General features: G+C 46.9%; 67 protein-coding genes (2 of these 67 running past the window's edge). 1 reads left to right on the forward strand and 66 read right to left on the reverse strand.

Translation table 11 applies throughout. The annotated features are described in order from the left end of the window. From ABIC15_RS00570 to smc, 59 genes are all read right to left on the reverse strand, one after another. Positions 1-117: the beginning of a phosphatidate cytidylyltransferase gene (locus ABIC15_RS00570; protein ID WP_012370716.1), read on the reverse strand. It extends 684 nt beyond the left edge of the window; 117 of the gene's 801 nt are visible here — the first part of the coding sequence; it begins with the start codon at positions 115-117; the stop codon falls past the left edge of the window. A gap of 19 nt (positions 118-136) precedes the next feature. After that, positions 137-874, reverse strand: coding sequence for an undecaprenyl pyrophosphate synthase (locus ABIC15_RS00575; protein WP_012370717.1), 738 nt, complete (start codon positions 872-874; stop codon positions 137-139). 83 nt (positions 875-957) lie between these two features. Next, positions 958-1,515 (reverse strand): ribosome recycling factor, encoded by a 558-nt coding sequence (frr, locus tag ABIC15_RS00580; protein WP_354019504.1) that lies wholly within the window; start codon positions 1,513-1,515, stop codon positions 958-960. Position 1,516: 1 nt separating this feature from the next. Then, positions 1,517-2,236: a UMP kinase gene (gene pyrH, locus ABIC15_RS00585; RefSeq protein ID WP_012370719.1), complete on the reverse strand. Its 720-nt coding sequence runs from the start codon at positions 2,234-2,236 to the stop codon at positions 1,517-1,519. Between the two features lie 110 nt (positions 2,237-2,346). Then, entirely contained in the window at positions 2,347-3,228 is an 882-nt protein-coding gene (gene tsf / locus ABIC15_RS00590) for a translation elongation factor Ts (RefSeq protein WP_114595518.1), read from the reverse strand. Positions 3,229-3,310: 82 nt separating this feature from the next. After that, complete coding sequence (gene rpsB / locus ABIC15_RS00595; protein WP_012370721.1) at positions 3,311-4,045, reverse strand: 30S ribosomal protein S2; 735 nt, start codon at positions 4,043-4,045, stop codon at positions 3,311-3,313. Between the two features lie 129 nt (positions 4,046-4,174). Next, positions 4,175-4,630: a hypothetical protein gene (locus ABIC15_RS00600; RefSeq protein WP_147269811.1), complete on the reverse strand. Its 456-nt coding sequence runs from the start codon at positions 4,628-4,630 to the stop codon at positions 4,175-4,177. 11 nt (positions 4,631-4,641) lie between these two features. Then, positions 4,642-5,415: a FliA/WhiG family RNA polymerase sigma factor gene (locus ABIC15_RS00605; RefSeq protein ID WP_114595516.1), complete on the reverse strand. Its 774-nt coding sequence runs from the start codon at positions 5,413-5,415 to the stop codon at positions 4,642-4,644. A gap of 13 nt (positions 5,416-5,428) precedes the next feature. After that, positions 5,429-5,911 (reverse strand): chemotaxis protein CheD, encoded by a 483-nt coding sequence (locus ABIC15_RS00610; RefSeq protein WP_114595515.1) that lies wholly within the window; start codon positions 5,909-5,911, stop codon positions 5,429-5,431. Next, entirely contained in the window at positions 5,904-6,512 is a 609-nt protein-coding gene (locus ABIC15_RS00615) for a chemotaxis protein CheC (RefSeq protein WP_114595514.1), read from the reverse strand. Before ABIC15_RS00615 ends, ABIC15_RS00610 begins: the two co-directional genes overlap by 8 nt. Next, the gene (locus tag ABIC15_RS00620) at positions 6,505-6,933 is read right to left on the reverse strand and encodes a chemotaxis protein CheW (RefSeq protein WP_114595513.1); all 429 of its coding nucleotides are present in this window, start codon (positions 6,931-6,933) and stop codon (positions 6,505-6,507) included. The genes ABIC15_RS00615 and ABIC15_RS00620 overlap by 8 nt, the downstream gene beginning before the upstream one ends. A gap of 11 nt (positions 6,934-6,944) precedes the next feature. Beyond that, positions 6,945-8,933 (reverse strand): chemotaxis protein CheA, encoded by a 1,989-nt coding sequence (locus ABIC15_RS00625; RefSeq protein ID WP_214764067.1) that lies wholly within the window; start codon positions 8,931-8,933, stop codon positions 6,945-6,947. A 21-nt stretch (positions 8,934-8,954) separates the two neighbouring features. After that, positions 8,955-9,809 carry a MinD/ParA family protein gene (locus ABIC15_RS00630; protein WP_354019505.1) on the reverse strand — a complete coding sequence of 285 codons (855 nt, stop codon included), beginning with the start codon at positions 9,807-9,809 and terminating at the stop codon, positions 8,955-8,957. Continuing rightward, positions 9,806-10,873, reverse strand: a complete 1,068-nt coding sequence (locus ABIC15_RS00635) for a flagellar biosynthesis protein FlhF (protein WP_354019506.1) — start codon at positions 10,871-10,873, stop codon at positions 9,806-9,808. The genes ABIC15_RS00630 and ABIC15_RS00635 overlap by 4 nt, the downstream gene beginning before the upstream one ends. Positions 10,874-10,876: 3 nt before the next feature. Then, positions 10,877-12,901: a flagellar biosynthesis protein FlhA gene (flhA, locus tag ABIC15_RS00640; RefSeq protein ID WP_214848894.1), complete on the reverse strand. Its 2,025-nt coding sequence runs from the start codon at positions 12,899-12,901 to the stop codon at positions 10,877-10,879. Positions 12,902-12,915: 14 nt separating this feature from the next. Further along, positions 12,916-14,007, reverse strand: coding sequence for a flagellar biosynthesis protein FlhB (gene flhB, locus ABIC15_RS00645; RefSeq protein ID WP_114595508.1), 1,092 nt, complete (start codon positions 14,005-14,007; stop codon positions 12,916-12,918). 1 nt (position 14,008) lies between these two features. Beyond that, on the reverse strand, positions 14,009-14,776 hold the full coding sequence (gene fliR, locus ABIC15_RS00650) for a flagellar biosynthetic protein FliR (RefSeq protein ID WP_214764042.1): 768 nt from the start codon (positions 14,774-14,776) through the stop codon (positions 14,009-14,011). Next, the gene (fliQ, locus tag ABIC15_RS00655) at positions 14,773-15,045 is read right to left on the reverse strand and encodes a flagellar biosynthesis protein FliQ (RefSeq protein WP_012370733.1); all 273 of its coding nucleotides are present in this window, start codon (positions 15,043-15,045) and stop codon (positions 14,773-14,775) included. Before fliQ ends, fliR begins: the two co-directional genes overlap by 4 nt. An 11-nt stretch (positions 15,046-15,056) precedes the next feature. Then, positions 15,057-15,725 (reverse strand): flagellar type III secretion system pore protein FliP, encoded by a 669-nt coding sequence (gene fliP, locus ABIC15_RS00660; protein WP_114595506.1) that lies wholly within the window; start codon positions 15,723-15,725, stop codon positions 15,057-15,059. After that, a complete protein-coding gene (locus ABIC15_RS00665; RefSeq protein WP_251135899.1) occupies positions 15,722-16,198 on the reverse strand; it encodes a flagellar biosynthetic protein FliO in 477 nt (158 codons plus the stop codon). Before ABIC15_RS00665 ends, fliP begins: the two co-directional genes overlap by 4 nt. Positions 16,199-16,212: 14 nt before the next feature. Continuing rightward, a complete protein-coding gene (locus ABIC15_RS00670; RefSeq protein WP_012370736.1) occupies positions 16,213-16,578 on the reverse strand; it encodes a response regulator in 366 nt (121 codons plus the stop codon). A 12-nt stretch (positions 16,579-16,590) separates the two neighbouring features. Beyond that, the gene (gene fliY, locus ABIC15_RS00675) at positions 16,591-17,721 is read right to left on the reverse strand and encodes a flagellar motor switch phosphatase FliY (protein ID WP_114595504.1); all 1,131 of its coding nucleotides are present in this window, start codon (positions 17,719-17,721) and stop codon (positions 16,591-16,593) included. A gap of 1 nt (position 17,722) precedes the next feature. Further along, positions 17,723-18,706 (reverse strand): flagellar motor switch protein FliM, encoded by a 984-nt coding sequence (gene fliM, locus ABIC15_RS00680; protein ID WP_012370738.1) that lies wholly within the window; start codon positions 18,704-18,706, stop codon positions 17,723-17,725. Between the two features lie 9 nt (positions 18,707-18,715). Further along, the gene (locus ABIC15_RS00685) at positions 18,716-19,165 is read right to left on the reverse strand and encodes a flagellar basal body-associated FliL family protein (RefSeq protein WP_026828016.1); all 450 of its coding nucleotides are present in this window, start codon (positions 19,163-19,165) and stop codon (positions 18,716-18,718) included. Then, on the reverse strand, positions 19,140-19,376 hold the full coding sequence (locus tag ABIC15_RS00690; protein WP_026828015.1) for a flagellar FlbD family protein: 237 nt from the start codon (positions 19,374-19,376) through the stop codon (positions 19,140-19,142). The genes ABIC15_RS00685 and ABIC15_RS00690 overlap by 26 nt, the downstream gene beginning before the upstream one ends. Next, complete coding sequence (flgG, locus tag ABIC15_RS00695) at positions 19,373-20,269, reverse strand: flagellar basal body rod protein FlgG (RefSeq protein ID WP_014970679.1); 897 nt, start codon at positions 20,267-20,269, stop codon at positions 19,373-19,375. Before flgG ends, ABIC15_RS00690 begins: the two co-directional genes overlap by 4 nt. After that, on the reverse strand, positions 20,269-20,739 hold the full coding sequence (locus tag ABIC15_RS00700) for a flagellar hook capping FlgD N-terminal domain-containing protein (RefSeq protein WP_114595503.1): 471 nt from the start codon (positions 20,737-20,739) through the stop codon (positions 20,269-20,271). The genes flgG and ABIC15_RS00700 overlap by 1 nt, the downstream gene beginning before the upstream one ends. Further along, on the reverse strand, positions 20,732-21,928 hold the full coding sequence (locus tag ABIC15_RS00705; protein ID WP_214764026.1) for a flagellar hook-length control protein FliK: 1,197 nt from the start codon (positions 21,926-21,928) through the stop codon (positions 20,732-20,734). The genes ABIC15_RS00700 and ABIC15_RS00705 overlap by 8 nt, the downstream gene beginning before the upstream one ends. A gap of 16 nt (positions 21,929-21,944) precedes the next feature. Then, positions 21,945-22,499, reverse strand: coding sequence for a MotE family protein (locus ABIC15_RS00710; RefSeq protein ID WP_114595501.1), 555 nt, complete (start codon positions 22,497-22,499; stop codon positions 21,945-21,947). Beyond that, a complete protein-coding gene (locus tag ABIC15_RS00715; protein WP_114595500.1) occupies positions 22,496-22,930 on the reverse strand; it encodes a flagellar export protein FliJ in 435 nt (144 codons plus the stop codon). The genes ABIC15_RS00710 and ABIC15_RS00715 overlap by 4 nt, the downstream gene beginning before the upstream one ends. Before the next feature lie 13 nt (positions 22,931-22,943). Continuing rightward, positions 22,944-24,257 (reverse strand): flagellar protein export ATPase FliI, encoded by a 1,314-nt coding sequence (fliI, locus tag ABIC15_RS00720; RefSeq protein WP_114595499.1) that lies wholly within the window; start codon positions 24,255-24,257, stop codon positions 22,944-22,946. Next, positions 24,250-24,975 (reverse strand): FliH/SctL family protein, encoded by a 726-nt coding sequence (locus ABIC15_RS00725; RefSeq protein ID WP_114595498.1) that lies wholly within the window; start codon positions 24,973-24,975, stop codon positions 24,250-24,252. The genes fliI and ABIC15_RS00725 overlap by 8 nt, the downstream gene beginning before the upstream one ends. Continuing rightward, the gene (gene fliG / locus ABIC15_RS00730) at positions 24,959-25,966 is read right to left on the reverse strand and encodes a flagellar motor switch protein FliG (protein ID WP_114595497.1); all 1,008 of its coding nucleotides are present in this window, start codon (positions 25,964-25,966) and stop codon (positions 24,959-24,961) included. The genes ABIC15_RS00725 and fliG overlap by 17 nt, the downstream gene beginning before the upstream one ends. A gap of 4 nt (positions 25,967-25,970) precedes the next feature. Next, positions 25,971-27,539 carry a flagellar basal-body MS-ring/collar protein FliF gene (gene fliF / locus ABIC15_RS00735; protein WP_114595496.1) on the reverse strand — a complete coding sequence of 523 codons (1,569 nt, stop codon included), beginning with the start codon at positions 27,537-27,539 and terminating at the stop codon, positions 25,971-25,973. A 28-nt stretch (positions 27,540-27,567) separates the two neighbouring features. Continuing rightward, positions 27,568-27,855, reverse strand: coding sequence for a flagellar hook-basal body complex protein FliE (gene fliE, locus ABIC15_RS00740; protein WP_026828005.1), 288 nt, complete (start codon positions 27,853-27,855; stop codon positions 27,568-27,570). Between the two features lie 16 nt (positions 27,856-27,871). Further along, positions 27,872-28,270 carry a flagellar basal body rod protein FlgC gene (gene flgC, locus ABIC15_RS00745; RefSeq protein ID WP_214764012.1) on the reverse strand — a complete coding sequence of 133 codons (399 nt, stop codon included), beginning with the start codon at positions 28,268-28,270 and terminating at the stop codon, positions 27,872-27,874. 3 nt (positions 28,271-28,273) lie between these two features. Next, positions 28,274-28,636, reverse strand: coding sequence for a flagellar basal body rod protein FlgB (gene flgB / locus ABIC15_RS00750; protein ID WP_214764735.1), 363 nt, complete (start codon positions 28,634-28,636; stop codon positions 28,274-28,276). Between the two features lie 249 nt (positions 28,637-28,885). Next, entirely contained in the window at positions 28,886-29,665 is a 780-nt protein-coding gene (gene codY / locus ABIC15_RS00755) for a GTP-sensing pleiotropic transcriptional regulator CodY (RefSeq protein ID WP_012370753.1), read from the reverse strand. A gap of 16 nt (positions 29,666-29,681) precedes the next feature. Continuing rightward, positions 29,682-31,052, reverse strand: coding sequence for an ATP-dependent protease ATPase subunit HslU (gene hslU / locus ABIC15_RS00760; protein WP_012370754.1), 1,371 nt, complete (start codon positions 31,050-31,052; stop codon positions 29,682-29,684). After that, a complete protein-coding gene (hslV, locus tag ABIC15_RS00765) occupies positions 31,045-31,596 on the reverse strand; it encodes an ATP-dependent protease subunit HslV (RefSeq protein ID WP_012370755.1) in 552 nt (183 codons plus the stop codon). Before hslV ends, hslU begins: the two co-directional genes overlap by 8 nt. A gap of 13 nt (positions 31,597-31,609) precedes the next feature. Then, positions 31,610-32,488, reverse strand: coding sequence for a tyrosine-type recombinase/integrase (locus tag ABIC15_RS00770; RefSeq protein ID WP_214764003.1), 879 nt, complete (start codon positions 32,486-32,488; stop codon positions 31,610-31,612). A gap of 171 nt (positions 32,489-32,659) precedes the next feature. Beyond that, positions 32,660-33,964 carry an FADH(2)-oxidizing methylenetetrahydrofolate--tRNA-(uracil(54)-C(5))-methyltransferase TrmFO gene (gene trmFO / locus ABIC15_RS00775; RefSeq protein WP_012370757.1) on the reverse strand — a complete coding sequence of 435 codons (1,305 nt, stop codon included), beginning with the start codon at positions 33,962-33,964 and terminating at the stop codon, positions 32,660-32,662. Between the two features lie 3 nt (positions 33,965-33,967). After that, the gene (gene topA / locus ABIC15_RS00780; protein WP_214848886.1) at positions 33,968-36,064 is read right to left on the reverse strand and encodes a type I DNA topoisomerase; all 2,097 of its coding nucleotides are present in this window, start codon (positions 36,062-36,064) and stop codon (positions 33,968-33,970) included. 47 nt (positions 36,065-36,111) lie between these two features. Then, a complete protein-coding gene (dprA, locus tag ABIC15_RS00785) occupies positions 36,112-36,939 on the reverse strand; it encodes a DNA-processing protein DprA (RefSeq protein WP_354019507.1) in 828 nt (275 codons plus the stop codon). A 64-nt stretch (positions 36,940-37,003) separates the two neighbouring features. Beyond that, positions 37,004-37,918: a succinate--CoA ligase subunit alpha gene (gene sucD / locus ABIC15_RS00790; protein WP_354019508.1), complete on the reverse strand. Its 915-nt coding sequence runs from the start codon at positions 37,916-37,918 to the stop codon at positions 37,004-37,006. Between the two features lie 13 nt (positions 37,919-37,931). After that, positions 37,932-39,092 (reverse strand): ADP-forming succinate--CoA ligase subunit beta, encoded by a 1,161-nt coding sequence (gene sucC / locus ABIC15_RS00795; protein WP_012370761.1) that lies wholly within the window; start codon positions 39,090-39,092, stop codon positions 37,932-37,934. 88 nt (positions 39,093-39,180) lie between these two features. Further along, positions 39,181-39,441, reverse strand: coding sequence for an EscU/YscU/HrcU family type III secretion system export apparatus switch protein (locus ABIC15_RS00800; RefSeq protein ID WP_214763980.1), 261 nt, complete (start codon positions 39,439-39,441; stop codon positions 39,181-39,183). Continuing rightward, positions 39,438-40,316 carry a hypothetical protein gene (locus ABIC15_RS00805; protein ID WP_214763973.1) on the reverse strand — a complete coding sequence of 293 codons (879 nt, stop codon included), beginning with the start codon at positions 40,314-40,316 and terminating at the stop codon, positions 39,438-39,440. The genes ABIC15_RS00800 and ABIC15_RS00805 overlap by 4 nt, the downstream gene beginning before the upstream one ends. A 13-nt stretch (positions 40,317-40,329) precedes the next feature. Then, positions 40,330-41,082: a ribonuclease HII gene (locus ABIC15_RS00810; RefSeq protein ID WP_354019509.1), complete on the reverse strand. Its 753-nt coding sequence runs from the start codon at positions 41,080-41,082 to the stop codon at positions 40,330-40,332. A gap of 59 nt (positions 41,083-41,141) precedes the next feature. Then, the gene (gene ylqF / locus ABIC15_RS00815) at positions 41,142-42,008 is read right to left on the reverse strand and encodes a ribosome biogenesis GTPase YlqF (protein WP_012370765.1); all 867 of its coding nucleotides are present in this window, start codon (positions 42,006-42,008) and stop codon (positions 41,142-41,144) included. Between the two features lie 214 nt (positions 42,009-42,222). Continuing rightward, a complete protein-coding gene (gene lepB, locus ABIC15_RS00820) occupies positions 42,223-42,762 on the reverse strand; it encodes a signal peptidase I (RefSeq protein WP_354019510.1) in 540 nt (179 codons plus the stop codon). A gap of 100 nt (positions 42,763-42,862) precedes the next feature. Beyond that, positions 42,863-43,216, reverse strand: a complete 354-nt coding sequence (rplS, locus tag ABIC15_RS00825) for a 50S ribosomal protein L19 (RefSeq protein ID WP_012370767.1) — start codon at positions 43,214-43,216, stop codon at positions 42,863-42,865. A gap of 112 nt (positions 43,217-43,328) precedes the next feature. After that, entirely contained in the window at positions 43,329-44,057 is a 729-nt protein-coding gene (trmD, locus tag ABIC15_RS00830; RefSeq protein WP_354019512.1) for a tRNA (guanosine(37)-N1)-methyltransferase TrmD, read from the reverse strand. After that, entirely contained in the window at positions 44,054-44,563 is a 510-nt protein-coding gene (gene rimM / locus ABIC15_RS00835; protein ID WP_214763942.1) for a ribosome maturation factor RimM, read from the reverse strand. Before rimM ends, trmD begins: the two co-directional genes overlap by 4 nt. An 89-nt stretch (positions 44,564-44,652) precedes the next feature. After that, complete coding sequence (gene rpsP, locus ABIC15_RS00840) at positions 44,653-44,928, reverse strand: 30S ribosomal protein S16 (protein ID WP_012370770.1); 276 nt, start codon at positions 44,926-44,928, stop codon at positions 44,653-44,655. Between the two features lie 94 nt (positions 44,929-45,022). Then, positions 45,023-46,375, reverse strand: a complete 1,353-nt coding sequence (ffh, locus tag ABIC15_RS00845; protein ID WP_012370771.1) for a signal recognition particle protein — start codon at positions 46,373-46,375, stop codon at positions 45,023-45,025. Positions 46,376-46,386: 11 nt separating this feature from the next. Beyond that, complete coding sequence (locus ABIC15_RS00850) at positions 46,387-46,707, reverse strand: putative DNA-binding protein (RefSeq protein WP_012370772.1); 321 nt, start codon at positions 46,705-46,707, stop codon at positions 46,387-46,389. 101 nt (positions 46,708-46,808) lie between these two features. Then, positions 46,809-47,813 carry a signal recognition particle-docking protein FtsY gene (ftsY, locus tag ABIC15_RS00855; protein WP_354019513.1) on the reverse strand — a complete coding sequence of 335 codons (1,005 nt, stop codon included), beginning with the start codon at positions 47,811-47,813 and terminating at the stop codon, positions 46,809-46,811. After that, positions 47,810-51,379: a chromosome segregation protein SMC gene (gene smc, locus ABIC15_RS00860; RefSeq protein ID WP_354019514.1), complete on the reverse strand. Its 3,570-nt coding sequence runs from the start codon at positions 51,377-51,379 to the stop codon at positions 47,810-47,812. Before smc ends, ftsY begins: the two co-directional genes overlap by 4 nt. A 126-nt stretch (positions 51,380-51,505) precedes the next feature. Here smc and ABIC15_RS00865 point away from each other — a divergent pair, with 126 nt between their 5' ends. Further along, entirely contained in the window at positions 51,506-51,706 is a 201-nt protein-coding gene (locus tag ABIC15_RS00865) for a DUF1128 family protein (RefSeq protein WP_012370775.1), read from the forward strand. A gap of 50 nt (positions 51,707-51,756) precedes the next feature. Here the strand turns inward: ABIC15_RS00865 and rnc are convergent, their stop codons facing one another. The 7 genes from rnc to recG form a co-directional block, all read right to left on the reverse strand. Beyond that, on the reverse strand, positions 51,757-52,527 hold the full coding sequence (gene rnc / locus ABIC15_RS00870) for a ribonuclease III (protein ID WP_012370776.1): 771 nt from the start codon (positions 52,525-52,527) through the stop codon (positions 51,757-51,759). 58 nt (positions 52,528-52,585) lie between these two features. Beyond that, positions 52,586-52,825, reverse strand: a complete 240-nt coding sequence (acpP, locus tag ABIC15_RS00875; protein WP_012370777.1) for an acyl carrier protein — start codon at positions 52,823-52,825, stop codon at positions 52,586-52,588. A 69-nt stretch (positions 52,826-52,894) separates the two neighbouring features. Then, positions 52,895-53,626 (reverse strand): 3-oxoacyl-[acyl-carrier-protein] reductase, encoded by a 732-nt coding sequence (gene fabG, locus ABIC15_RS00880; RefSeq protein WP_012370778.1) that lies wholly within the window; start codon positions 53,624-53,626, stop codon positions 52,895-52,897. Continuing rightward, entirely contained in the window at positions 53,623-54,543 is a 921-nt protein-coding gene (gene fabD, locus ABIC15_RS00885; RefSeq protein ID WP_012370779.1) for an ACP S-malonyltransferase, read from the reverse strand. Before fabD ends, fabG begins: the two co-directional genes overlap by 4 nt. A gap of 13 nt (positions 54,544-54,556) precedes the next feature. Continuing rightward, entirely contained in the window at positions 54,557-55,552 is a 996-nt protein-coding gene (plsX, locus tag ABIC15_RS00890) for a phosphate acyltransferase PlsX (protein WP_012370780.1), read from the reverse strand. After that, positions 55,549-56,118 (reverse strand): transcription factor FapR, encoded by a 570-nt coding sequence (fapR, locus tag ABIC15_RS00895; protein ID WP_012370781.1) that lies wholly within the window; start codon positions 56,116-56,118, stop codon positions 55,549-55,551. Before fapR ends, plsX begins: the two co-directional genes overlap by 4 nt. Positions 56,119-56,203: 85 nt before the next feature. Further along, positions 56,204-56,660, reverse strand: partial view of an ATP-dependent DNA helicase RecG gene (gene recG, locus ABIC15_RS00900; RefSeq protein WP_354019516.1) — the 3' portion only. It continues 1,574 nt past the right edge of the window; only the last 457 of its 2,031 coding nucleotides appear in the window; the start codon falls outside the window, past its right edge; the stop codon is at positions 56,204-56,206.

Raw genomic sequence — 56,660 nt, forward strand, 5'->3', positions numbered from 1 at the left:
GGTATACCCGATGAGTGTCAAGATTGCCATAAAAGCAAGGAATGGGAGTCCTCCTAGATAAAGCAAACCTAAAAAGATGGCACCTGCCCAGATTCCTGTAATAATTCGTGTTTTCATAAGAAATGTCCTCGTTTAGTCAGACTCCGCCAAAACGACGGGTCCGTTGATTATAGTCTTCAATTGCCGCTAAGAACTGGTCACGCCGGAACTCGGGCCATAAGACATCGGTAAAGTAAAATTCGGCATAGGCAGCTTGCCATAATAAAAAGTTTGAAAGTCGTTGTTCCCCACTCGTCCGGATGACGAGATCAACATCCGTCATCGAACCCGTCATCAATTCCTGTTCAATGATTTCATTTGTAATCATGTCGGGTTGCAACAAACCGGCCTGGACTTTTTCAGCAATTTTCTGCATGACTTGGACGATTTCATCCCGTCCTCCGTAATTGAGGGCGAAAATCAGCCGAAGTCCTGTATTGTTTGCTGTATCTGTTTTCGCTTGTTGAACGGCTTCCCGCGTATAAATCGGCAGACGTGATACTTCTCCCGCCACTTCGACTTTGACATTACGTTCATTTAAGTCCTTTAAATCGGATTCTAAAAACTGTGCCGGCAGTTTCATCAGAAAACTGACTTCTTCTTCAGGACGCGTCCAATTTTCGGTCGAAAAAGCATATAACGTCAAACTTTTCACACCTAATTCATTTGCCGTCCGAACAACTTCCCGGACAGATTTCATCCCTTCACGATGCCCCATGATCCGGGGAAGGCCTCGTTTTTTTGCCCAACGTCCGTTTCCATCCATAATAATCGCAATGTGTTCAGGAACTTGTTGTTCAATTACTTCTTTAGTCTGATTTAACCATTGAAACATTTACTTCTTCCTCCCCTCGTTTAGTTTAAGAAGAAAGGGACTCTTCGTGTGACAAAGAGTCCCCAACCTGACGATATAGCGTGTCATACTTCCATAATTTCTTGTTCTTTATCCGCGGCAGTTTGATCAAGTACTTTAACGAATTTATCCGTCAAGGTTTGAACATCTTCCGTGTAACCGCGCAGATCGTCTTCCGTCAATACGCCATCTTTTTCTTGCTTTTTCAATTGTTCGTTCGTATCACGACGGATGTTCCGAAGTGCAACTTTTCCTTCTTCCGTGTACTTCTTGACAAGTTTCACGAGTTCTTTCCGACGATCTTCTGTCAGTGGCGGAATCGCCAAACGAATGACTGTTCCGTCTGAAGAAGGAGCCAGTCCGAGGTCTGCACGTTGAATCGCTTTTTCGATTTCTGTCACCATCGATTTATCCCATGGTGTAATCAAAATCAAACGCGCTTCCGGCGTATTGACGTTTGCGACTTGATTGAGCGGTGTCGGTGAACCGTAGTAGTCCACTTGAACCGGATCAAGGATTGAGACGTTTGCACGTCCTGCACGTAATGTTGCAAGTTCTTTTTTTAATGACAGATGTGCTTTCTCCATCCGCTCTTCTGCTTGTTTCATGATTACTTGTGACATGTTATTTCCCCCTTACAAGTGTCCCGATTTCATCACCGGTGACGACCCGTTTAATGTTTCCTTCTTCCATCAACGAGAAGACGATGAGCGGGATATCATTATCCATACAAAGTGATGTTGCCGTTGAATCCATAACTTGAAGGCCGTCTTTAAGAACATCGAGGTAAGACAATGTCTCAAATTTCTTCGCGTCCGGATCGACGTTTGGATCAGCTGAATAGACACCGTCGACGTTGTTTTTCGCCATCAGGATGACTTCCGCCTCGATTTCAGCTGCCCGAAGCGCTGCTGTCGTATCTGTTGAGAAATAAGGATTTCCTGTTCCGGCTGCAAAGATAACAACCCGTCCTTTTTCAAGATGACGCATTGCCCGGCGGCGGATGTATGGTTCAGCGACTTGTCGCATCTCAATCGACGTCTGAACACGTGTTTCGACACCAACGGACTCCAGGCTATCTTGTAAAGCGAGCGAGTTCATGACGGTCGCAAGCATTCCCATATAATCGGCATTTGCCCGGTCCATCCCAAGCTCCGCTCCCGTCTTACCGCGCCAAATGTTTCCTGCACCTACGACGACTGCGACTTCTACGTTCAATTCGACTAGTTCTTTAATTTGATTCGAAATCGAATTGACAATCCCAGGATGAATTCCGAACCCTTGATCTCCTGCGAGCGCTTCTCCGCTCAATTTTAACACAATCCGGTTATATTTCGGTTGCATGACTATGTCCCCCTTGCTAAATTCCGTAAAAAAGGAACACGACCCACTTCCACACGAAAGTGGATTGAAGCATACGTGTTCCTTCTCTTGTCATCAGGAAATCCTGATTCTTATTTTTTAAGTTGGTTCATTACTTCTTCAGCGAAGTTTTCTTCACGTTTCTCCATACCTTCTCCAACTTCGAAGCGTACGAATGAAACGATTTTTCCGCCTTTAGATTCTACATATTTACCGACTTTGAAGTCTGGATCTTTGACGAATGTTTGGTCAACGAGGCAGATTTCTTCGTAGAATTTGTTCATACGACCAGCAATCATTTTCTCAACGATGTTAGCAGGTTTGCCTTCGTTGAGTGCTTGCTCTGTAAGAACTTTTTCTTCACGTGCTTTTTCTTCTTCTGTGACAGAAGAACGGTCGACGTAAAGTGGACGCGCTGCAGCAATGTGCATTGCGATATCTTTTGCAACAGTTTCGTCTGTTGTGCCTTCGACGACGACGACAGAACCGATACGACCACCCATGTGGAGGTAAGAACCGAATGCTGCGTTGTCTTCTTTAGCGAAGAGCGCTACACGACGGAGTGAGATTTTCTCTCCGATTGTTGATGCTTCTTCTGAGATGTATGTGTCGATTGTTTTTCCTGCTTCGTATTCAGAAGCAAGTGCTGCTTCAGCCGTTTCAGAACCATTGCGGAGTACTGCGTCTGCAATGTTTTGAACGAGTGATTGGAAACGTTCGTTTTTCGCAACGAAGTCAGTTTCCGAGTTGATTTCAACAAGTGCTGCTTTGTTGCCGTTAACTGCAACAGCTGTCAAACCTTCTGCTGCAATCCGGTCGCCTTTAGCTGCTGCTTTAGCGATTCCTTTTTCACGCAAGAAGTCGATTGCTGCGTTCATGTCCCCATCTGCTTCGACGAGTGCTTTTTTGCAGTCAAGCATCCCTGCACCAGTTTTTTCACGAAGTTCTTTTACCATAGCTGCTGTAATAGCCATTCGATATTCCTCCTTATAACGTCCTTATTTTCAAAAAAAAGGTGATAAAAGGTCAATTCCCTTTATCACCTGGCATCACGAATTACTCAGCGTCTGCTACTACTTCTTCAGTAGTTTCAGGTGCTACGTTATCTTCGCCTTGTTTAACTTCGAGGATTGCGTCAGCCATTTTACCAGTAAGCAATTTGACTGCACGGATCGCATCGTCGTTTGCTGGGATGACGTAGTCGATTTCGTCCGGATCACAGTTTGTGTCAACGATCGCAACGATTGGGATGTTGAGTTTGTGTGCTTCTGCAATCGCGATACGCTCTTTGCGTGGGTCAACGATGAAGAGTGCATCTGGAACGCCTGGCATATCTTTGATACCGCCGAGGAATTTCTCAAGACGAGTCATTTCTTTTTTAAGAATGATGACCTCTTTTTTAGGAAGAACTTCGAATGTACCGTTCTCTTCCATTTTTTCGAGTTGTTTTAAACGGTTGATACGTTTTTTGATTGTAGAGAAGTTCGTGAGTGTTCCACCTAACCAACGTTCGTTGATGAAGTATTGACCAGCACGGATCGCTTCTTCTTTCACAGTGTCTTGAGCTTGTTTTTTCGTACCAACGAAAAGAACGTTTCCGCCTTCAGACGCTACTTCACGGATGAAGTTGTAAGCTTCGTCTACTTTTTTAACCGTTTTTTGTAGGTCAATGATGTAGATTCCGTTACGTTCTGTGAAGATGTATTTTGCCATTTTCGGGTTCCAACGGCGTGTTTGGTGACCAAAGTGTACACCAGCTTCTAACAATTGTTTCATCGAGATTACTGCCATGATGAATTCCTCCTTTTGGGTTTTGGATGTCCTCCGCGATGATCGTTGTTCCAGCTAACCTATTAAAGGCACCGCAGCCGGCGATACATGCGTGCGTAATTAACACCGTAGACTAATATAGCATAAAGTTTAACGCCGGGCAACCTTCGTTTTCTGAGAAAGTTTAGCAATCAAGGCCACTTCTCCGGCTCCCCGGTTCAGTGAACGGGCCAATTGATCTAAATCAGCACCTTTTTCGAGTTGATCTTTAACATCCAATAGAGGCGGTTCTTCTACCCGGTCGTCCGGTTTGTCCTCATTTCCAGGTACGTTTACCGGTGCAGACGGATAATCGGATCGCTCTGATTCTTCAGCTACAATGATCTCGCCTTTCCATTCTTGTCCGACCGGAGTCGACGGGCGGGATATTACCTCCCCTTCCGTCAGCTCATTCACCTGTTGCATGAATTGTAACAGAATTTCTTCCGTTTCCTGCTTCTGTCGTTCAAGGTGTGTGACGCGGTCCTTCAAAAGGGCTTGTTGCTTAAACAATAACAAAAGACCGTAACAAATGAGTGCTGCTAGCAAAATATAAAAAAGTGTCATGGTATGTCCTTTCACATCGCGACGCGGTCAGAAAGATAAGCACTCCCTAACGCTTGTTTCAGTTTTCGGAGCGCTTTCGAGTGAATCTGCGAAATTCGTGAAGTAGATAAACCAAGGACTTCCCCGATTTCCGTCAATGTCAGTTCTTCAAAGTAAAAGAGGGATACGACGTATTGTTCCTTCTCGGATAATTGCTCCACTTCTTCCGCCAATTTCGAAATCAGTTCCCGCATCAAAAGCGTATCCTCAGGTGTTGCTGCATCCGGATCCAGATAGGAAACGGCCATCGCTTTTCCTTCGTCTTGAAGTGTCACGGCTTCATCGATCGATAGAATATTCGCAAAATAGCTCTCAGCCAGTGCCGTCTTGACTTCTTCCGGATTCATATCAACAATCGATGAAACCTCATCAATCGTCGGGGTCCGTTGAAGACTTTGTTCTAAAATCTCGACAGCGGCTTCGACCCGCTTTGATTTTTCGCGTAACGACCGGGGTAACCAGTCAATTTTCCGTAAGCCATCCAAAATGGCGCCGCGAATACGGAATGCTGCATACGTATCAAATTTATTGTTGTGATTTTGATCGAATTTTTGAAGGGCATCATACAATCCCATCATCCCAAGACTTTTTAATTCATCACGATCGACACTCTTCGGAAGTGTCGCGCTGAGACGCTGAACGTGGTAGTGCACAAGAGGTTCATAATTTAGCAGTAACTGGTCAGCTACCGCTACATCACGCGTCGATAGCCATTGATTCCAAAGTTGTTGTAATTCCTCACGCATGACCATTCCTCCTCTAAATTTCCAGCGTTCCGACGTTGACTGTCCGGATGACTAACCGACCAGTCTGAGAATGGAACTCGATCGTTCGACCATTTGTTCCACCAACGTCTTCCGCAACGAGTGGGACGTTCGCTTTTCGTAAAGCCAATTTTACCGCCGCAATATTTCGTTCACCGATTCGCATCGATTCGTGTTCATATTTAAATTGAAACATTTGTGCACCACCGGCAATTTTTGCCCGGAGACGAATTGCTCCACTATGACGAAGACGACGTGCCAACTCGACGACTGCCGTATCGGCGAACTTTCCGATTTCCAGTGCGATATTCCGACTGATTGACGAGTCCGGTAACATCACGTGTGCCATACTCGACAGCCCACGCTCTTGGTCGTAGATGATGACACCGACACAAGAACCTAAACCAGCCGTCCGAAGAATGATCGGTTTTTGGCTGACTGCATATTCTGCAATTCCAATCCGAACGACTTCATCCATCAATATCCACACCCAATCGTTGAAAGACCGAATCAAAGGCACCTTCTTCAGGTAGTAACAATAAATGACCATTCAAATCATTACCTGAACTGGATAAACGTGTATCGATGTATACTGCCATGTTACCAAATTTTGTTGACTCAAGTAAGGCAACTTCCAAAATTGCTCCCACCATATCAAAAGCAGAGGCCGGGACCGTGACATGGACGGATAAATCCAGCCAATCGGAAATCGAGCGGGCATAAGCGCCGATCAAAATATTCCCGATCTCTTCCCATGCTGAAACACCAAGTGCATGGTGTTCCGAAAAAAATTGAAATGGCTGTTGCAATAACTGAGAAACGAGTTTCTCAGCATCCTTGAGTGGCATTAAAAATAATAAGGATGCTTTAATATCCCCAGAAAATCGAAGGAGTGCTCCTGCTGTGTAAGCTTCAGCACCTCCGACCCGCTCAATGATGGTCGAGAACCCTTCCAAGTCCGCTGAAGGGACTTCGATTTCAACCGGTTGCCCCAGCAACGTGGATAAAGCGGTTGCCGCATGTGCCGCCCCGATATTACCAATTTCTCGAAAGACATCCTGTTCCATTCGATTAAGCATGGATAATCTCTTCAAATAAACGGTTTGGCTCGAGTAAAGAGAACAGTTGATCTTCCCCTTTAGCGATGGCCGTTAAATAGTTGGTCTCGTCTTGTTTTGAATCTGCCAGCGGTTCAATCCGGACATCTGCTGCTTCAACGACTTCATTTGCACAATCCACGATGAATCCTGCATCTCCATGTTCCAGTGTTGCGATGATGATCCGTGTTTCTTCTGTTTCCTCGACGGACTCAAATCCTAAACGTGTCCGCAAATCAATCACGGGTGTAACGACTCCGCGTAAGTTGATGACACCTTTGACATAAGATGCGGCATTTGGGATACGTGTGATCGGAATGACACGTTCGATTGAACGAACCGATTGCACATCAATTCCATATGCATTTTCTTCTAATTGAAAGACGACCCATTTTTGTTCCATTCTTCATTCCCTCACTTTCGTAACAGTGCATTGCTGTCAATGATTAACGCAACTTGTCCGTCACCCAGAATCGTCGCACCTGAAATCGCACGAATCCCCTCAAGATAACTGCCTAGCGGTTTCATGACGATTTCCTGTTGTCCTATCAGTTCTGAGACTATCAACCCTGCTAATTTCTCGCCGCTTCGGACGACGACGACAGAATAGGCGTCTGCTTCCGCATGCGGTAATCCGTATACTTGATTTAATGAAATCAATGGAACAAGCTGGCCACGGAAATCGAATACCTTTTCCCGGTGGGCTTGTAAAATGGCGTCCTGCTTCAGCGATGTCGTTTCAAGGATGGCTGTCAACGGGATCGCATATGTTTCTTCTCCCAATTTGACGAGCATCGCAGAAATAATCGATAACGTCAGCGGTAAACTGATTCTGAAAATCGTTCCTTCTCCGCGTTTCGTCTCGACGAAGACTTCTCCACCGAGCGATTCAATTTTCGATTTAACGACGTCCAGCCCGACACCACGGCCTGATAAGTCGGTGACGGTTTCTGCCGTCGAGAATCCAGGCGCAAACAATAACATCGATGCTTCTTCCGGTGTCAACAACGCTGCCTCTTCTTCCGTCAACAATCCTTTTTCAAGGGCAATTTTCGTCACCCGTTCCTGATTAATGCCTGCGCCGTCATCTTCAATCTCGATGAACACACGGTTTCCGGAATGGTAAGCCCGGAGTGACAGATTTCCTTCGACTGCTTTTCCTGCTAAAATCCGGTCAGCTTTGCTTTCAATTCCATGATCGACTGCATTTCGGATCAAGTGGACGAGCGGATCCCCAATTTCATCAATGACCGTCCGGTCGAGTTCTGTTTCCGCTCCTGTAATGTGGAGCTTGATGTTTTTACCGACATCTTTCGATACCGAACGTACCATCCGCGGGAAACGATTGAAGACTTGTTCAATCGGCATCATCCGTAACGTTAGGACAAGTGACTGCAGTTCATTTGTTCCGCGTTTAATCCGTTCAACCGTCTCCGTCAAATCAGAAGAACCGGCTTCTGCCGCAATCCGCTCGAGGCGTCCACGGTCAATGATGAATTCTTCAAACAGATTCATCAATCGATCAATCCGCTCGAGGTTGACACGAATCGTTTTTGCCGCAACCGGTGTTTGTGTCTCGTTCGAAGTATCCGTCGCCGGATTGACGACCGGCGTTTCAACCGGCTCGAGCAACGTCGCCGCTGCTGCTGGTTCGACCGGCACTTCGAATGGCTGTATCAACACTTGAGCGACTTCCGAAACGGCTTTGACTTCACTTTGAATGTCTTCAGCAGATTTCATCGTCACGAACAAGACATCAAAACGGGTCTCGAATTGTTCTTGTTCCAGTTCATCCGAAGTCGGATTCGACAAGATGACATCCCCAAGGTTTTGCAACCGGTCAAATACCATATACACCCGGGCCGCCTTTAAAATGACATCCGCCGATAACTCCACCGTAATGACATAGGCTTGATAACCGGAAGCCATCGATTGACGGACAACCGACTCAGAATAGACATCACACTCAAAGTTTTTCATGACTGTTGCTGCGGGTTTGTCCGTATCCTGACTTGGTTCCGAATCTGTATTGATAAACTGTTTCAAACGAACGACGGTTGTTGCCACATCCAGCTTTCCGGTACCACCCTGACTGATGTCCTCGACCATCGTTTCCAGCTGTTCAGCTGCGACAAATAATACATCAATCAATTCGGGTGTGGCAGGTTGTGTCTTCGAACGGACTAAATCAAGTGCACTTTCCATTTCATGTGTTAAATCGGCAATGGCATCATACCCCATCGTTCCGGCCATCCCTTTTAACGTATGAGCGGATCGGAAAATTTGATCGATGACGGCTTCATCGTCGAGTCGTTGTTCAAAAATCAGCAAACTCGAATTAATGGCTTGTAAATGTTCAATCGATTCATCAAGAAACAATCCTAAATATTCATTTAAATCCATGGAACGTATCCTCCTTTATGGTTAGCGGACACGGTTATGCCGTTTTTTCAAACGATTCAGTAACCGGTCTAAAAATTTCTGTTCCTGGACCTGAAGCCCCGTCAGCGATGTCGTAATATGATCAAGTCGCCAACTGACATCACTCGTCCGATCAAATACATAAAATGGTCGTTGGGCTTTGACTGCCTTCATGACAGTCGGATCATCCGGCAAAAAACCGACGAAGCGCAACGATTTTTCCAAAAAATTCTGACTGACCTGTTGTAGACGGTCAAATGTTTCAAGCGCTTCTTGGCCGTTCGTTGCCCGATTGACGATGACTGCGACAGGAAGTTCATGTGCGTGGTGATGCGCAAGTTTGACGAAAGCGTATCCGTCCATGATTGACGTCGGTTCAGGCGTCACGACCAGCCATGCTTCATCCGCACTGCTGATGAAATCAAAAGTCTGATGTGTTGCTCCGGCACCCAGATCGAGTAAGACGAAATCATATTCATAGAAAAACCGAAACTCGCTCATCATGAATTCAACATCGTGATCCGTCAGATCCATTAATTCTGTGAATCCGCTCCCGCCATGAATGAAATGCAGTTCCGGCGTCGCTTCGACGACGGCTTGGGTCAAGGGTGACCGTTCCTTGACACAATCCATCAATGAAACTCTAGACGATTTTCCGAGCAGCACACCGACATTCGCCATGCCGATGTCCAAATCAATGATTAATACTTTTTTGGCTTGCAACGATAGCGCGACACCCAGATTCACCGCGACATTCGTTTTTCCGACCCCGCCTTTACCACTGACGATTGCAATGGTTTTGGTCTGCCGTACGGAAAATTTTGATCTTAACGCTCGTGCCTGATCTTCTGGCATCATCTTAACCCTCTTTCTACAATCATTCGGGAAACTTCTGCACTTGTCGGCCAGATGATGTCTTCAGGTACTTCTTGTCCTGTCGTCAGACAAAACACAGGCAACTGTGTCTTTTTCGTCAGTCCGTAAATCGACCACAAATCTGTTGTCTCATCGGCTTTGGTAAAAATGAATCCGGACAACGGGACTTGATCGAACCGTTGTTGAATCTGTTCTAAATCGCGGTACTTCGACGTTAAGCTGAGTACAAGAAATACATCCGTCTCTGAAAAATCATGCCGCTTTTTTAACTGTTCGACATAACCCGCGTCAAGAAAATTTCTTCCCGCCGTGTCGACCAGGATGACGTCACAGTCGGATAAGTCGACTTTTGCTTGTTCGAATTCTTGTAAATCATAGGCGACGCGTAACGGAATATCGATGATGTCGGCATAAGTCCGCAATTGTTCGATGGCTGAAATCCGATATGTATCCGTCGTAATCAATCCAACGGTTTGTTGTTTCGTAAGACGGTAATAAGCAGCCAGTTTGGCAAGGGTCGTCGTTTTTCCGACTCCCGTCGGTCCGGTCACCATAATGAAACGGGAAGTTGCCGTCATGACTTGAATAGGAGCAGTCACAGTCGCGATGAAGGCTTGTTCGACCTGTCTCACATCATTGGTCTTGTAGTAAGTGGACACCAATAAATCATAGAGTGCCTCCGCTTCACGCTGCAGGGCAGGTTCAGCGAGCAAAACTTCGTATGAGCTCAGCGCTTCCGGCAACCGCCGTGAAGCGAACGAGACAATCTTCGGACTAAGCGGCTCGATCATTGACGGATGACTTTGAACGACTGATTTAGCTGGTTGCAGCTCAGCCGTAACCTGTTTTACAGGCTGTATTATTTTTTCGACCGGATGTTCTTCGACCGAGGCGACGAGCTCCACTTTTTTTTGTGCAAATAAGCCGAACAAACCGCCCACTTTGATCTGTCGTGTGTTCAAAATGATGGCATCATTTCCTAAGTCTTGTTTAACCAGTTCCATCGCTTCGCTGACAGAATTTGCGATAATTCGTTTTACCATCATGTGTTAAATCACCCCAATACTCTTGACTTCAATTGTCGGAATCAATTCGTTATAAGACAGAACAGGTACATCCGGGAAATAACGTTCTGTTAATTGACGAACAAACATCCGAATACTTGGTGATGCCAAAACGATTGGCTGAGCTCCGTACCGTTCGAATTCTGCCGTCAATTCATTTAATGACTCAATGAAATGTGTTGCCTTATCAGGATCAAGCGCCAAATAATTGCCGAACTCCGTTTTTTGAATCGCTGACTGAATCTCCATCTCCAGTTCACTCGATACCGTCACAACGTGTAATACGTCTCCTTGTAAGACTTGTTCCGTAATTTGTCGGGCTAATGCTTGACGGACATATTCAGCTAACAAATCACTATCTTTCGTCACAGCCGCATAATCAGCGAGTGTCTCAAAAATAAGCGGTAAGTTTCGAATCGAGATTTTTTCTTTTAACAACTGCACGAACACTTTTTGCAGCTCGCCGATCGACAACAATTGCGGTGTCACTTCGTCGACTAAAATCGGATGCGATTCCTTTAAATGATCGACCAGTTGTTTTGTCTCTTCTCGGCCGAGTAAATCGGCCGCATGTTTTTTCAGAAGTTCCGTCAAATGTGTGGCGACAACAGATGGCGGGTCGACGACTGTATATCCGGACATCTCAGCCCGGCTTCTCGTCCGTTCATCAATCCATAAGGCCGGCATCCCGAACGCGGGTTCAACCGTCTCGATCCCTTGGATTTCCGGATCATCGACACCCGGACTCATTGCCAGATAATGATCGAGCAGCAGTTCGCCGGTTGCCATCTCACTTCCGCGGATTTTAATCCGGTAGTGATTCGGCGGGAGTTGCAGATGGTCACGAATCCGGACTGTCGGTAAGACGAATCCAAGTTCAAGTGCCAACTGTCTCCGGATCATGACGACCCGGTCAAGTAAATCCCCACCTTGCGCTTCATCGGCGAGCGGGATCAAACCATAGCCAAATTCAAACTCGATCGTATCGACGTTCAAGAGGGAAATGACGGATTCGCTCGATCGCAGGTTTTCAGTTGGTGCCTCTTCGACAGCGACTTCTTCTTGAGCTGCTTTTGACGTTCGTGTCAATCGCCAAGCGAAGAAGGCCGCTGCTGCCGCGACAGGAATCGTCACGTAATCGGGAATCGCTGTAAAAAGACCTAACAGGAAGATGGCACCAGCTCCAATCATGACGAGGAGCGGTGTCCGTGAGAGCTGACCGATGATGTCTTCCCCTAAGTTACCGTCAGAAGTCGAGCGGGTAACGATGATTCCGGTTGCGACAGAAATCAATAAGGCCGGAATTTGACTGACAAGACCGTCACCGACCGTCAACAAGGTGTATAAGCTGATTGATTCGGTCATCGGTAACCCTTGTTGGACGACACCGATGATCATTCCGAAAATCAAGTTGATGATGACGATGATGATTCCGGCAATCGCGTCTCCCTTGACGAATTTCGAAGCTCCATCCATCGCGCCGTAAAAATCGGCTTCCGACTGGATTTTTTGGCGGCGTGTCCGGGCTTGTAATTCGTCGATCATACCGGAGTTCAAATCGGCATCAATCGCCATCTGTTTTCCGGGCATCGCATCGAGCGTAAACCGGGCCGATACTTCCGATACCCGCTCCGATCCTTTCGTGATGACCAAAAACTGAATCAATACAAGAATCAGGAAGACGACGAATCCAACCAGAGCGTTTCCGCCGACAACGAAACTACCAAATGCTTCAATGACTTCTCCACCGTTCCCGTTCGAGAGAATCGATCGGGTCGTCGAGACGTTTAGTGCCAATCGGAACAGAGTCACGATCAGCAAGAGGGTCGGGAACACAGAAAATTCCAATGCTTCCTTCGCGTTCATCGCGACAAGTAAGACCATTAAGGCAATCAAAATGTTGATGATGATAAGAAAATCGAGTAAAAATCCTGGCAGTGGAATGACGAGCATGAAGACAATCATAATGACGCCTAGCAGGACAGATAAATCTCGTGTTGAAATGGTCATGATGCTTCATCCTTTCATTTCGCTTGTTTCATTTGATAGACAAAGGCGAGTGTTTCAGCGAGTGCCTGATAAAATGATTCATCCACTGCCATTCCTATTTCTGATTTTGCGAATAATGCTCGTGCGAGCGGTCTATTTTCAATAATCGGGATCTCAGCTGCTGTCGCCTTCTCCCGAATTCGGAATGCGACAGCATCCACTCCCTTGGCGACGACAATAGGTGCGGCATGTTTGCCGTCATCATACTGAATCGCTACGGCGTAATGGGTCGGGTTCGTAATGACTACATCGGCGTTCGGTATTTCCTGCATCATCCGCCGCATCGCCATTTCCCGTTGTTGCTGTTTGATTTTCCCTTTGATTTGCGGATCCCCTTCTGTATTCTTATGCTCATCCTTTAAGTCTTGTTTACTCATCCGAATCGACTTTTCAAAATCGAATTTTTGATAAGCAAAGTCAAGGACAGCAAGGACGATCAACGCGATACTGACTGAAATCCCCAACAGGAACGTCAGATGACCGATAATCGCCAAGGCGTCACCAATCGGTTCTGACGTCAAACGTGAAATTTCTACTTTGTTATTCCATAAGACTGTTCCACTCGTCACACCGATGACAAGTAATTTAAATACCGATTTTAAGAATTCAATTAATGCTTTCATGCTGACGATTCGTTTGACGCCTTGCAGCGGATTGATCCGGTCGAGTTTCGGTTGAATCGATTCTGTACTGAGCAATGCTCCAATCTGCACAAAATTCCCTAAAATGCCGATGACGACTGCTGTCAAAAAGAAGGGTGCAACCAAAATACTCATTTGGACCAGCATTTCAATCATGACTTCCTGGACGCGTCCTTCTTCGACAGCGACTAAGACCGTTTGGGCACTCAGTCCATCTTCTAATACCATGACGAACCGTTTCCCTAGAAACGGACCAAAGAAAAATAAAATCAGGAACATTCCGAACAACATCAAACTGCTTGTTAAATCAGCCGACTTTGCGACCTGACCTTTTTTTCGAGAATCATCACGTTTTCGAGGGGATGCCTTTTCCGTCTTTTCGCCCGCAAAATACTGGAGGTCAAGCGTTAATGTATATTTTCCCATCTCAACCTCCTAGTAATTGAATCGCATCGGACAATACGTCTTGTAATAAGGGAACAAATCGAGAAATCCCGGTAATGGTTGCTCCGGCGAGTAAAAACAAAATCGCATAACCCATCAATAACTTGACAGAAAATCCAATCGCAAAAATATTGAACTGGGGTGCGGTTTTCGCTAAAAACCCAAGCGCCAAATCAACTAAAAACAGGGCGACCACAAGTGGCATCGCCATTTGAAGAGCCGTGAGCATCGCGAGCCCGACGACACGAACGACTAAGCTCATGCCAGCTTCTCCGGAAACGTTAATCGCACTACCGGGCGGAAAGATTTTAAAACTCGTATAGATGCCATCTAGTAAAATCAAATGCATATCTGATGCCAGCAACACGAGCAGTGTCAACATGTAAAAAAATCGGCCGACGATCGGCGATTGACCACCAAACATCGGATCATATGCCGATGCCATCGCCAGCCCCATCTGTAAATCAATGATTGATCCGGCCATTTGTGGCGCATACAGTAAAAAACTGGCGAGCAAACCGAGGGAGAGCCCAATGACGACTTCTGTTCCCATTCGAAAAAAGAAATCGATGTCATCGACTTGAACCGTCGTCTTGACCGCATAACTGGCAAAATAGGCAAGTCCGGCAGCGATTGCCAACTTATGCTGAGCGGGTAACTGCTTCGATGAAAACAAAGGAGCAGCCACTAAAAATCCAACGAGTCGACCAAATACAAGTAAAAAAACACTGACAAAGGACAGTAACGTCATTTCCGCGAAACCTCGGCAATCTGTTTGAAGATTTCAATCGTAAACGTTTTGAGTTCTTCCATGATCCATGGACCGAAAAAGACGAGTGCTAAAAAAACGGCAACAATCTTCGGAACAAACGATAAGGTCTGCTCTTGAATTTGAGTCGTCGCCTGCAAGATGCTAACGAGAAGTCCAACGACGAGTGAGACGAGCAAGAGCGGAGCTGACACCTTTAACAAGGTCCATACGGCCGAACTGGCTAATTGAATAATCATTTCCTGCGTCATGTCGTCCCTCCCTATCGCATGCTGACGAGTAGTGATTCGACAATTAAATGCCAACCATCTACTAAAATGAACAATAATAATTTAAACGGTAAGGCAATCATGACCGGTGGTAACATCATCATCCCCATCGACATCAAGACACTCGAAACGACCATATCGATGACGAGGAACGGAATGAAAATCATAAATCCGATTTGAAACGCCGTCTTTAACTCACTGATGGCATAGGCCGGCACTAACGCGACGAGCGGAATATCTTCCACCTTCTCCGGCTTCTCGTAATTGCCATATTTCAAAAAGAGTTCTAAGTCATTGCTCCGTGTGTACTGAGACATAAAACGTTTCATCGTTCCTCCGGCTTGATCAAAGGCTTCCTCTTGACTGATTTTGTCGTCCATGTACGGTTGTAAGGCCGTCGTGTTCAATTCCGTTAAAATAGGCGCCATAACGAACAATGTGATGAATAACGCCAGTCCGACAAGCAGTTGGTTCGGCGGTGTTTGTTGTGTTCCTAAAGCAGAACGCACAAAGGATAAGACGACGATGACGCGTGTGAAACATGTCATCAAAATCAGTAACGACGGTGCTAATGATAAAAGCGTAAGTAAGACCAGTAATTTGATGGAAGTTGCCGTCCCGGACGGCGTATCCAAGGAGATCAAGTTTTCAATCGTCGTCATGACCGTCCTCGTTTCTTCTGGAACTGATCGAGCTGTTGCTTAAATGATTCCAGAAACGGAGATGCGGCTGACGTATGTGGTGGGCTCTCGGATGTATCCGTTGCTAACCATTCGTCATCTTCTTCAATCGTATCAAGCAATTCAACGTTTTGACCGACACCGACAACATAAATCTTACCGTGAACCCTCACGAGCTGAACGGATCGATCTTTGCCAAGCGGGACACCACCGAGATGCGACAGTCGGCTCGATTGACGGACTCCCTTTGTCCGTTCATTGATGAAACGGACAGCAAGCAGGAATCCACCAATCAAAACTGCGAGTGTCACGACGATTTTTACGACCGTGACGACTGTCGATGACCCGTCGACCTGTTGTGTTGTAGGTTCATTTTTCTTAGATGGGTTGAGCTTCTCTTCCACTGTTTCGGCACCGACCTGATGCGTCAGCAGGAACAGGAGAAGACAGGTCAAACAGGTCAGTCTTCTCATGATGAAATGGTTTTCGAAACGGCTTCGAGTACACGGTCTGCCTGGAACGGTTTGACGATGAAGTCTTTTGCTCCGGCTTGAATCGCATCGATGACCATCGATTGTTGTCCCATCGCCGAACACATGATGACTTTGGCAGCCGGGTTGAAGGCTTTGATTTCTTTTAATGCTGAAATCCCGTCCATTTCCGGCATCGTGATATCAAGTGTGACGAGATCCGGCGTTAACTCTTTATATTTCGAAACGGCTTCACGTCCGTTTTCAGCCTCACCGACGACGTCATAGCCGTTTTTCGATAAAATTTCCTTAATCATCATTCGCATGAAAGCTGCATCATCTACAATCAAAACTTTTGCACTCATCCTATTTCCTCCTTAGAACATCCGCAGACGTTCTTTTGTATTGACGATCTCTGTAATCCGGACACCGAAGTTTTCTTCGATGACGACGACTTCTCCCGTTGCAATCAATGTATTATTGACGAACACGTCAACGGGTTCTCCTGCTAATTTATCCAGTTCAATGATGGAACCTTGTGTTAATTCCAAAATGTCCCGGACTGACCGGCGCGTCCGTCCCAGTTCGACTGTGACATTCAACGGTACATCGTAGAGCATGCCGATGTTGCCGGGCGGACCTTCTTGTTGCACTTCAGAAAACTGACCGAACTGAACAGGACTGACGCCAACCGGCTCCTTTTTGTGTTCGGGTGGTGCTTCATACCGGGGTTCCGGCTGCGGCTGAGACGCAGCCGGCTGTTCCCGGACCGGTTCTGGTGCAGGGACTTGAACTGCGGGTGCCGGTTCACTCGTTGTCGTACTGGCATTGAATAATTTCTGAATCAATTGTTTGGAAAATTCAAGTGGTGCCAATTGGACGATTTTTGAGTCGATCAGCGTTCCGATTTTCAAATCAAATTCGATGATGACCATGCTTTCCCATAACGAGAAGCTGTCCACAATTGTTTTTTCTTGCGAGAAATCAAAAATTTCGACCGCTGGAGGCGAGATATCGATGCGCATTGAGAACACGGTCGACATCGAGGTCGCAGCCGCTCCCATCATCTGGTTCATCGCTTCCTGAACGGCAGACAGCGCAATCGGTTCCATCTCAAGGCTCTCATCAACGACACCATCGCCGCCCATCATTAAATTCGCAATGACGGAAGCATCCCGTTGTGTCAAAATCAAAACGTTTTCTCCTTTGAATCCTTCTGTATATCCAACGCGAAGAGCGACGTGGGGAATCGGATAACGACTCCGCAATTCTTCCATCGTAATCATCCGCACGTGTGGTGTCGTGATTTCGACTTTTTGATTCAACAATGCAGAAAGGGCTGTCGCGGAATTTCCTAACGAGATGTTCCCGACTTCTCCAAGCGCATCAATTTCCATCTCATCCAATTGATGTAAATCATCCGTTGAACTGGTATCGGTTGGTTCTTCAGCCGATGGGGTTCCACGTAATAATGCATCGATTTCATCTTGCGAAAGCATATCGCTCATGTTATTCCTCCTCAATTCGTTGTAAGACTTGTAAAGCGAGATGCTTCCCGTTCAGACCAGGCCGCGCTTTGAACATTTTCCGATCATCGACGAACAATTCAACCGGATCGGATGTACGTGTCTGGAGGGACAGGCAATCGCCTACCTCGAGGTGTAACAATTCTCCAAACGAAAGTTCCGTCTGGCCGAGCACTGCTTTCAAATCGACGATTGATCCCATCAACTGTGTTTGCATATGTTCTGACTCTTGGTTATCGGCTGACTTTCGTTTCTCTTGTTGCATCCAAAAGTGACTCGATAGTTTCGGAATGATTGGTTCGAGTGTCACGAACGGCAGACAGACATTAAGCGTTCCGCTTACTTCTCCGACCGTCACGTAAATCGAGACGAGAATGACCGTTTCATTCGGTGAGACGAGTTGAAGAAATTGTGGATTGATTTCCAAATCATCATACTCGGCTTCGATTTCGGCAATCGATTCCCACGCTGCCCCGTATTGAACAAAAGCGCGTTTGAATAACTGCGTCAAGATCCGGGTTTCGATTTCCGTCAAGTTCTCAATCTTATTCATACCTTCCCCCGGTCCGCCGAGCAATCGATCGAGCATCGCATACGCGATGTTCGGATTCACTTCGAAGATGACCCGTCCGTCTAACGGATGAAGATTCACTAAATTAATTAAGGTCATGTTCGGAATGGAATGAATGAATTCGTCATAAGGAAGCTGTTCGACCGTATTGACCGTAAACTGGACGTATGTTCTAAGCTGTGCTGAGAAATGGGTCGTCAAGACTCGGGCAAATTGTTCATGAATCCGCGTTAAGTTCCGCATCTGGTCTTTTGAGAATCGCAACGCCCGTTTAAAGTCATATACTTTCACACGACGTTCTTCTTCTTGACTGCGTATTTCCTCAACTTCCATATCTCCGCTTGAAATGGCTGATAGCAGGGCGTCAATTTCATGTTGTGATAATACTTCGCTCATGCGGCCACCTCACTGGATGATTTTTTTCGTCGTGTAGACACGTTGAACATCGCCTTCTTGCAGGAGCTTTTTAAATTGCCCCCGTAATTTTTCTTCGAGTTTCGCCATGTCCTGTTTAGAATCTAAATCTTGTTTTTTCATCGAAGCTAAATCCCCTAAGATGATATTGTTGATTTGAAACTTGCGTAATTCCAGTTCTTCCCGTGTTGCTGCATCATCCGTGACGATTGTAAACTGAACATTTAAGAATCGTTCGTCTGCAATGTTCGTCGTCAAATCATCTGTTTGAAAACTTCGCTCTTCAAGTTCCGCTCCTGTCGGTTGTTCGACTTTCGCTTCGGTCGGATCACTCGTTAACAAATATTTTGAAAGCATGTAGCCCGCACCTACCATCATAATCGCGACGACAACCATGATGAGTGGTAATTTCAACTTACTCTTCTTCTTTTCTTCTGCCATCTTCGAGCCTCCTAGCACTGTTCAAGCCCGTTAAACCGACTTGTCGGTAAAAATCGATTGTGGCTGCTTTTACCTCTTCCAATGTTTCTTTGACGACATAAGTCTGTCCCCCGACCAACTGGATCGTCGTATCGGGTGTCGACCGGACCGCTTCGATTAAGATTGCATTTAAGACAAGCGGTGTTTCACGTAATGTCGTTAAAGTAATCATCGTTTCAAGTTAACGAGTTCTTCTAAAATCTGATCTGATGTTGTGATGATCCGGGTGTTTGCCTGGAATCCGCGTTGGGCGATGATCATTTCCGTAAACTCTTCCGATAAGTCGACGTTCGACATTTCAAGTGTTCCGGATGTTAATTGACCAAGACCGTTTGTGCTTGGCGTTCCAGTCGCTGCGATACCCGAGTTTTGAGAAGCGGCAAACAAGTTCACTCCTGATTTTTCAAGACCACCCGGGTTAGCGAAATTGGCCATTGATACGTAACCAACTCGTTGCAAGTTACCCGTTCCATCAACGAATGTGACTAGTCCGTCTTTTCCGATTGCAAGGTTCTGTGCTCCCGTCGGAATTTGTAACTTCATGTAGCCATTATTTACTTTGTTTGTGATTTGACCTTGAGCATCGTATTGGTTGGCAGGTAGATTTGCTTGATCGGCAGGTGGCTGTCCAGGGTTGGCAGGCGGTGGATCAGACAATCCTACGAGATAATTTCCATCTCCCGTTACGATGTTCCCTTGAAGATCTGTATAAAAGTTACCGGAACGAGAATAACGCACACCGTCTGCCGTTAAGACTTGATAGAATCCTTCACCGGAAATCCCGACATCAAGCGTTCGACCTGTATTTTGTAACGCTCCTTGATTATAAACGTTATCGACCGTTGACATCGAGGCCCCGAGTCCTACCTGTTTCGGGTTTGTCCCACCGACACCTCCACCATTACCTGATGCGGAACCAACTGATTGGTTGACAAGATCCTTAAACGTGACACGACCTTTTTTATAACCAAATGTATTGACGTTGGCGATGTTATTCCCGACGACGTCTAACTTTGTTTGGAAGTTCTTTAACCCACTGATTCCTGAATACATTGAACGTAACATTATTTTTCCTCCTTTGTTTTAATTTCAGTCAATTCGTAGACACTGACACTTTTTCCGTTTGATAACTCGGCAATGACATCGACCCCGTCACGCTTTACACTGAGGACGTTTGCCGTCACTTTACCGGTCGATGTCACATCTGCTCCCGTTGCATCTTTCGTGACAGTCTCACCTTCATAGCTGACACTTTTTCCAATTAAATTACTGTAGTTCATCAGAGCCGCCGCATGCTGATTGAGCATCATCGTATCCATCCCTTTGCCAATCGCTTGCATCTGTTCAAGAGAAGAAAACTGAGCCATCTGCGAAATGAACTCCTTGTCTTCCATCGGTGCCGTTGGATCTTGATTGGACAATTGGGCAATCAGGATTTTCATGAACATGTCTTTGTCCATCGAGTTACTGGATGGTACTTTCGTTTTCTCCGGTAACTGATAGGACGACGCATCATTTTTGATGGAATCAGTCATCTTCATCCTCCTCTAGTTCTTCTTCGTACGGTGCAGGTTCTTCTTGCTGGCGTTCCCGTCGTTCTTGCGGCAAACCTTGTTCAAAGTCTTTGACACTCGATGCCAACATCCCGGTTTCGACTTTGACGAGTGGTGCTTGCGGCTGCAACGATGTATGTAGCTTTCCGAGTTGCTGATCCAGCATTTGTTTTGCTTGTTCTGTCGCCGCGAAAAGCTTTACTGTCAATAAACCGTCTTTTTTATCCAACTGGATGACGACTTCACCCAACTGTTCTGGATATAAGCGGATCGACATGCGTGTCGAACCGTCCGCACCTTTTAAAAATGGTGCTTGTTTCATCGCCGCTTCAATCCGGGACGTGAGTTGTTCATCGACATTTGGTTGCATGACGGATGGCCGAACCCCTACCCCTAATGCACCGTTCATACGTTCAAATTTCAATCCGGTCAACGGTGATGGTTGTTCTTTCCCTTCCGGATCGGCAGCTACCTGAATGGATTCAATCACCTTTTTAGTCATGACATTGGTTTTCAGTGTTGGTGTCGTTTGTTCAGATGAGACAAGGCGATTTGAAAGCAAAGGCATCACTGCCTCTTTTTTAGTACCCGGAGCATTCATTAACGTCGGATTAGTTTGCGGTACAGCTGAAACCGCCGTTACAACTGGCATTACCGGAAACGGTCCAACAGTCCCTGAAACATCAGTCGCCTGAATGACCGGAGCATTTAGTCCTGCCGGTAAGTCATTTCCTTTCACATGTTCCTTAGCGACGACGGTCAACATCACCGTTGCAAGTACTTGTTGGAGGGAAGCTGGGAATTGTTCGAATAACTCCATCGCTTTTCCCGGCTGTCCGTCTTGTATCGTCTTAATGAACTGAATCAGCTCCGTCGCTTTTTTAGGATCATGTATTATATCTTCTACTTCAGGTTGCTCCAGAAGTTGTAACACTTTTTCCGGCTGTGCGGTCAATTGTTCCAACAGCGGTTTGACTTCGAGATTCGTCTCCCCTTCAGTCGGTATTGCCTGTTGATCCAGTGAAGGGTTCTGTACGCCCTCAGCTAGAGGTTGCACTAAGTATTGAAGTAACGAAGCAAAATTTCCAACGCCATTCGCCGGGAGCTCTTTCCCGTTCCACTTCGTAACCGGTTTAGCTATTTGTGCTTGCTGTACATCCGTCAAGTTCATCTTATTTTCTCACCCCTTATTGGACTGCCAACAATTGTGTCAACGCTGCAGCTTTTTTAGGATCCATCTTTGCCATGATGGCTGCCTGTTGTTCAGCATCAATTTCTTTAATGATTGAAACGACTTCCGTCGGACTCAATTCGTTGAAAATATTGGCTGCATCCTTCGGCGTCATCTCCGCATAGACATCTGTCACATCAGCAGTCTTTTTCGAAGCAGACTTATCTGTCCCTGTCGTTGCAGGTGTAGCCGGCGTGTTTTTCAACCGATCCCGTTCCGCAATCAACCGGACGACTTCCTGTTCTTTTGCTTGGATGAGTTCTGCTTGATCAGTTGTCTTCGCCCGTAGTTTTTTGATTTCAGCATTGGCTAATTTCAAGCGTTGTTCGATCTCTGAATTTTTCGAAGACGTTACTTTTGAATCCGTCACTTCTTCCGATGCGAAAGGTAATGAAAAAATCGGACGCCCATTAGCGTAATTTAATACGAGATAGGCTGTAAATAATAACAATAACAACGGGATGATTAATAAGGGCAAAATCCATTGTTTTGATGACTTGTTCTCACTCATGTCGTTCGCCTTCTTCCAAACTGCAATAATGCTAATTCATCCATTTGGTTCTGTTCCACCAAAGCGAGTGTCCGCCGATTTTCTTCTAATTGATTTGATTGCAGTCGTGTAAATTTCTTTTCTTCAATCAAAGCCTCTTTTAAATCGATTTGAGCCCGCTCATACTGATTTTTCGCCTGGGTAACATATAATTGCTGGCGTTCAATCTGTTGTTTGACGACATCGCGTGCACGTTCACGGTATTGAGAAGCAAGCAGCTCAACCGTTCCTGTTTCATTTTGTGCTTTTAAAAAAGCTTCATAACGAACGAGAAGATGGTACAATTTCTCGACCTCAATTTCATATTGTTTCTTTTTTTCAGCAGTATGTTTTGAAACACGATCCTTTTCCGCTTCCGCTAAAGGAATGATGCGTTCATATATGGTTTTCATTCGTGCACCTCCTTTAACGGATTGTCGAAATCAGACGGCTCATTCCATCTTCAAAATGGCTTTTTTCTTCCACACGTTGTTTTAAAAATCCGATTAATTCAGGATATTTTTCAACAGCCCGATCAATGTCGGGGTTTGTACCGCTTTTATACGCGCCGATATTGATCAAATCTTCGGCATCGAGGTATGTCGACAGTAACTGTCTGAACGTAATCGCACTATCTTTATGTTCGGTCGAAGTAATTTGATTCATGACCCGGCTGATGGAGCGTAAGATATGGATTGCCGGATATTGCCCTTTGTTTGCGAGATTTCGGTCGAGGACAAAATGACCATCTAGAATCCCGCGGACCGCATCCGCAATCGGTTCGTTCATGTCATCACCGTCAACCAGGACGGTATAAAATGCCGTAATGGAACCTTCTGTCGTTTTACCGCTTCGTTCCAACAGTTGTGGAAGCAAGGCGAACACACTCGGTGTATATCCCTTTGAAGCAGGTGGTTCGCCGGTCGCCAGACCAATTTCACGCTGAGCCATGGCAAACCGTGTGACGGAGTCCATCATCAATACGACATTTTTTCCTTGATCCCGAAAATATTCAGCGATCGCCGTTGCCGTATACGCTCCTTTGAGTCGAACGAGTGGCGGCTGGTCACTCGTCGCTACGACGATGATCGAACGGCTCATGCCTTCCTCACCTAACTCCGCCTCAATGAATTCCTTCACTTCACGGCCCCGTTCACCGATTAAGGCGATGACATTGATATCAGCCGTTGATCGTTTGGCAATCATACCGAGTAATGTCGATTTACCGACACCCGACCCTGCGAATAGTCCGACTCGTTGCCCTTGTCCGACGGTCAATAAGCCGTCGATGGCACGAATCCCTGTTGATAACACTTGATCGATCCGCGGACGATCGAGTGGACTTGGTGGTTTACGGACAATTGAAGTCGTCCGTAAATGCGCCAGTGATTTCCCGTCTAATGATCGTCCGAGACCATCCAGGACTTTCCCGATCAAATCATCTCCGACAGGAACATGAAGCGGTTTTCCTGTTGCGATGACGATCGATCCCGGTGCAATGGCCGTCGTTTCACCATATGGCATCAATAGTACATGTCCTTCTCGAAATCCAACGACTTCTGCCTCAATCTCGTCTCCACGATGAATCCGGATCAAGCACCGCTCGCCGATGGCAACAGCTGTCGGACCACGTGATTCAATCATCAAACCAATGACTTGAACGACTTTACCAGAATGCTCGACAAGTTCTTCCCGACGAATATCTCGAATCGCTGCTTGTAACTGTTTGAGTTTATACATCGTGTAACACCTCGGTGAGTTGCTCCATTAATCGTTGATAACCGATTGACAATCCACCCGTGATGGCACCATTCTCTGAATCAATCCGGAAATCTCGTGCATCAAGCTCGGGATCAATCCGTAAACGGATCGTTGCCGTCCCTCCTAAAATGGTCTGTAACCGTTCATCCAGTAAGACAACCCGTTCAAAGTCTTCAGCTGATGTATAGACAATTAATTTTTCACGATCTCTAAATTGAAGAATCAACTGTTGAATCGTCTGATAAAGTGCTTCTTCATCCTTATCGTGAAGCTGCTCCATAAACTGATGCGTCAATTGAAGGGCCAGTGCACACAATTCATCTTCCATCAGGAGGACTCGTTCTGAAAACATCTGTTCGAGCCTGTTCGCAAGCTGGTTCGTTTCCTCAATCCGTTGTTCGTATTGTGTTCGTCCAGCTTGTTGACCCGACTGAAAACCTTCTTCGTAACCCTGTTGTCTCGCTTCTTCCAGCACGCGGAGCCGCTCTTGCTCCAAAGCTGCCCGCCGTATTTGTTCTTGTTGTTCGATCAACAGTTGCTGTTGCTTTAGTTGGACTTGTCCTTCCCGCATCATCTCGTCATAAGAAACAAGCGGTTCGGTTTCAGTCACCTGCTCGGATTCCGTCTGATGGAAAATCGTTCGTTGCGTCCGGTCGAAAACAACTTGACGCTTAATGACGTTAGACAACGATATCATCTCCTCCACCACGGGCTACCACGATCTCACCCATATCTTCTAGGCGACGGATGATGCCGACAATCCGGCTTTGTGCTTCTTCGACATCCCGTAATCGGACAGGTCCCATGAATTCCATATCCTCTTTGAACGATTCGACCATTCGTTGGGACATGTTGCGGTATACCATTTCCTTCACGTCGTCTGAAGACACCTTGAGCGAAAGCAACAAGTCTTCATTCGAAACTTCCCGGATAATCCGTTGAATAGCTCGGGCATCGAGTGTAACGATGTCTTCAAAGACAAACATCCGTTTCTTGATTTCTTCCGCCAATTCCGGATCCTGAATTTCAAGCGTATCGAGAATCGTTCGTTCCGTCGTCCGGTCAACACCGTTCAAGACTTGAACAACCGCCTCGATTCCACCAGACTGGGCATAATCCTGCATGCCCGCTTGCGATAGATTCCGTTCAAGAATTTGTTCGACTTCACTGATGATTTCCGGATTCATCCGGTCCATCGTTGCAATCCGTCGGGCGACATCTGACTGGGCTTCTGCCGGAAGTTCTGATAAAATTTGTCCCGATTTGACCGGATCCAGATGTGCCAAGACCAAGGCAATCGTTTGCGGATGTTCATTTTGAATGAAGTTCAGCAATTGTTTCGGATCCGCTTTGCGGGCAAACTCAAACGGTCTCACTTGAAGCGTCGACGTCAAACGATAAATGAGTTCCATCGCCTTCTCTTCACCTAATGCTTTTTCCAACACGGATTTGGCGAATCCGATACCACCTTGCGTGATATAATTTTGTGCTGTCGCTAATTCATGGAATTCTACTAACACTTCGAGCTTCTCATCCGGATCAATCCGTTTCATGCTCGAAATCTGTAATGTCAGCCACTCCATTTCTTCTTCCGACAAATGTTTATATACGCTGGCCGCGACTTCCGGACCAAGCGAAATCATTAAAATTGCGGCTTTTTCCCGACTACTCATCTCTAATTTCTTCATCTCATCAATCCTCCGCTAACCAGGTGCGTAACAACTTCGCAAATTCATCCGGATTGGATGCGGCAAGCTTCTCAAGCTGTTTCCGTTTGACCGCTCCTTCACTTGTGTCCTCTGTCGACAGTTCAGGAATCTCTGTCTCGATTGGTGTCCACTCTTCCAGTTCTTCAATCTCAGCTGTTTTTCTTCTACGCAACATTAGGAAGATGGCTCCTACTACAACCAGTGCTGCGGCACCTAATGCAAACCAGACCCACATTGGTGTTGTTTCCGTTGTTACTGTCTGTTTCGGCGTCTCGGCAAACGGTCTTGACATGACGACGACTTTATTCGCAAGCTCTGCATCGGTTAAGGTCGTCTTCGCATCTGTCTTCGTCAGTGAAGTACGAATGATCGAATACATCATCGTCTGTAAATCTGTTTGAAGTTGCGGATCAATTTGATTTTGTCCTTTAGGTGGCTCAACGATGACTTGAATTCCCAAATCCCGAATTTCATACGGTGCACCGGTAATCTGTTTTGTAATTCGATTGACTTCGTAATTGATGATGTCATGTGTCTTCTCACTTGTGTCCCCTGCCGTACCCGTACCTTGCGGGAAGTTAATGGTCTCATTCTCACCCGTTCCTGCAGTTCCTTCATTGGCCGCTCCCGTATACGCTTCAGCGACTTTCTCTGCCGATGTCACGATTCCCTCGATTTTATCAGGATCAACCGGTTCGACTAATTTTTGTTCCTCTTGCCGTTGCGTAACGTCGACATCTGCCGTAACAGAAACCAATGCTTTTTGCGGACCGAGAACGACTGACAGCATCTGCTGAATTTGTTGGCGTAAATCTTTTTCCGTCGTTTTCTTCAATTGCATCGGATCCGTTCCGCCTGCAGTCTGTGCTCCTTTACCCGGCTCATAATACGTAAAGTACTGATCCATGATGGTAATGTTTTCTTCTTTTAAATTCGGGATACTTTTCGCAATCAGATGATACAAACCTTGAACCGTCTGCTGGTTCAAGTCGCTGCCGGCGCTTGATGTCAAGACGACCGAGACAGTTGATGTCTCTTCTTTATCTGATAAGAAAACACTTTTTTCAGGTAAGGTAATCATGACCTTCGCAGCATCAATCCCGTTGACTTGCGTAATCAGATTTTCTAATTCCGTCTGCATCGTGTCCCGCTCGAGAATGTTCATTTCCTTATCTGTTGTTCCAAATCCGGCGTTTTCGCTGAAGAAGGAATAATCGATTTGACCTGATTTAGGTATTCCGGCTGTCGCCAACTCCACTTTTAAGTTTTCGGCACTTTCTTCCGGTACAAGAATCGTTACACCGTCTGTCCCACTGACGACTTCGGACTGTACACCATCTTCATTTAATTTCTCAGTCACTTGCCCAGCCTCTTGCGGTGACAACTTTGAGTACAGTGGTGTCATCGTTGGTTTACTTAACCAAATGGCTGCAACAATGATAGCTGCAATTAGAAATAAGATCATTCCGATGATCGTTGCTTTTTTGACGAGCGACCATTCCTGCCATGTCGTTTTTAATGCGCCAAAGCGCGTTTTTAGTCCTTCATTCATCAAACATCTCCCACGCTTTCCTCAACAATCACAGTTGCATACGCATCATTTCTTGGTATGCTTCGATGCCTTTATTCCGGACTTCGATAGCGAGTTGCATAGAAAGCGATGCTTCTTCTGTTTTGATCATGATGTTATGTAAGTCTGTCGTTTTTCCAGTCGCAAGATCGACTCGTGCTTGCGAAGAGGCTTGTTGCGCCTCGTTCAGACCGTTCATGGCCTGACTCAATACTTCACTGAAATCACTTGGTGTCGTTTTGGCAACAGATTGAGACGGTAAGACCATCTGCATGCTTTGAATCGGTTGAATCGCCATCGTGTCATCTCCTTCATTACTTGCCGATTTCCATCGCTTTGACTAACATTGCTTTTGTTGCATTCAATGCCGTGACGTTGGCTTCGTAAGAACGCGTCGCCCCCATCATATCGACCATTTCCTTCAATAAATCCACGTTCGGCATTTTAACGTATCCGAGTTCATCCGCATCGGGATGATTCGGATTGTACTCCAGCTTAAATGGTTCCTGATCTTTTCGAATCTCGCTGACTGTCACACCGGCACCTGTCTCTTTTAAGACGGCCAGTTTACGCGCATACGGTTGCCACTCTCCGTTAACCAGCTCACCGCGTGTCGTCTGGGCATTGGCGATGTTGGCAGAGACGGTATCGAGTCGCAGCCGCTGTGCCGTCAGTCCTGTTGCCGATGTATGAAAACCTGAAAACATACTCATGATTTAACGTCCTCCCCGGATGACAGATTGAATTCCGGAAAATTTTCGGTTCAATTGTTCGACCAGTGCTTCGTACTCAATTTGATTGCGTGATAATTCAGACATTTCGAGGTCAATATCCACCCCGTTGCCATCGTTACGCATAGCAGACGATTGTTCGACGATGCTTCCTGAAGTGCCGATTGTTGCGTGCCGTTTTAGACTCATTCTCATTTCGGAGTCCAATACATCGCTGAACACGACACGTTTTGCTTTATACCCGGGCGTATCGACGTTCGCAATATTTGCTGAAATTACTTTCTGCGCTGCCACCGTCCGATCGACAGCCTGTGTCATTGTTGCATAATCTGAACCAAGCCAGTTCATCATTCAACCTCCACCTCTATTTATCTCGTAAAACTTAGTATTATACCGTAAGCGGTTAGTAACATATCTGAAATAATTGAAACAAATAGGTCAATGTTTGAAAAGAAGTTTTTTGAAAAATAGGGTAATGAGATGTTAATATTTCGCTTTTTAAACCCTTTTCTTATAAAAATGATAAATAATACCTATAAAAAAAAGAAGACCTAGTACTTTACTAGGTCTTCTTTTAAATTCTATTTTTTCCTTTTTTTAGTTCGATTTAATGCGTTCTAACTCATAGAGGAAATTGTCATTTAAAATCTTGATATATGTCCCTTTCATACCAAGTGAACGGGACTCGATGACGCCGGCGCTTTCAAGTTTCCGCAGAGCATTCACGATAACTGAACGCGTGATGCCGACACGATCGGCAATTTTAGAGGCTACGAGCAACCCTTCGTTTCCGTCCAACTCTTCAAAGATATGTTCGATCGCTTCAAGTTCCGAATAGGATAAAGAATTGATTGCCATTTGAACGACGGCTTTCTTCCGCGCTTTATCTTCCGCTTCATGGGCTTTCTCACGTAAGATTTCCATTCCGACAACTGTCGCTCCGTATTCCGCAAGCACTAAGTCCTCTTCATTAAAATCTTCGAGCATCCGGCCAAGGACAAGTGTTCCAAGTCGCTCACCGCCACCGATGATCGGAACGATCGTCGTTTTGGATGTCTCGAACATATCGCGGTTATCGATCGGGAAAGCTGTATGCTCACTGTCGATTGCGATGTTTGCTGTCGTTTCCGTCACATTAAACAATTTTTTTGTATAATCTTCCGGAAACTGACGCTCTTCAAGGAATCCACGAATCCGTGCATTCTCGATTTGTTGTTTAATCGCAATTCCTAATAACTTTCCACGACGGCTGACGATAAAGGTATTTGATTCCATGACTTCACTTAAACGATCTGCCATGACCTTAAAGTCGACATGTGTGCTTGCTTCTTGTTGTAACATCGTGTTAAGCTTTCGTGTTTTTGCCAATAAATTCATGATTTTCTTCCTCCACTTATAAGATGAACTGACTTAAATCACGATCATCTGCTACTTTTCCGACGCGGTCCATGACATATTGTGGTGTGATGGTGACGTCTGTCTCTGGCATCTCTGCCGCTTCAAACGATAATTCTTCTAATACACGCTCCATAATGGTATATAAACGGCGAGCACCGATATTATCTGTTTCATCATTCACTTGTGCCGCAATCCGTGCAATTTGACGAATCGCGTCTTCGGTAAACGTGACATGGACTTGCTCCGCTCCAAGCAAAGCTTTATATTGTTTCAACAATGCTTGATTGGGTTCAGTCAAAATTTTAACGAAGTCATCTTCGGTCAGACTGTCGAGTTCCACCCGGATCGGAAAACGTCCTTGCAACTCCGGAATCAAATCAGATGGTTTTGCCATATGGAAAGCACCGGCTGCAATGAATAACATATGATCCGTCTTCACAGGACCATACTTCGTCACGACAGTCGATCCCTCGACGATTGGTAAGATATCACGCTGTACGCCTTCACGTGATACACCGGCACTATCTTGCCCCTTCGTTGCAATCTTGTCGATTTCGTCGACGAAGATGATTCCCATCTGTTCAGCACGACGAACAGCTTCATCGTGGACTTCATTTAAATCGAGTAATCGTTCCGCTTCTTCTGCCGTCAAAATCGGACGTGCCTCTTTGACACTCAGCTGGCGTTTCTTTGTTTTTTTCGGCATGACTTGCCCGAGCATATCCTGCAGATTCGCAAGACCTTCCATGCCTTGTTGACCGGAGAACAAATCCATTTGACGTTCTTCAATGTCCACATCAATCATGCGGTCTTCTAGTTGACCTTGGAACAGCTGTTGTCGAATGACAGAGCGATCGGCGGTGTCATTCGCAGTTTCTTGTTCAGGCGGTTTTTGGGTGCCACCGAATAACATCTCGAACGGATTTCCTCCACCGAGACCTGTCGACGCTTTTTTACCGACAAGTGCATCCACAATCCGTTCATTCGCGACCGCTTCAGCCCGTTCTTTTAAAGCTTCCTTTTTCTCATCCTTGACGAGGCGGAGTGAAGCTTCGACTAGATCACGGACCATTGATTCAACGTCCCGACCGACATAACCGACTTCTGTAAACTTCGTCGCTTCAATTTTAACGAATGGTGCGCGGACCAGTTTAGCAAGCCGACGGGCAATTTCTGTTTTCCCGACACCCGTCGGTCCGATCATCAGGATATTCTTTGGTGTCACTTCATCACGCAGGCTCGGATCGAGCAGTTGCCGGCGGTAACGATTTCGAAGTGCAATCGCGACGGCTCGTTTTGCATCCGCCTGACCAATGACATGTTCATTTAGTTTTTCCACGATTTGTCTCGGTGTAAATTCATGCATCTGCACTTCCCCCAATCGTCTCTAAAATGATTTGATCATTTGTGAATACACATAACTCACCTGCTGTTTCAAGAGCTGCACGGGCGATTTGCTCAGCCGTCATATGTCCGGCATGCCGAGCAAGTGCACGACCCGCCGCGAGAGCATAGTTGCCGCCTGAACCGATGGCTAAAATGCCGTCATCCGGTTCGATTACTTCTCCGTTACCGGAAACAAGCAGTAAATGTGTTCCGTCCATGACAAGCAACAAGGCTTCGAGTTGGCGTAACATTTTATCGCCGCGCCATTCCTTTGCTAATTCCACGGCTGCCCGTTGCAGGTTCCCGTTGTACATCTCAAGTTTTGCTTCAAACTTTTCGAATAGCGTAAACGCATCAGCTACACTTCCGGCAAATCCTGCAATCACTTTTCCACCATAAAGACGCCGGACTTTTTTTGCACTTTTCTTCATGATGACCTGATTACCGAAAGTCACTTGTCCATCTCCGCTCATGGCAGATTGACCGTTATGTTGAATCGCAAAAATCGTCGTTGCATGAAACATCCTATTTCCTCCCTTAGGCACGCGGATGCGCTTGCTGATAAACATGTCGTAGCCGCTCCGTCGTGACGTGTGTATATTGCCCTGTCGTCGATAATGAAGCATGCCCAAGCAATTCTTGCACCGCTCGTAAATCTGCTCCACGTTCCAGTAAGTCGGTCGCGAAACTATGTCGTAGAGCATGTGGTGTCACATGTTTCGATAAAAAGGGGTCTGCCTTTTTTAAGATTTTCCGAATTCCGTCCGTTGTCAGACGACGGCCTGAACGAGAAAGAAAAACGGCTTGTTCTTCGTCCTCGGTCGGTTGTCGTTCTGCCAAATAGTCGGTCAAGGCTTTTCTCGCAAATGACCCAATCGGTGTGATCCGTTCTTTTCGTCCTTTTCCGTATACATGAACATATTCCAAGTCCGAATCTAAATCTTTTACGTTCAATCCGGCTAATTCACTGACACGCATCCCTGTTGCATATAGCAACTCAATCAATGCCACATTCCGTACACCTAATGCATCCGACGTTCGGAAGACTTCTAAAAATCGTTCGTATTCTGATGGGACTAAAAACGTCGGCAGCGTTTGGACACGCTTTGGTGCCTTCAATCCTTCAAATGGATTCACATCATTTGTATCCCGTGTCACAAAACGGCCGAACTGTTTCAAACAAGATACTTTTTGAGCGATCGTTGATTTAGATGCTTTTTGGTCATAAAGAGCAAACAAATAACGCCGTGCAGTTGCCAATTCAATCGATCCCAGCTGATGATCGAGGCAAAAAGCGGCGTATTGTCGAAGTGTTTGATCATAAGAACGGCCCGTATTTGGAGATAATTGACGTTCGATGTGTACATACCGTAAAAACGATTTTCGCAGTACGTCAAACTCTGAGTCTACTCCCATGGATGAGCCCCCTTCTAACCATTTCATACTCGAATCGCCCTTAGCATAGCACACCGTAAGTAGTCTGACAATAGACCAAAAATCGGAAAAATGACAAAATTATCACGCTTTTATGACAAATCAAGAAATGGGAGAAAAGAACGCTGAATTGCGCCTTCTCCCCCATCCCACTTACATATCGGTAAAGTCTTTAATCGCTTCTAATGCCCGCTCGGCAAGGAGCGCGTATTTTTCAGGTTTCTTCATACGACCTGTCTGTCCGACAAGTCCCGGTACCAATCCGAAGTTTGCGTTCATCGGCTGGAAGTTCTTTCCTTCCGTCGTCGTGATGTAATGTGCCATTGCACCCATCATCGTCTCTTTCGGGAAAGCGACCGGTTCCGCCTCATTGACGAGACGTGCCGCATTGATTCCTGCCGTCAAACCCGATGCCGCCGATTCAACGTATCCTTCGACACCCGTCATCTGACCGGCAAAGAACAGGTCATGACGTGTCCGCGTTTGATACGTCGGTTGCAACAGGTTCGGTGAATTGACGAACGTGTTCCGGTGCATGACACCGTAACGGACGATTTCGGCATTTTCAAGACCCGGAATCAAACGGATGATCCGTTTTTGCTCGCCCCACTTCAAATGCGTTTGGAAACCGACCAGGTTAAACAGTGTCCCGGCTGAGTTATCCTGACGCAATTGAACAACGGCATACGGACGTTTACCGGTTTTCGGATCTTCGAGACCAACCGGTTTCATCGGTCCGAATAACAGTGTCTTCGGTCCGCGTGACGCCAGTACTTCAAACGGCATACACCCTTCGAAGTAGATTTCCTTCTCGAATTCCTTTAAAGGAACGACTTCCGCTTTGATCAACTCGTTATGGAAATGCGTAAACTCCTCTTCTGTCATCGGACAGTTCAAGTAAGCCGCTTCTCCTTTATCGTAACGTGACTTTAAATAGACCTTATCGCGGTCAATCGTATCGCCGTCAAGAATCGGTGCGGCAGCATCAAAGAAGTACAGATAATCTTCTCCGGTAAACTGCTTTAGTGATTCCGACAAAGCGGCACTTGTGAGAGGACCTGTTGCGACAATGGTCGGACCCTCCGGAATCGCTTCAAGTTCTTCATGATGAACCGTGACGTTCGGATGATTTTTTAATGTTTCCGTCACATATCCGGCAAAGTCATGCCGGTCGACAGCGAGTGCTCCGCCTGCCGGCACACTTGCCAAGTCAGCTGCTTTCATGATGAGTGAGTCGAGTTGTCGCATTTCTTCTTTTAATACGCCGACTGCATTCGTCAGTTGATTCGCCCGCAGTGAGTTCGAGCAGACGAGCTCGGCAAACTGATCCGTATGGTGAGCAGGTGTCTGCTTCACCGGTCGCATTTCATATAAATCTACTTGTACACCGCGTTTCGCAAGTTGCCATGCTGCTTCAGAACCTGCGAGTCCGGCGCCGATTACGGTTACCCGTTTCATCGGTCATTCCTCCTCTTGCTCCTGATCGATGCGTGTTTCATGATGTCCGCAAGACGTACATTCTACTTTCACACCGTTCTTGATTTTCTTTTGTACCATCATACTGCTACACACCGGACATGGTTCCTCGACCGGTTTATCCCATGAGACGAATTCACATTCCGGATAATTGGAACAACCGTAGAACAAACGGCCTTTTTTACTCCGGCGTTCGACGATCTCACCTGTTCCGCAAGTCGGACATTTGACACCGATTTCAACTTGAATCGGTTTGGTGTTCCGACATTCCGGGAAGTTCGAGCACGCCATGAATTTGCCGTAACGGCCCATCTTGATGACCATCGCGTGACCGCAGACTTCACAATCTTCTCCGGCCGGTTCATCTTTGATTTCGATTTTTTCGATTTCGGCTTCGGCACGCGTCAGTCGTTTTTCGAACGATTTATAAATCGGATCAACGACTTCGGTCCACTGCATGTCACCTTTTTCAATCGCGTCAAGTAAGGCTTCCATATCCGCCGTAAATTGAACGGTGATAAATTCTTGGAAATAATCACTGATCATGTCGATGACCAGCTCTCCGAGTTCAGTCGGCAGGAATTTTTTCTCTTCCAGCGTCACATAGCCGCGTTTTTGAATCGTATCCAGTGTCGGGGCATAGGTCGACGGACGACCGATTCCGAGTTCTTCCATCGCCCGGACGAGGCGTGCCTCTGTATACCGCGGTGGTGGTTGCGTAAAATGCTGTTTCGGTTCAATCATTTCCTGTTCCAAGACTTCTCCGTCTTCAAGCGGCGGTAATAATCCGTCCTTGACGTCCGTTACCGTCTCATCATCTGTGTCTTCAATATAGACTTTCATGAATCCAGCAAATTTAACCGTTGAACCGTTTGCGCGGAACATGACATCGTTTGAAACCAAATCCACTTTTACAGTATCGAGAACAGCCGGAGCCATCTGACTGGCAACAAACCGTTCCCAAATCAATTTGTATAACCGGAACTGATCCCGGGACAAATACGATTTGACAAGCTGCGGATCACGCATCGTCGACGTCGGACGAACGGCTTCGTGGGCATCTTGCGAATTTGCCGCTTTTTTCTCTTTCCGTTTCTCAACAGCGATATATTCTTTTCCGTACGCATTTTCAATGAAGCCGTGCGCTTCGAGATTCGCCGTTTCAGAAGTTCGTGTCGAGTCTGTTCGCATGTAGGTGATCAAACCGACTGTCCCTTCTTTTCCGAGCTCGATTCCTTCATATAACTGCTGGGCAATCATCATCGTCTTTTTCGCACGGAAGTTCAGCTTACGGGCTGCTTCCTGTTGGAGCGAACTCGTCGTAAACGGCAAGGCCGGATTACGCCGGCGTTCTTTTTTCGTCACGGAATCGACCGTAAAGGACTTGGATAGTTTAGCCAATACTTCATTGACTTCTTCTTCCGAGTGCAGTTCACGTTTCTTTCCGTCAATTCCGTAAAAATTCGCTTCCAGCTTTTCGCCGTTTGCATCAAGCTCCAGTTTGATCGTCCAATATTCTTCCGGTAAAAAGGCGTTGATTTCCTGTTCGCGGTCGATGATCATCTTCACGGCAACCGATTGAACACGTCCTGCTGACAAACCTTTTTTAATTTTCTTCCAAAGTAACGGACTCATGCTGTAACCGACAAGACGGTCCAAGATACGCCGTGCCTGTTGTGCATCGACAAGATCGTAGTTGATCTTGCGGGGTCTCTTGAACGAATCTTTGATGGCGTCTTTTGTGATTTCATTAAAGACAACCCGGCATTCTGTCGATTCATCGACACCGAGGGCTTTCGCTAAGTGCCAAGCGATCGCTTCCCCTTCACGGTCCGGGTCGGCTGCGAGATAAATTTTTTGTGCTTTTTTAGCGGCCGTTTTCAATTCCTTTAAAACCGGCCCTTTACCACGAATCGTAATATACTTTGGTTCATAGTCATGTTCTACGTCAACACCCATTTGACTTTTCGGTAAGTCGATGACATGTCCCATCGAAGCTTTCACGGTATAGTTTGAACCGAGATAACGTTTGATGGTTTTTGCCTTTGCAGGTGATTCGACAATTACTAAATATTTTGCCATTACAATCGCTCCCTATTAGAGGCGTACTCGTATTTTAATCTCACTTATCATAGTAGTCTCGATTCCCATTTGTCAACGTTCATCAAGATACTTTTTGAAACTTCTTCCGGATTTAAGAGTGGAATCGCGCCTTCTGCAATCAATTGATTTGTTCCTTGAAAGTGTTTTTCCGTCGGACATCCCGGAATGCAGTACACGTCTTTTCCTTGTTCAAGCGCATGTCCGGCTGTATTCATCGTCCCACTTTTCCGTGTCGCTTCGACGATGATCAATCCTGATGCCAAACCTGAGATGATCCGGTTTCTTTCTAAAAATTGATGTTTTTTGACGGGGGTAGGAGCAGGATATTCCGATAAAAGCAGTCCGTCTTGTTGAATCCGTTGAAACAACGGCGCATGCTTTGCAGGATACAAAAAGTCAAACCCGCTCGCTAGTACGGCAATCGTCGCCTGATGATGTTTGAGGGAAAGACGGTGTACGAGAGAATCAATACCAAGTGCGCCACCCGACACGGTAACGAACGGCGATTCAAAAAATGGACGTAAGAAAGATAGACGTTTTGAGTGAGAAGGAGAAGGTTGACGGCTTCCGATGATACTGATCATCGGCTGTCTCAATAAGGAAGGATCACCACTGAAGAAAAGTCCATAGACGGGTTGAGGAATCTGAAGTAACGGCATTGGGAAATACGGATCTCCCGGAACAAGAAGGTTCGTTGGGACTTGATCCAATTGTAGGGCTTGCTGATAGCGGTTTTTGATGGATCTCGACACAGGCAAATCCTCTACCGGTAAAAGACCGTACTGCTCGATCAAGACAACGATTGAATACGGAACCCGGCAAGTCGCAAAACGTGCATACAGTTCTCTCTCCATTCATTACGCTCCTTTTATATAGAAGAAAGCCGTCCTGATTAGATCAGGACAGCTGACATCTTGTTTAGTTCACAGTTGAACCTGTGAAACATTCATCGTAAATACCGGCTTCTTTAATGACACGAATTAACGTCTCACCAATGATTGCTGGTGTTTCTGCCACTTCGATCCCGTTGGCACGAAGTGTTTTGATTTTTTCTGCAGCAGTTCCTTTACCACCTGAAATGATAGCACCGGCATGACCCATCCGTTTGCCTTCAGGCGCTGTTTGTCCACCGATGAATCCGATGACCGGCTTCGTCATGTTGGCTTTGACCCACTCTGCCGCTTCTTCTTCCGCCGTTCCACCGATTTCACCAAGCATGATGACGGCTTTTGTTTCCGGATCTTCATTAAACGCTTTGAGCGTATCGATGAAGTCTGTTCCGTTGACCGGATCGCCACCGATTCCGACTGCAGTTGATTGACCAATTCCTGCTGTCGTCAATTGATGGACCGCTTCGTACGTCAACGTTCCAGAACGAGAAACGATACCGACGTGACCTGGTGTATGAATGTATCCAGGCATGATTCCGAGTTTCGCAACGCCCGGTGTAATCACACCCGGACAGTTTGGTCCAATCAGGCGAACGGGTTTTCCGTCCAGGTAACGTTTTACTTTGACCATATCAAGAACCGGAATTCCTTCCGTGATACAGATGATCAAGGCGATGTTCGCATCCGCTGCTTCCATGATGGCATCCGCTGCAAATGCAGGCGGTACATAGATGATGGAAGCATTGGCACCTGTTTTTTCGACTGCTTGAGCGACTGTATCGAAGACCGGTACGCCCAATACTTCTGTGCCGCCCTTACCTGGTGTCACACCACCGACGAGGTTCGTTCCGTAAGCAATCATCTGTTCACCATGGAACATTCCTTGATTCCCTGTAATTCCTTGAATGATGACTTTTGTTGATTCATTTACCCAAATACTCATCCTTAGCTCCCCCTTACTTCACGAGCGCAGCAATTTTTTCTGCGCCGTCTGCCATTGATGTAGCTGCTGTAATCGCTAGACCTGAATCTTTGAGAATTTGTTTTCCGGCATCGACGTTTGTTCCTTCGAGACGGACGACGAGTGGCAATTCTAAGCCCACTTCTTTTGTTGCTGCAACGATACCTTCTGCAATGACGTCACATTTCATGATTCCACCAAAAATGTTAACGAAAATGCCTTTGACGTTCTCATCCGACAAAATCAATTTAAAGGCTTCTGTTACTTTCTCTTTCGTCGCACCGCCGCCAACATCAAGGAAGTTTGCCGGATCGCCGCTGAAGTGCTTGATGATATCCATCGTCGCCATGGCAAGTCCTGCACCGTTGACGAGACATCCGATGTTTCCGTCAAGTGCAATATAGTTTAAGTCATTTTTAGAAGCTTCCACTTCGCGTGGATCTTCTTCCGTTTCGTCACGAAGTGCAACGACATCGGCATGACGGTATAACGCGTTTGAATCAAAGTTCAGTTTTGCATCAAGTGCCAAAACATCACCGTCTTTTGTTGTGACGAGTGGATTGATCTCAGCGATTGAACAGTCTTTATCGACGAAGAATGTATACAATTTCGTCACCATGCCGACGAACTTGTTGACAAGCTTAACCGGAACACCCATTGCAAACGCCAGTTTACGCGCTTGGAAAGCTTGTAAGCCGACTGCCGGATCCACTACTTCTTTGATAATTTTTTCCGGAGTTGCTTCTGCGACTTCCTCGATATCCATTCCGCCTTCACTTGAACCCATGATGACGACACGTCCCGTTACACGGTCAAGGACAATCCCGAGATAGTATTCTTTGTCAATCGCACAACCTTCTTCAACAAGAAGACGTTGAATGACTTTACCTTCTGGACCTGTTTGATGCGTGACGAGTGTTTTGCCGAGTAACTCTGTCGCGAATTCTTTCACTTCTTCTTGCGATTTAGCCAATTTAACACCACCGGCTTTACCGCGACCCCCTGCGTGAATCTGTGCTTTTACGACTTTGATCGGACCTGACAATTGTTCTGCTGCATCGACTGCCTCTTCGACTGTAAATGCTGCAATTCCGTTCGGAACAGGTACACCGTACGAACGAAGTAACTCTTTTGCCTGATATTCATGTACATTCATGAAAAAATCCCCCTTAACCCCTTTAGTTTCGGCTCTTTCATTGTAGTTAAAATTGGAAGCGCTGTCTATCGTTATCGACCGAAAGCATTTATTTCTTCAAAATTTCCGTTTGATCGAGCTGATATAAAAAGGCAAACAACTCGGCAATGACTCCGTATAATTCGTTTGGAATTTGTTCCGAGACTTGAACGGCATCGAGCAATGTAATCAGTGTCGCGTCTTCACGGATTGGAATGTTGTGCTGTAACGCCTCTTCAAGAATTCGTTCCGCGACCCGTTCCGATCCTTTCGCGACGACCTTAGGCGCCTGCATCTGTTCCTCATACGATAAGGCGATGGCTTTTTTCATATCTGATAGTCCACCCTTCCGTTTCGATCCGTCGGTTGAAATGAAATCCGTTCTTTTTCCGATTCGATCTGTTCAAAACGAATCAAATCATACCCTTGCTCGTGCAGACGCTGCTCGATAGTCGGCTGATAATGGGACATGAACGTTGCTATCCGCTCATCCGGATGAAAAACGGAAATCGCAATCTTTCGATCCGTAATTAATAAATCCAATGCGATTTCACCGGTTTTCGGCAGTTTTAAGTAAAAAGCGATGCGGGCGTGATCGGGATTAAATTCTTTTTGATCAAACGGCGCTTCCATTGTGATATCGACTTCCTCAAAAGGGCCGAATTGCGGTAATTGAAACAAAAAAATACCGCGCCCGGTTTCATTCGTTGCTTGAATGACTTGTTGGGCGAGCACTTGATCACTGGTCTTCCGGTCCAATTGTCCTTCCGTCATGCCGTCCGCATGCCGAGCGAGTTGGACCAATTCGATGATTGCTTGTTTAAATGCCGTTCCGGATCCTTCCATCACTTTTTGCCCCAGCTGTTGCAACACATCCCGCGTCGTTTGCGGGATCGAGTCATTCGAAAAGTGGGTTAACCGGTTAAAGGCCGGTAAGACTGTCGCCTTATTTGGTGCGGACTCTTCTGCTACGATTTTTAGAACCGGTTGTCCATCTGTGCTCGTGACGGTAAAACGGTAGGTCGCACCTTCTTTCAGCTCGGCTGTCGTTCCTGCCGTCAAGACACGTTGACCAACCTGCAGTTCCATCAGACCGTCCGGAAGCAGCTTCAATACTTTGCCGATGACGTTGGCCCCTTCACGCAACGGTTGGTTGGTCGCATCAATGATTTTAAAAGGCAGTAAGGCCCGATGTTCAATCTGCACGATGGTTTACCTCCTAAAGTCGGTCGAGGACCGGTTTAAATGTCTTCCGGTGAATCGGTGTCACCCCGACACGATCGAGTGCCTGTAAGTGTTGTGCTGTCCCGTACCCGGCATGTTGATCAAAACCGTACTCCGGATAGAGAACGGCGTATTGTTCCATCATCGTATCCCGTGTTTCTTTAGCGATGACACTCGCCGCTGCAATCGATACGCTCCGCGCATCTCCTTTGATCAGGGACTCTTGCGGAAGATCGACATCGAGTGTCATTGCATCCACTAACAAGGCATCCGGTGTCAACTGAGCAACAGCCTGTTGCATCGCTTGCTTCGAGGCCTGATAGATGTTGATCCGGTCGATCTCTTCCGGCTCGATGATACCGATTGCGACTTCTGCAACCTCCTGAATATGTTGATAAGCGGCGCTTCGTTGCTTTTTGGACATCTGTTTTGAATCCGTCAATCCGGGATGATAAAAGCCGGCCGGCAGGATGACGGCTGCTGCGACAACGGGACCGGCGAGCGGTCCACGGCCGACTTCATCCACTCCGGCAATTCGCTGATACCCTTGTGCACGGTACCGGTCTTCGAACAGGGACCGTTCCTGGAACTGGACGCGTTGCTGCTCTTCCTGTAACAATCGGCGTTCTGCTTGTTTCAAGGCCGTGACAACACCTTTTCGGCCATCTTCGGCGAATTCCTTTTTAATTTGTTCCAATTCTTCCTGCGAAACGTGTGCCAATCGGGTTTTGATTTCCGTTATGTTCATGACGTAGCTCCTTTTTGAAAAAAGCTTGGATTTCTCATCATGAGAAACCCAAGCCTGTCTTATTCTGTGACGGTTGCCCACTCTTCGACGGTCTCGAGCGTGACACGACCAATTTTCTCCGTCCGTAGCTCATGAAGCAACATTTCACTTGTCCGTTCAAAGTCGACATAACCGCCTGTTACGAAACCGCGGTTTTTACCGATCGCTTCGAGCACTTCGACGGCTTCACCTGACACATCCTGTAACCGATAACGGGCTTTCAGTTGCTCCGGATAACGGGACTTGAGCTCTCGGATTGCAAACAAGGCGATATCATCGATATTCAGGATATCATCTTTAATGGCACCCGTCGCCGCTAAACGGTAACCGACAAGCTGGTCATCGAACTTCGGCCAAAGAATTCCCGGTGTATCGAGTAGTTCCATTTCACCTGTTTTCATTTTGATCCATTGTTGACGTTTCGTTACACCTGGACGGTCGCCTGTGATTGCGATGTTCCGTCCGGCCAACCGATTGATCAAGGTTGATTTTCCGACGTTCGGAATCCCGATGATCAACGCGCGAATCGCACTCGGGTTCCGTCCCTTATCCCGCATCCGGTCATGTTTGTCTTTCATCAAGCGTAAGGCACCTTCATGAATCTGACCCAACCCTTTACTGTGCTTCGCATCCACGGCGATGACGTCGACACCGTCTTTACGGAGTGCATGCATCCATTTTTCCGTCAGCCGGGCATCCGCCATATCTGATTTATTCAGGACAATCAGTCGTGGTTTGCCTGCTGTGATTTGTTCGACCATCGGATTACGGCTCGACATCGGTAAACGTGCGTCGACTAATTCGATGACGACATCAATCAATTTTAATTTTTCCGTCACTTCACGGCGTGCTTTCGCCATGTGTCCCGGGAACCATTGTATTGTCATTTCTTCCACCTCAAGTTTTCATAGTGCTTGGACTGCTAATAATGAACGATATATACGTCGTGTCCCGTGTTACCGATCCACTGTCTGTTCGAGAGAAACGATCCATTCTCTAGTATACGCAACTTTTCGACAGAAAAGAACCCTGTCCCCGTCCGAACAAAAAAACGAAGTCCACATTTTGTGAACTTCGTTTCTTGAAAGAGGATCTCCTTCATCAATCAACGGACCGGACATCATTAAACGGATAGAAGACGAAATTCGTCGTACCGACGATTTGATTCTCATCCACAAAACCGATATCCCGGCTGTCTTTCGAGTTTTGACGGTTATCCCCCATCACAAATACTTTTCCTTTTGGAACAGTCTTTTGTGCTGTTTTTTCTTCCAATGTAAAGTCTTCTGTTAAAGGAACACCGTTCATCTGTGCCTTAAATTCATTCAGATAAGGTTCCTCGACTTTTTTATCGTTGACGTATAACGTATCATCTTTGTAGTACATCGTATCACCTGGAACAGCAATCACACGTTTGATGTAGTCCCGTGTTTCTGTCGCATGGAAGACCACGATGTCCCCCCGTTCCGGTTCATTGAAATAATAAGGAACCTTATTGACAATCATTCGGTCCGAATTTTGTAAGGTCGGCATCATCGATTCGCCGTCCACAATAACCGGGACGAATAAAAACGTTCGGATGATGAACGCAATTACGAGCGCCACGACCAGCGCCTTAATCCAACTAAATAACTCCTTCACGCGTTCCACTCCTTCAACTCAATCTCTTGCCTAAACCTAGTATACGCATAAACGATAAAAAAAAGAAGCTTGTCCGGAGACAAGCCACTTTTTCACATGATTAACGACGAATTTCTTTAATACGAGCCGCTTTACCACGAAGGTTACGGAGGTAGTAAAGTTTCGCACGACGGACTTTACCGTAACGAACGACTTCGATTTGCGCAACACGTGGTGAGTGAAGCGGGAATGCACGCTCAACGCCAACTCCGTAAGAAATCTTACGAACTGTAAACGTTTCGCTGATGCCGCCACCGTGACGTTTGATGACTACGCCTTCGAAAAGCTGGATCCGCTCACGCGTTCCCTCGACGACTTTAACGTGGACGCGGACTGTATCACCAGGACGGAATGCAGGGACGTCTGACTTGATTTGTTCTTGTGTAATTTCACGGAACAATTGTTGTGTGTTCATGAATGATTTCTCCTTTTTTCACCAATGTTCGTATCTTCATTTGCCTCTGGCATCCAACAGCGGAACATCGTTAATAGGTGGCTTTTGCCACATGTTTTAACTTATCACAGTTTCAGTCGTTTGACAATCCTGAAATTGATTGCAGGTAACGGCGGTCGGTCTCGGACAGGTCGGCCGTTTCGAGTAAATCCGGTCGCCGCTCAAGCGTCCGTCTCAATGCCTGTTCACGGCGCCAAGTTTCAATCCGGGCATGATTACCGGACAATAAAACTTCCGGGACCGTCAAACCGCGAAAATCAGCCGGCCGTGTGTAATGCGGGTATTCGAGCAGACCGGTCGAAAACGAGTCGTCTTCATGGCTCGCGGCCTTTCCGAGAACATCCGGCAACAGGCGAACCGTCGCATCGATCATCGTCATGGCTGCAAGTTCGCCGCCGGTCAGAACAAAATCGCCAAGTGAGACTTCATCTGTCACCAGTTCATCATGAACCCGTTGGTCGAACCCTTCATAATGACCGCATAAAAAGACAAGATCCGTTTCTTTGGACCATTCTTCCGCAAGACGGTGATCAAACCGACGCCCTGTTGGTGTCAACGCAATGATACGCCGTTTTGCTTCAGGCAAGTCGGCGATTGCGTCAAAAATCGGTTGGGGCATCAATAACATGCCTGCCCCACCGCCGTAGGGGGAATCATCGACACGACCATGACGATTCGTCGAGTAGTCCCGGAAATTGACATAGTTGAGTTCAATCCGTTTCTCCTCTTGCGCACGGGCGACAATCGAGTGATTCAGTGCCGTGAACATTTCCGGAAATAGCGTCAGGACCGTGATGTTCATCCTTCTATCAAACCCGGTAACGGTGTGATTTGAATCCGTTTGGCTTCGACGTCAATTGAAGCGACGACTTGTTCGATATAGGGAATCAGCACATCTTTTTTGCCGGGACGTTTGATCGTCCAGACGTCGTTTGCGCCCGTCTCGAGAATCTCGGATACGACACCAATTTCATCCTCACCGTCAAAGACGGTACAGCCGATGATTTCATGGTAATAAAATTCATGTTCTCCGAGCTCTTGTAAGGCTTCCGGATGCACATACAGTTTCAAGCCTTTATATTTCTCGACATCATTGATGTGTTGCATGCCTTTGAACGTCACCATGATGAATTGTTTATGTTTGCGGTAACTGCTGATCGTAAACGGCGTGTAGATTCCGTTCGACTCAAGAAATACCTCATTACCGACTTTAAAACGCTGTTCCGGAAAATCCGTGCTTGCGAGGAGTTTCAATTCGCCTTTCAAACCGTGCGTGTTGGCGATTTTTGCGACTTCCAACCATTCCATCTGTTTCACTTCCTTATCCACAAGTCTTATTTCTTGTTATTATTTTGCCATACAAAAAGGAGGTAAGCTTTCGCTCACCTCCAATAGTCTTACTTCGCGAGTTTCGCGTTGTGGAATTTCTCCATGATACCAGCTTTTGAGAAGAGGTTACGAACTGTGTCCGAAGGTTTAGCACCTTCAGCGAGCCATTTAAGAGCAAGCTCTTCGTTAAGTTTTACTTCTGCTTCTGGTTTAGCAACCGGGTTGTAGTATCCGATTTGCTCGATGAAACGACCATCACGTGGTGCACGTGAGTCTGCTACTACCACACGGTAGAAAGGTGATTTGTTTGCGCCCATGCGCTTAAGACGAATTTTAACTGCCATTCGTAAGTCCCTCCAAATAATAAATAATTTTTTTCGTTTAGTCAAATTGACAACTTCACTAGTATACAACGTTCCAGCAAAAGTGAAAAGACTTTTAGAAGAATGGGAGGCCAAAGCCGCCTTTCTTTTTCCCTTTGCCCATTTGGCCGGAGAATTGTTTCATCATCTTCCGCATGTCTTCAAATTGCTTAATCAATCGGTTTACTTCTTGAATGCTGCGACCACTGCCGCGCGCAATCCGTTTCCGACGACTGGCATTGAGAATTTCCGGTTCAGTCCGCTCTCGTTTTGTCATCGATTGAATAATCGCTTCGACATAGACGAGTTGCTTCTCATCGATTTGGGCATTTTTCAGACCCTTCATCTTTCCTTTACCGGCACCCGGAATCATTCCTAACAACTCATCCAAAGGACCCATCTGTTTCACTTGCTGTAACTGCTCGATGAAATCGTCAAACGTGAACGATGCATCGCGCATTTTGCCTTCGAGCTCTTTGGCGCGTGTTGCGTCCATTTGAGACTCCGCTTTTTCAATCAGCGTCAGCATATCTCCCATGCCGAGAATCCGTGACGCCATCCGCTCTGGATAGAATGGCTCGATTGCGTCCAGCTTCTCTCCAAGACCGACGAATTTAATCGGTGCTCCGGTGACTGCCTTGATGGAGAGTGCTGCTCCGCCTCGAGTATCCCCGTCGAGCTTCGTCAAGACGACACCTGTCACACCCAGCTTTTCATTAAAGCTTTGCGCGACATTGACAGCGTCCTGACCCGTCATTGAATCGACGACAAGGAAAATTTCATTTGGTTTGGCGATTTCTTTCACATCAACCAGTTCCTGCATCAGGTCCTCGTCGATATGTAAGCGTCCCGCCGTATCGATCAACACGATATCGTGGTGATGCTCTTTTGCATAGTCGAGAGCGTTCGTAACAATCTCTTGTGGACTGACCTGATCTCCCATTGAGAAAACCGGCAGTTCGAGTTGTTTCCCTAACGTCTCGAGCTGTTTGATCGCAGCCGGTCGGTAAATATCCGCTGCGACGAGCAGTGGACTGCGATTTTGTTTCTTCCGTAAATGATTCGCGAGTTTTCCGACCGTCGTCGTCTTACCTGCCCCTTGTAAACCGGTCATCATGATGACGGTTGGCGGACGGTTCGATAACGTCAACGGAGAAACTTCTGACCCCATCAGTTTCGTCAATTCGTCATGGACGATTTTGACGACTTGCTGACCTGGTGTGAGAGACGTCATGACATCTTGCCCGACTGCACGTTCTTTCACATCATTTACGAATTGTTTAACGACTTTGAAGTTGACGTCAGCTTCTAATAACGCAAGGCGGACCTCACGCATCATTTCTTTTACGTCCGCTTCAGAAATCTTACCTTTACCCCGCATTTTAGCGAGGCTGGCTTGAAGCCGTTCCGATAATCCTTCGAATGCCATGAAATTGCCCCCTACTCTAATTGCTCAAGTGCCGCAATGGTCACGTGAGCTTCGCTCGGAAGGTCAAGTTGCTTTAACTGATCAAGGAGTAACTTTCTCTGTTCATACTTTGCAAACAGACCCAGTCGTTCTTCATATTGTTCAAGCATCGCTTCCGTACGTTTTATGTTGTCGTAGACTGCTTGTCGGCTGACTTCAAACTCATCGGCGATCTCACCTAACGAAAAGTCATCCAGATAATAGAGTGACATATAATTCCGTTGTTTCGGCGTCAAAAGCTCCTGATAAAAGTCAATCAGATAATTCATCCGGTTCGTCTTATCAAGTGTCATTCGAGCACCTCCACGGTTGTTAAGTGAAATTCCTTTACAGATAGTATAGTACAGCCCTCACAGTGTGTTGTCAAGTTTTTTTCTTTACAAGGAAATCGAGGTCAGTCCTCTTCTCGGACTTCTTCGACTGTTTCTTTTTCTTCAAAGACATCCCCGAATAATCCATAGACGAATTGTTCGGCATCGAACGGTTGTAAGTCATCGATTCTTTCACCGAGACCGACGAATTTCACCGGCAGATCCAGCTCATTCTTAATCGCAAGAACGATTCCGCCTTTCGCCGTTCCGTCAAGCTTCGTCAGAACGATTCCGCTGACATCGGTCGCCTGTTTAAAGGCTTTGGCTTGAACCATTGCATTTTGACCCGTCGTCGCGTCAAGCGCAAGCAATACTTCATGCGGTGCTCCCGGAATTTCCCGTTCGATGACACGTTTTACTTTTTCAAGTTCATTCATTAAATTGACTTTGTTTTGCAGACGGCCGGCCGTATCGCAAATCAGGACATCGACACGGCGTGCTTTTGCGGCCTGGACAGCATCATAGATGACTGCCGCCGGATCCGATCCTTCTCCCTGACGGATGACCGGAACACCGGAACGTTCACCCCAGACTTGAAGTTGGTCGATTGCACCGGCCCGGAATGTATCGCCGGCTGCGAGCATTACCGTTTTGCCTTCGTTTTTCAGACGATTCGCCAGTTTACCGATTGTCGTCGTTTTCCCGACGCCGTTGACACCGACAAATAAGATCACATTGAGTTCATGACTGAGATCAAGTTCGGACTCTTCTTCTTCCACCAGCATGTTGGCGACAACTTCGACAAGTACGTCACGCACTTCTTTTGTATCCTTGACGTTTTTACGTTTGACTTCAATTTTTAACTTTTCGACAAGATCCATCGTCGTCGTGACACCGACATCGGCCTGAATCAATACTTCTTCCAACTCTTCGAAAAAATCTTCGTCGACTTCCCGGAAGCGGTAGACGAGATCATTGACGGCATTCGCCAGTCCGTCCCGTGTTTTCGTCAAACCTTCCGTAAACTTCGATGTCACTTCTTGTGTCGAAGTCGTCAACCGGTCTTTTAACTTTTTAAAGAAACTCATTTTTTTATCCCCTTTGGTTCTACTTCTTCGCTTAATGTCCGTCTCGCTTCTTCCAGTTTAACGGATAATACTTCGGAAATACCGTTTTGTTGCATCGTCACACCATACAGGACATCAGCTGACTCCATCGTTCCCTTACGGTGGGTGATGATGATGAACTGGGTCTCACGTGCCAGTTGATGAACGAACTCTCCGAATCGGGCGACGTTCGCCTCATCGAGGGCTGCTTCGACCTCATCAAGAACACAGAACGGAACCGGTCGTGTTTTTAAGATAGCAAACAATAAAGCAATCGCTGTCAGTGCTCGTTCTCCGCCCGACAACAAGGACAGGTTCTGTAACTTTTTACCGGGCGGTTTAGCCACGATATCAATACCGCTTGTCAACAGATCTGTAGGGTCGACGAGAATCAAGTCGGCTTCTCCGCCGCCAAACAGTTCGCGGAACGTTTCCCGGAAATGTTCCCGGACCGCTGTGTACGTCTGTTTGAACAGCCGGATGACTTCCCGGTCCATTTCTTCGATGACCGCATATAAATCGGTCTTCGCACTGACCAGATCGTCGCGTTGCGTGGACAGGAACGTAAAACGTTGATCGACTTCGGCAAACTCTTCAATCGCACCAAGATTGACAATCCCGATTTCCTCGAGTTGTCGTTTCAGAAGATGCAATTCTTCCTTTGCCTCCTCGAAAGAGATCGTCAGCGGTTGAATCAACTCGGCAACCAGCCCCATTTCTTCAAGTGTCTCATGACGGGTCTCAAGGCGTGTACTGAGCCGTCCCTGAGTAAGCCGGGCTTGATCGAGACGCTGTGTCGTTGCTTGCCGGGCTTCTGCCAGTTTCGCTTCCTGAATCCGTAACAGACGTAAGTTTTCTGCCGCCTGCTGAATTTCTGCCGTCACAAGCGTCAATTCGCGTTCGACTGAAGTTTGTTCCTGTTGCATCTGCGTTTTCTCAGTGTGCAGGGCATCAATCTTCGCTTCGTCGAATCCTTCCAGGACATGCTTCAAATCACGGCGTTTATGACTTCTTTCTAATTTTGCATGATTCAATGTCTCACGGAGGCGTGTTACCTCACGGTCGATTTGGTCATGTGTCATGCTGACCGTCCGTTCCTCAAGCAAGGCTTCCGCTTGCTGTTGCTTTAATTCTTCGACCGCAACTGCTCCGCGTGACTGTGCTTCCTTCAGTTGATCGATCGCTTGCCGCAATTCCGCTTGCCGGTTCGTTAACCGTTCCATGTCCTGCTCTGATGCCGCGATGATGGACTTCGCCTCTGCCGCTTGTTCAGCGAGACGGGTCAATTGACCGTCGTGGACCGATAATTCAGAAGATGTGACGGCTAGACTGCGCTTCGCATCCGTGTAGGCTTCGCGAACACTTTCCAACTGTGCTTGAACCAATTGAATATCACGGGTATTGGTTTCCAGCGAGCCGACGAGTTGTTGCATGGCTGTTTTCATTTCATCACGCCGACGCTCTTGTTCACGAATGACAGCTTGACCTTGTTTCAATCCCGCCTGCAACTCTTCCAGTTCACGGGATTGGCTGAAGAGCGGTGTTCCTTTTTTACGACTGCCTCCCGTCATCGATCCGCCGACGTTAACGACGTCACCCTCGAGCGTCACGATCCGGTAACGGTGTCCGGTGGAACGGGCGATGGCATTGGCTTGTTCAAGTGATTCGACAACGAGTGTCGTCCCAAGCAGATTATCTTTTAATTTCGTAAAGTCTTCCCGCGTCGTGACCAGTTGACTTGCGACACCGAGATATCCTGGCATCCCTGACACGCTTTGTTGAACGGAAGCACTCAGTTCCCGGCGCTGAATCGACGAGAGCGGCATAAATGTCGCACGCCCCGCATTCAGCCGGCGCAACTCTTGGATCAGTTTCCGTCCCGTCACATCGGTATCGACGACGACGTTTTGCATCGCGCCGCCCAGTGCGGTCTCAATCGCCGCCTCGAAGCGGGCGGGAACGGTGATCAGTTCCGCGACGGCACCGTGGATACCGGCAATCCGGTCCCGCTGTTTTAAGACGGTTTTGACGGCTCCGAAATAACCACTGTAGTCGGCTTTGACGGATTCCAGAAATTCAATCCGGTCTTCGGTCTTATCGCGGCGTCGGTGAAGGTCGATGATCGATTGTTCCATTTGGCGCAACGTCTCCTGTTGCTGGCGATGCTGGTCTTGCTGTGTCTTTTCTTCCTGACGCAATGTTTCCAAGCGATTCCGTAATTCTTCTACCTGTTCTGCAAGACGAATGGTTTCGGCTTCATACGTCGAACGATCCGTTTGTTTTGAGCCGACGTTTTCCGAAAAACTCCGTTGCTGCTCTTCGGCATGTAACAGATCTTGTTGCGCCCGATGGTATGCATTGGTCGTCGCTGCCAACCGGCTCGCTACTTCAAACGCTTCCGAACGCAATTGTTCGGCTTCTTTTTCAAAGTCCCGGTCGGAGTAAGATAAGGCGGCATCGGCTTGTTCCCGTTTTGCGACTGTTTGAAGGTACAATTGTTGTGTCTCTTGCTGTTGCTTCAGCACCGTCTGTTCTTCTTGTTCGATTTGTGCTACCCGTTGTTCTGCAACCGTTACTTCCTGTTCGAGACGCGCCTTCATTTCCGCTCCGTGCTTTTCCCTTTCTTTCGCCAGGTTTAAAGCCCCTTCGATTTCAACGAGTTTCGTCGATACGAGCCGCAGGCGGTCCTGCATTTCCGTTTCTAAGCGCCGCTTCTCTTCTAACGATGTTTCTTGTGTTTCCCTTGTCGCTATTGTTTCTTGCAACCGCTCCTGCTCCGCAAGCAGTTGGGCTTGGCAGGATTCGATTTCCGTCGACACGTCAGTGAGTTGCGTCATATACTGCTCGATTTCGGTCGCAATGATTCCCCGTTCCAAGAAGTCATACCGTTCACGGGCTACTAAAAATTCTTTTGCCAGTGACGCTTGTTCCCGTAACGGCTCAATTCGTCCACCCAGTTCGTACAGAATATCATCGACACGGGAAAGATTTGTTTCTGTATCCGTCAGCTTTCTTTCGGCTTGTTTTTTACGGTTCCGGTATTTCAAAACACCGGCTGCCTCTTCGATGACAGAGCGCCGTTCTTCCGGTTTCCCGGAAATGACTTGTTCGACCCGTCCTTGACCGATGATGGCAAACGCATCGCGGGACAACCCGGTATCCATGAATAAATCAAGCACGTCTTTTAAACGACACGGTTTTTTATTTAAGAAGTAATCACTGTCTCCGTTTCGCGTGACACGCCGCGTTACATTGATTTCTTGATACGGCAAAGCGACCGTCCCCGATTCATTGTCGAGCACAAGGGTGACTTCCGCAAATTGTTTCCGATGTTCCGAGATACTTCCGGCAAAGATGACATCTTCCATCTTCGCACCACGTAATGATTTAGCCGACTGCTCACCGAGCACCCAACGCACTGCATCCGATATATTGGACTTCCCGCTGCCATTTGGTCCGACGACAGCCGTGACTCCCGGAAGGAAGTCGAGCTCCGTCCGACTAGCAAATGACTTGAAGCCATTGATTTCAATTCGTTTTAAGTACATCTTGACCACCCATATGTTTAAATTTCTTTTTGATTTTCTTTTAGTTTACCATAGCCGAAAGGTCTACAAAATGGTAGCTTTTATGGTAATGTTAGGCTTAAAGAGATGAAGAGGAGATTTTAAGACATGACAATTGAACAAATGATCGTAGAGATCCTGGATAAATTGAACATCATTAACAAAGGCGTCATCAAGGCGGAACAATTCGACGGAACAAAAAATGACGATTTAAAAGAGATTTATGATTTCGTCATGATGCGTGAGTCGTTGACATTGGCAGAAGTCGATGCCATCGTCGATGAACTGAAATCACTGAAAACTGTTTAAGATTCCTCACAAAAAGGCACTCCATTTTGAAATGGGTGCCTTTTTTCATGTCAAAAGCTGTTTTTCAGTTCAAGCAAGGCTTGTTTGGCAGCTTGCTGTTCTGCTTCTTTTTTCGAGCGGCCGGTCCCGATGCCTTCCAGCTTATCCGCGATGTGCACGCGTGAAATAAACTCCCGACTGTGTGCCGGTCCGCGTTCTTCGATGATTTCATACTCGATTTGTCCCAGTCCGACCCGCTGGATTGCTTCTTGGAGCTGACTTTTAAAATCAGTTTGTTCTTCAAAAAATCCAGACGCCACTTTCGGAAAAACCGCTTCGGCGAGGAATCGTTCTGCAGCTTCAATCCCTTGATCGAGGTATAAGGCACCGATGAAGGCTTCAAATACATCCGCGAGTAGTGCCGGACGATTTCTTCCCCCTGTCAGTTCCTCTCCTTTACCAAGTAGAATCATTTCAGAAAACTCATAATGATTCGCGAACTGGACCAGTGACGGCTCACAGACGATGGCCGCACGCAGCTTTGTTAATTCCCCCTCGGAACGTTCCGGGTAGTGTTGAAAGAGATAACGGGAGACTGTCAATTCAAGTACCGCGTCACCCAGAAATTCAAGACGTTCATTATCCCCGTCTGATTCACGCTGCTCATTCACAAACGAAGAATGTGTAAATGCTTGTTTTAATAGTTCTACATTCGCAAAATGAATATCCAGCCGTTCCTGGAGCTGTCCGAACTTCTGTTCAATTTGCGCCAAAGCCCGTGAGTCTTTGCGTCGCTTTACATAGGGTCCTTTTCGGACACGACGTCCTTTTTGATTTGTCATAATGCCTCCTAAACAGCTAAATCCCACCGCAAATACGCGGTGGGTTCAGCTTCATATATTAGACTTGTGTTTCGATGTAGCTAACGACATCGCCGACTGTTTTTAAGTTTTCTGCTTGGTCATCTTCGATTGTGATTTCGAATTTATCTTCGAGATCCATGACGAGTTCCATGACTTCAAGTGAATCTGCTCCGAGATCGTCTTTAAACGATTTGTCGAGTGTGATTTCACTCTGTTCTTTCCCTAACTTCTCTGCGATTGCTTCTTGCACGTCTACTAAAATTTGTTCTTTTGTCATTTTAAAATCCCTCCATGAGTTGAGTATATAAGATGATTGCCAATTTGGCAAAGTACTACCACAGTTCACTTACATTGTCATGCCGCCATCGACTGCCAAAGTTTGACCAGTGATGTAACGGGCATTGTCTGATGCGATGAAACTGACGAGCGATGCGATATCGTCCGTCTGACCAAATCGTTTTAACGGAATTTGATCGAGCGTCTGATTACGTTGCGCTTCTGTCAATTCATCCGTCATATCGGTTTCAATGAAACCGGGACAAATCGCATTTGCCGTAACGCCTTTACTTGCCAGTTCACGTGCGACCGACTTCGTAAATCCGATCAGTCCCGCTTTCGCCGCTACATAGTTAGCTTGACCGGGATTACCGGTAATGCCGACGACGGAAGCAATATTGATGATGCGACCGCTCGTTTTTAATAATGGCCGCGTCGCCGCTTGTGTCACAAGAAACGCACCTTTTAAATTGGTGTTTAGAACCGCATCGAAATCTGCTTCTTTCATTCGCATTAACAGACCGTCACGCGTGATTCCGGCATTGTTGACGACACAATCCAACTGACCGTAAGTATCGAGTGCCGTTTTCAGCAATGCCTTGACTTGCTCGGCATCAGCCACGTCTGCCTGGACGGCGATGGCCTCACCGCCCGCATCGACGATAGCCGAAACAACTTCTTCTGCTTTTGCTGTATTCCCGGCGTAGTTCACGACGATCCGGAATCCGTCTGCCGCCAACCGTTTGGCGATAGCGGCTCCGATTCCACGTGAGGCGCCTGTGACGAGTGCTACCTTATTCAACGAATCGCCTCCGCTTCCAATTGTTCAAGTGTCGTGATGCTGACAATCTTGACGTCTTTTTTAATCCGCTTGACGAGACCGCTGAGCGGTGACGAAGGACCGAATTCAATGAATGTATCCGCACCTTCTGCAATCAATTTTTCCACACAGGCTTCAAAACGAACCGGTGAATACAATTGTTGGACAAGTAAACGGATCAACTCATCCGGCTGATCGTGGAAATCACTGTCGACATTCGAGATGAATTTCGTTTTTGCCGCCTGGAATGGTGAAGAAACTAAGATATCTTCGAACCGTGAGGCAAACGGTGTCATTAACGACGAGTGGAATGCTCCTGATACATCAAGCGGCAGGACACGTTTCGCGCCCAACTCTTTTAATTTCGCAGTCGCCGTCTCGACAGCTGCAACTTGTCCTGAAATCACGAATTGTCCGGGACAGTTGTAATTGGCGATTTGAACGATTTCTCCCGTTGCCGCAATGGACTCGACAGCATGATGGGCTGCTTCGACGTCGTTTAAACCGATGACAGCTGCCATCGTCCCGCCCGTCACTTGATTCATCAGATTTCCTCGTTCGCGTACGAGATAAACTGCTTCACTTGCCGTTAAGACAGATGCGGCAACGAGTGCACTGTACTCTCCGACGCTATGTCCGAGTACGAAGTCCGGCCGATGACCAAGCGCCGCATAACGATTCGCAAGCAACGTACTGTGTGCAACGATGGCAGGTTGTGCGATTTCCGTCGGTTTCAAATCTTCTTTTGTCCCTGTCGTCAACAGATCCGTTAAATCAAGACCAATCCGTGTCCCGAGGTCCATCAATGCTTGACGTGACTCTTCATGATGGAGAAGTGTTTGTCCCATTCCTGGCATTTGTGATCCTTGACCTGGGAACATCCAAACCGTTTTACCCATCCGTCTCACCCCTTTAGATTTCTTTCGTTTTTTTTGCCTCGATGATTTTTGTAACTACCTGCTGTTCGACCATCTGCTCTGCTTGTACCAACGCCCTGCTGAACGCGTAGGCATTACTCGAACCGTGGGCTTTGATGACCGGAGCGGCAATCCCGAATAATCCGGCTCCGCCGTATTCTTCATAAGCAAGCAGTTGTTTCATTTTTTTCAACTTCGGTTTTAAAATCAAAGCCGCGATTTTTGAACTGAATGAACTCATGAATTGTTCTTTCATGACGCCCATGATCATACTGGCGGCGCCTTCTGTACTCTTTAACAGCGTGTTTCCGGCGAAGCCTTCCGTCACGATGACATCCACTTCCCCGCTCATCGCTTCTCGCGCTTCGACATTCCCAACAAAATGGATGGGCGCGGTCTCAAGCAGAGGATAGGTCTCTTTCGTCAGGGCATTCCCTTTACCGGCTTCTGATCCGATATTCAGCAAGGCCACTTTCGGTTGTTTGATTCCTCTGACTTGTTCTGCGTAGACCGACCCCATGATCGCATAATCCAAAAGATGTTCGGCTTTTGCGTCTGGATTGGCACCGACATCTAAGATGACGACCCCTTTTCCATTTCGTGTCGGGAACGTCGGCGCTAATGCCGGACGGTCAATCCCTTCAATCCGACCAATCACGAACAATCCGGCTGTCATGAGTGCACCCGTGTTGCCTGCTGAAATCAAAGCATCTGCTTCATTTGATTTCACCAGGTTTGCAGCCACCACGAGTGAGCTGTCTTTCTTGCGACGGATTGCTCGGACCGGTTCGTCTTCTCCGGTAATGACGGATGCGGCGTGAACGATTTTCACACGTGGATCCTTGATATCATACGAACGTAATTTCAATTCGTCGCCGACCAGACGGATTTCAATCTGTTCCGTCGGACGCTCCGCTAAAAATTGAACGACTCCTTCTACGATGGCGCGTGGAGCATGATCTCCTCCCATTGCGTCTACTGCTAAAATCATTTTGACTCCTCCTTACTACTTCGATACACCGTAAATTCACCGATGAACACACACTCATCGCCGACAAAACTCTCGACGTTGATGTCCGATCGGCCATCCTGCCGGTGCGAACTGACGAATGCTTTTGCCACGACACGTTCACCGACGTGAACGGACCGTGTAAACTGGACGTTGGCTTTTGTCGTCAAAGCCAGTTCATCATCAATCAAGGCGATGGCTAATGAATTGGCTTGGGCAAACAAAATATGTCCGCGGGCAATGGCATTTCGGCTGAACGCGTGTTCCGGTAGGATTTCTAAAATCGAAATCGCCGATGTATCTAGTTTCAGGTCAATCATATCACCAATGACTTCATTTTCAGTCAATGTACGCACATCATCTAGCCGTTCCGTCGCGACGTGTTTAATCCGTTCACGTAATTCCGGAATCTTCATTTCCATCCGGTCCAGTCGAATGGTCTGGATACTGACATTGAAATGAGTGGCTAATGCTTCATCCGTAATGAACGGATTTTGTTCAATTGTATGCTGTAGTTCAGTTTGTCGCTCTTTTTTAGGTACCCGCATGTACGTTCCTCCCACAAGAAGGATAACTACCATTATTACCTGGTACTAATAGTAGTATATATCCCTTGTTGTTCACTTTCAAGTATTATTCGATTCTTTCTCCGTCCAGCAGTCCCTGCTGTTCGATATATCGGCGTAAAACCGCGTACTCCGGGTGTTGCCAAAAGGCATCGGAACGGAGCAGACGAACCGCATCGTTTCGCGCCGTCTCCATCACCTGGATGTCGAGTGCCGGATCGGTCAACACAAATCGTGGCAAGCCGCTTTGTTCGGTCCCAAAAAAGTTTCCGGCTCCGCGTAACTCAAGATCCTTTTCTGCCAACTTAAATCCGTCGTTCGTTTCCGTCATCGTTTTAATCCGTTCTTTTCCGGTATCGGAAGACGGATCGGCGATCAAGATACAAAAAGACTGGGCTGCGCCCCGACCGACACGGCCGCGCAACTGGTGTAATTGTGCCAGTCCAAACCGTTCCGCGTCGTAAATGACGATGATCGATGCGTTCGGAACGTTGACGCCGACTTCAACGACGGTCGTCGAGACG

It is taken from the genome of Exiguobacterium sp. PvP048 (assembly GCF_040549175.1).
In the GTDB taxonomy this organism is placed as follows: Bacteria; Bacillota; Bacilli; order Exiguobacteriales; family Exiguobacteriaceae; genus Exiguobacterium_A; species Exiguobacterium_A artemiae.

Bases quoted from the DNA above. Each gene is read 5' to 3' on its own strand.
- flgB (WP_214764735.1), bottom strand. From the start codon at position 28,636: ATGAACTGGCTTGGTTCAGATTATGCAACAATGACACAGGCTGTCGAT.
- flhB (WP_114595508.1), bottom strand. From the start codon at position 14,007: ATGGGAAAATATACATTAACGCTTGACCTCCAGTATTTTGCGGGCGAA.
- ABIC15_RS00610 (WP_114595515.1), bottom strand. From the start codon at position 5,911: ATGGATGAAGTCGTTCGGATTGGAATTGCAGAATATGCAGTCAGCCAA.
- rnc (WP_012370776.1), bottom strand. From the start codon at position 52,527: ATGACAAATCAAAAAGGACGTCGTGTCCGAAAAGGACCCTATGTAAAG.
- rpsP (WP_012370770.1), bottom strand. From the start codon at position 44,928: ATGGCAGTTAAAATTCGTCTTAAGCGCATGGGCGCAAACAAATCACCT.
- ABIC15_RS00705 (WP_214764026.1), bottom strand. From the start codon at position 21,928: ATGAACTTGACGGATGTACAGCAAGCACAAATAGCTAAACCGGTTACG.
- ftsY (WP_354019513.1), bottom strand. From the start codon at position 47,813: ATGAGTTTCTTTAAAAAGTTAAAAGACCGGTTGACGACTTCGACACAA.
- fliP (WP_114595506.1), bottom strand. From the start codon at position 15,725: ATGACGACGATTGAAAACTTGATCTCCTTGGATACGCCGTCCGGGACG.
- fliY (WP_114595504.1), bottom strand. From the start codon at position 17,721: ATGAGCGATATGCTTTCGCAAGATGAAATCGATGCATTATTACGTGGA.
- ABIC15_RS00690 (WP_026828015.1), bottom strand. From the start codon at position 19,376: ATGATTACTTTAACGACATTACGTGAAACACCGCTTGTCTTAAATGCA.
- fliF (WP_114595496.1), bottom strand. From the start codon at position 27,539: ATGAATGAAGGACTAAAAACGCGCTTTGGCGCATTAAAAACGACATGG.
- fliI (WP_114595499.1), bottom strand. From the start codon at position 24,257: ATGTATAAACTCAAACAGTTACAAGCAGCGATTCGAGATATTCGTCGG.
- ABIC15_RS00575 (WP_012370717.1), bottom strand. From the start codon at position 874: ATGTTTCAATGGTTAAATCAGACTAAAGAAGTAATTGAACAACAAGTT.
- ffh (WP_012370771.1), bottom strand. From the start codon at position 46,375: ATGGCATTCGAAGGATTATCGGAACGGCTTCAAGCCAGCCTCGCTAAA.
- fliM (WP_012370738.1), bottom strand. From the start codon at position 18,706: ATGAGCGAAGTATTATCACAACATGAAATTGACGCCCTGCTATCAGCC.
- ABIC15_RS00700 (WP_114595503.1), bottom strand. From the start codon at position 20,739: ATGACTGATTCCATCAAAAATGATGCGTCGTCCTATCAGTTACCGGAG.
- flhA (WP_214848894.1), bottom strand. From the start codon at position 12,901: ATGACCATTTCAACACGAGATTTATCTGTCCTGCTAGGCGTCATTATG.
- hslU (WP_012370754.1), bottom strand. From the start codon at position 31,052: ATGCATGAATTTACACCGAGACAAATCGTGGAAAAACTAAATGAACAT.
- sucD (WP_354019508.1), bottom strand. From the start codon at position 37,918: ATGAGTATTTGGGTAAATGAATCAACAAAAGTCATCATTCAAGGAATT.
- fliE (WP_026828005.1), bottom strand. From the start codon at position 27,855: ATGGCGATTCAACCGATTCAAAGCATGCAGATGGTCTTACCGTCTCAA.
- ABIC15_RS00670 (WP_012370736.1), bottom strand. From the start codon at position 16,578: ATGAGTGCAAAAGTTTTGATTGTAGATGATGCAGCTTTCATGCGAATG.
- smc (WP_354019514.1), bottom strand. From the start codon at position 51,379: ATGTACTTAAAACGAATTGAAATCAATGGCTTCAAGTCATTTGCTAGT.
- flgG (WP_014970679.1), bottom strand. From the start codon at position 20,269: ATGTTACGTTCAATGTATTCAGGAATCAGTGGGTTAAAGAACTTCCAA.
- ABIC15_RS00850 (WP_012370772.1), bottom strand. From the start codon at position 46,707: ATGACACTTGATAAGACGAACCGGATGAATTATCTGATTGACTTTTAT.
- ABIC15_RS00620 (WP_114595513.1), bottom strand. From the start codon at position 6,933: ATGGAACAAAAATGGGTCGTCTTTCAATTAGAAGAAAATGCATATGGA.
- ABIC15_RS00770 (WP_214764003.1), bottom strand. From the start codon at position 32,488: ATGGGAGTAGACTCAGAGTTTGACGTACTGCGAAAATCGTTTTTACGG.
- ABIC15_RS00625 (WP_214764067.1), bottom strand. From the start codon at position 8,933: ATGGATTTAAATGAATATTTAGGATTGTTTCTTGATGAATCGATTGAA.
- ABIC15_RS00865 (WP_012370775.1), top strand. From the start codon at position 51,506: ATGACAATTGAACAAATGATCGTAGAGATCCTGGATAAATTGAACATC.
- fapR (WP_012370781.1), bottom strand. From the start codon at position 56,118: ATGCGGGTACCTAAAAAAGAGCGACAAACTGAACTACAGCATACAATT.
- ABIC15_RS00630 (WP_354019505.1), bottom strand. From the start codon at position 9,809: ATGATGCCAGAAGATCAGGCACGAGCGTTAAGATCAAAATTTTCCGTA.
- fliG (WP_114595497.1), bottom strand. From the start codon at position 25,966: ATGAAGAAATTAGAGATGAGTAGTCGGGAAAAAGCCGCAATTTTAATG.
- topA (WP_214848886.1), bottom strand. From the start codon at position 36,064: ATGGCAAAATATTTAGTAATTGTCGAATCACCTGCAAAGGCAAAAACC.
- rpsB (WP_012370721.1), bottom strand. From the start codon at position 4,045: ATGGCAGTAATCTCGATGAAACAATTGTTAGAAGCTGGTGTACACTTT.
- ABIC15_RS00615 (WP_114595514.1), bottom strand. From the start codon at position 6,512: ATGCTTAATCGAATGGAACAGGATGTCTTTCGAGAAATTGGTAATATC.
- ABIC15_RS00710 (WP_114595501.1), bottom strand. From the start codon at position 22,499: ATGAGTGAGAACAAGTCATCAAAACAATGGATTTTGCCCTTATTAATC.
- dprA (WP_354019507.1), bottom strand. From the start codon at position 36,939: ATGGAGAGAGAACTGTATGCACGTTTTGCGACTTGCCGGGTTCCGTAT.
- ABIC15_RS00715 (WP_114595500.1), bottom strand. From the start codon at position 22,930: ATGAAAACCATATATGAACGCATCATTCCTTTAGCGGAAGCGGAAAAG.
- plsX (WP_012370780.1), bottom strand. From the start codon at position 55,552: ATGATTTTAGCAGTAGACGCAATGGGAGGAGATCATGCTCCACGCGCC.
- sucC (WP_012370761.1), bottom strand. From the start codon at position 39,092: ATGAATGTACATGAATATCAGGCAAAAGAGTTACTTCGTTCGTACGGT.
- fabD (WP_012370779.1), bottom strand. From the start codon at position 54,543: ATGGGTAAAACGGTTTGGATGTTCCCAGGTCAAGGATCACAAATGCCA.
- ylqF (WP_012370765.1), bottom strand. From the start codon at position 42,008: ATGACAATACAATGGTTCCCGGGACACATGGCGAAAGCACGCCGTGAA.
- tsf (WP_114595518.1), bottom strand. From the start codon at position 3,228: ATGGCTATTACAGCAGCTATGGTAAAAGAACTTCGTGAAAAAACTGGT.
- flgC (WP_214764012.1), bottom strand. From the start codon at position 28,270: ATGAGTATGTTTTCAGGTTTTCATACATCGGCAACAGGACTGACGGCA.
- trmD (WP_354019512.1), bottom strand. From the start codon at position 44,057: ATGAACATCACGGTCCTGACGCTATTTCCGGAAATGTTCACGGCACTG.
- frr (WP_354019504.1), bottom strand. From the start codon at position 1,515: ATGTCACAAGTAATCATGAAACAAGCAGAAGAGCGGATGGAGAAAGCA.
- ABIC15_RS00800 (WP_214763980.1), bottom strand. From the start codon at position 39,441: ATGAAAAAAGCCATCGCCTTATCGTATGAGGAACAGATGCAGGCGCCT.
- ABIC15_RS00725 (WP_114595498.1), bottom strand. From the start codon at position 24,975: ATGATATCGTTGTCTAACGTCATTAAGCGTCAAGTTGTTTTCGACCGG.
- ABIC15_RS00685 (WP_026828016.1), bottom strand. From the start codon at position 19,165: ATGGCAGAAGAAAAGAAGAAGAGTAAGTTGAAATTACCACTCATCATG.
- rimM (WP_214763942.1), bottom strand. From the start codon at position 44,563: ATGGAATGGTTGGAAGTCGCAAAAATCGCCAACACGCACGGTTTGAAA.
- ABIC15_RS00600 (WP_147269811.1), bottom strand. From the start codon at position 4,630: ATGACACTTTTTTATATTTTGCTAGCAGCACTCATTTGTTACGGTCTT.
- fliR (WP_214764042.1), bottom strand. From the start codon at position 14,776: ATGACGTTACTGTCCTTTGTCAGTGTTTTTTTACTTGTATTTGGTCGA.
- ABIC15_RS00635 (WP_354019506.1), bottom strand. From the start codon at position 10,873: ATGATGGTAAAACGAATTATCGCAAATTCTGTCAGCGAAGCGATGGAA.
- trmFO (WP_012370757.1), bottom strand. From the start codon at position 33,964: ATGAAACGGGTAACCGTAATCGGCGCCGGACTCGCAGGTTCTGAAGCA.
- rplS (WP_012370767.1), bottom strand. From the start codon at position 43,216: ATGAACACACAACAATTGTTCCGTGAAATTACACAAGAACAAATCAAG.
- ABIC15_RS00605 (WP_114595516.1), bottom strand. From the start codon at position 5,415: ATGCGTGAGGAATTACAACAACTTTGGAATCAATGGCTATCGACGCGT.
- pyrH (WP_012370719.1), bottom strand. From the start codon at position 2,236: ATGCAACCGAAATATAACCGGATTGTGTTAAAATTGAGCGGAGAAGCG.
- acpP (WP_012370777.1), bottom strand. From the start codon at position 52,825: ATGACAAAAGAACAAATTTTAGTAGACGTGCAAGAAGCAATCGCAGAG.
- codY (WP_012370753.1), bottom strand. From the start codon at position 29,665: ATGAATTTATTGGCAAAAACACGAAAGCTTAACACGATGTTACAACAA.
- fliQ (WP_012370733.1), bottom strand. From the start codon at position 15,045: ATGACGCAGGAAATGATTATTCAATTAGCCAGTTCGGCCGTATGGACC.
- ABIC15_RS00810 (WP_354019509.1), bottom strand. From the start codon at position 41,082: ATGAACATAACGGAAATCAAAACCCGATTGGCACACGTTTCGCAGGAA.
- hslV (WP_012370755.1), bottom strand. From the start codon at position 31,596: ATGTTTCATGCAACGACGATTTTTGCGATTCAACATAACGGTCAATCT.